Annotated in this window: 52 protein-coding genes and 2 riboswitches (1 of these 54 running past the window's edge); of the genes, 3 read left to right on the top strand and 49 right to left on the bottom strand. The window is 36.9% G+C overall.

Going from position 1 to position 57671, the window contains the following annotated elements:
* Positions 1 to 74: 74 nt before the first annotated feature.
* The 37 genes from ACKTSC_RS07530 to purC all read right to left on the bottom strand — a co-directional run bounded on the left by ACKTSC_RS07530 (position 75) and on the right by purC (position 41468).
* Complete coding sequence (locus ACKTSC_RS07530) at positions 75 to 332, bottom strand: hypothetical protein (RefSeq protein ID WP_407857260.1); 258 nt, start codon at positions 330 to 332, stop codon at positions 75 to 77.
* On the bottom strand, positions 329 to 1051 hold the full coding sequence (locus ACKTSC_RS07535; RefSeq protein ID WP_407857261.1) for an EAL domain-containing protein: 723 nt from the start codon (positions 1049 to 1051) through the stop codon (positions 329 to 331). The genes ACKTSC_RS07530 and ACKTSC_RS07535 overlap by 4 nt, the downstream gene beginning before the upstream one ends.
* Before the next feature lie 395 nt (positions 1052 to 1446).
* Complete coding sequence (locus ACKTSC_RS07540; RefSeq protein ID WP_407857262.1) at positions 1447 to 2949, bottom strand: helix-turn-helix domain-containing protein; 1503 nt, start codon at positions 2947 to 2949, stop codon at positions 1447 to 1449.
* A 209-nt stretch (positions 2950 to 3158) separates the two neighbouring features.
* On the bottom strand, positions 3159 to 4202 hold the full coding sequence (locus tag ACKTSC_RS07545) for a SepM family pheromone-processing serine protease (protein ID WP_407857263.1): 1044 nt from the start codon (positions 4200 to 4202) through the stop codon (positions 3159 to 3161).
* Positions 4199 to 4687, bottom strand: a complete 489-nt coding sequence (coaD, locus tag ACKTSC_RS07550; RefSeq protein WP_407857264.1) for a pantetheine-phosphate adenylyltransferase — start codon at positions 4685 to 4687, stop codon at positions 4199 to 4201. Before coaD ends, ACKTSC_RS07545 begins: the two co-directional genes overlap by 4 nt.
* A 1-nt stretch (position 4688) precedes the next feature.
* Positions 4689 to 5243 carry a 16S rRNA (guanine(966)-N(2))-methyltransferase RsmD gene (gene rsmD / locus ACKTSC_RS07555; protein WP_332580146.1) on the bottom strand — a complete coding sequence of 185 codons (555 nt, stop codon included), beginning with the start codon at positions 5241 to 5243 and terminating at the stop codon, positions 4689 to 4691.
* A gap of 134 nt (positions 5244 to 5377) precedes the next feature.
* A complete protein-coding gene (locus ACKTSC_RS07560) occupies positions 5378 to 5725 on the bottom strand; it encodes a YlbG family protein (RefSeq protein ID WP_332580155.1) in 348 nt (115 codons plus the stop codon).
* On the bottom strand, positions 5712 to 6137 hold the full coding sequence (locus ACKTSC_RS07565) for a YlbF/YmcA family competence regulator (RefSeq protein ID WP_332580145.1): 426 nt from the start codon (positions 6135 to 6137) through the stop codon (positions 5712 to 5714). The genes ACKTSC_RS07560 and ACKTSC_RS07565 overlap by 14 nt, the downstream gene beginning before the upstream one ends.
* A gap of 1 nt (position 6138) precedes the next feature.
* Positions 6139 to 7251, bottom strand: a complete 1113-nt coding sequence (locus tag ACKTSC_RS07570; protein ID WP_407857265.1) for a CAP-associated domain-containing protein — start codon at positions 7249 to 7251, stop codon at positions 6139 to 6141.
* A gap of 13 nt (positions 7252 to 7264) precedes the next feature.
* A complete protein-coding gene (locus ACKTSC_RS07575; RefSeq protein ID WP_407857266.1) occupies positions 7265 to 10687 on the bottom strand; it encodes a pyruvate carboxylase in 3423 nt (1140 codons plus the stop codon).
* 5 nt (positions 10688 to 10692) lie between these two features.
* Positions 10693 to 11883, bottom strand: coding sequence for an FtsW/RodA/SpoVE family cell cycle protein (locus ACKTSC_RS07580; RefSeq protein WP_332580142.1), 1191 nt, complete (start codon positions 11881 to 11883; stop codon positions 10693 to 10695).
* Positions 11884 to 11886: 3 nt separating this feature from the next.
* Entirely contained in the window at positions 11887 to 12189 is a 303-nt protein-coding gene (locus tag ACKTSC_RS07585) for an Fpa/YlaN family protein (RefSeq protein WP_071858771.1), read from the bottom strand.
* Between the two features lie 323 nt (positions 12190 to 12512).
* Entirely contained in the window at positions 12513 to 14342 is a 1830-nt protein-coding gene (typA, locus tag ACKTSC_RS07590; protein ID WP_332580141.1) for a translational GTPase TypA, read from the bottom strand.
* A 119-nt stretch (positions 14343 to 14461) separates the two neighbouring features.
* Positions 14462 to 15217: an inositol monophosphatase family protein gene (locus tag ACKTSC_RS07595; RefSeq protein WP_407855710.1), complete on the bottom strand. Its 756-nt coding sequence runs from the start codon at positions 15215 to 15217 to the stop codon at positions 14462 to 14464.
* 33 nt (positions 15218 to 15250) lie between these two features.
* On the bottom strand, positions 15251 to 15520 hold the full coding sequence (locus tag ACKTSC_RS07600) for a UPF0223 family protein (protein ID WP_332580139.1): 270 nt from the start codon (positions 15518 to 15520) through the stop codon (positions 15251 to 15253).
* Between the two features lie 139 nt (positions 15521 to 15659).
* Positions 15660 to 16508, bottom strand: a complete 849-nt coding sequence (locus ACKTSC_RS07605; RefSeq protein WP_407857267.1) for an aldo/keto reductase — start codon at positions 16506 to 16508, stop codon at positions 15660 to 15662.
* 59 nt (positions 16509 to 16567) lie between these two features.
* Positions 16568 to 17974, bottom strand: coding sequence for a dihydrolipoyl dehydrogenase (gene lpdA, locus ACKTSC_RS07610; protein WP_407857268.1), 1407 nt, complete (start codon positions 17972 to 17974; stop codon positions 16568 to 16570).
* 7 nt (positions 17975 to 17981) lie between these two features.
* Positions 17982 to 19637 (bottom strand): dihydrolipoyllysine-residue acetyltransferase, encoded by a 1656-nt coding sequence (locus ACKTSC_RS07615; protein ID WP_407857269.1) that lies wholly within the window; start codon positions 19635 to 19637, stop codon positions 17982 to 17984.
* Positions 19638 to 19762: 125 nt separating this feature from the next.
* The gene (locus tag ACKTSC_RS07620; RefSeq protein WP_332580135.1) at positions 19763 to 20740 is read right to left on the bottom strand and encodes an alpha-ketoacid dehydrogenase subunit beta; all 978 of its coding nucleotides are present in this window, start codon (positions 20738 to 20740) and stop codon (positions 19763 to 19765) included.
* Between the two features lie 2 nt (positions 20741 to 20742).
* A complete protein-coding gene (pdhA, locus tag ACKTSC_RS07625) occupies positions 20743 to 21852 on the bottom strand; it encodes a pyruvate dehydrogenase (acetyl-transferring) E1 component subunit alpha (RefSeq protein WP_332580134.1) in 1110 nt (369 codons plus the stop codon).
* 388 nt (positions 21853 to 22240) lie between these two features.
* On the bottom strand, positions 22241 to 24847 hold the full coding sequence (gene mgtA, locus ACKTSC_RS07630; RefSeq protein WP_407857301.1) for a magnesium-translocating P-type ATPase: 2607 nt from the start codon (positions 24845 to 24847) through the stop codon (positions 22241 to 22243).
* Between the two features lie 204 nt (positions 24848 to 25051).
* Positions 25052 to 25215, bottom strand: a riboswitch (M-box (ykoK) riboswitch).
* 37 nt (positions 25216 to 25252) lie between these two features.
* Entirely contained in the window at positions 25253 to 25984 is a 732-nt protein-coding gene (locus ACKTSC_RS07635; protein ID WP_332580133.1) for a nitroreductase family protein, read from the bottom strand.
* A gap of 1 nt (position 25985) precedes the next feature.
* Positions 25986 to 27407: an aminotransferase-like domain-containing protein gene (locus tag ACKTSC_RS07640; protein ID WP_332580132.1), complete on the bottom strand. Its 1422-nt coding sequence runs from the start codon at positions 27405 to 27407 to the stop codon at positions 25986 to 25988.
* Positions 27408 to 27628: 221 nt separating this feature from the next.
* The gene (locus ACKTSC_RS07645; RefSeq protein WP_407857270.1) at positions 27629 to 28141 is read right to left on the bottom strand and encodes a GNAT family N-acetyltransferase; all 513 of its coding nucleotides are present in this window, start codon (positions 28139 to 28141) and stop codon (positions 27629 to 27631) included.
* Positions 28142 to 28220: 79 nt separating this feature from the next.
* Positions 28221 to 28535 carry a hypothetical protein gene (locus ACKTSC_RS07650; protein WP_332580130.1) on the bottom strand — a complete coding sequence of 105 codons (315 nt, stop codon included), beginning with the start codon at positions 28533 to 28535 and terminating at the stop codon, positions 28221 to 28223.
* Between the two features lie 123 nt (positions 28536 to 28658).
* On the bottom strand, positions 28659 to 29711 hold the full coding sequence (locus tag ACKTSC_RS07655) for a PTS sugar transporter subunit IIC (protein WP_332580129.1): 1053 nt from the start codon (positions 29709 to 29711) through the stop codon (positions 28659 to 28661).
* Positions 29712 to 29927: 216 nt separating this feature from the next.
* Entirely contained in the window at positions 29928 to 30905 is a 978-nt protein-coding gene (guaC, locus tag ACKTSC_RS07660; protein ID WP_332580128.1) for a GMP reductase, read from the bottom strand.
* A gap of 124 nt (positions 30906 to 31029) precedes the next feature.
* Entirely contained in the window at positions 31030 to 31458 is a 429-nt protein-coding gene (locus ACKTSC_RS07665) for a DUF3788 family protein (protein WP_407857271.1), read from the bottom strand.
* 220 nt (positions 31459 to 31678) lie between these two features.
* Positions 31679 to 32929: a phosphoribosylamine--glycine ligase gene (gene purD / locus ACKTSC_RS07670; protein WP_407857272.1), complete on the bottom strand. Its 1251-nt coding sequence runs from the start codon at positions 32927 to 32929 to the stop codon at positions 31679 to 31681.
* Positions 32930 to 32945: 16 nt separating this feature from the next.
* Positions 32946 to 34478 carry a bifunctional phosphoribosylaminoimidazolecarboxamide formyltransferase/IMP cyclohydrolase gene (gene purH, locus ACKTSC_RS07675; RefSeq protein ID WP_407857273.1) on the bottom strand — a complete coding sequence of 511 codons (1533 nt, stop codon included), beginning with the start codon at positions 34476 to 34478 and terminating at the stop codon, positions 32946 to 32948.
* Between the two features lie 42 nt (positions 34479 to 34520).
* Positions 34521 to 35093, bottom strand: a complete 573-nt coding sequence (purN, locus tag ACKTSC_RS07680; RefSeq protein WP_407857274.1) for a phosphoribosylglycinamide formyltransferase — start codon at positions 35091 to 35093, stop codon at positions 34521 to 34523.
* Positions 35090 to 36133, bottom strand: coding sequence for a phosphoribosylformylglycinamidine cyclo-ligase (purM, locus tag ACKTSC_RS07685; RefSeq protein WP_332580124.1), 1044 nt, complete (start codon positions 36131 to 36133; stop codon positions 35090 to 35092). Before purM ends, purN begins: the two co-directional genes overlap by 4 nt.
* Before the next feature lie 36 nt (positions 36134 to 36169).
* Complete coding sequence (gene purF / locus ACKTSC_RS07690; protein WP_332580123.1) at positions 36170 to 37609, bottom strand: amidophosphoribosyltransferase; 1440 nt, start codon at positions 37607 to 37609, stop codon at positions 36170 to 36172.
* On the bottom strand, positions 37585 to 39813 hold the full coding sequence (purL, locus tag ACKTSC_RS07695) for a phosphoribosylformylglycinamidine synthase subunit PurL (protein ID WP_407857275.1): 2229 nt from the start codon (positions 39811 to 39813) through the stop codon (positions 37585 to 37587). Before purL ends, purF begins: the two co-directional genes overlap by 25 nt.
* A complete protein-coding gene (gene purQ, locus ACKTSC_RS07700; RefSeq protein ID WP_332580121.1) occupies positions 39810 to 40493 on the bottom strand; it encodes a phosphoribosylformylglycinamidine synthase subunit PurQ in 684 nt (227 codons plus the stop codon). Before purQ ends, purL begins: the two co-directional genes overlap by 4 nt.
* 1 nt (position 40494) lies before the next feature.
* Positions 40495 to 40749 carry a phosphoribosylformylglycinamidine synthase subunit PurS gene (gene purS, locus ACKTSC_RS07705; RefSeq protein WP_407857276.1) on the bottom strand — a complete coding sequence of 85 codons (255 nt, stop codon included), beginning with the start codon at positions 40747 to 40749 and terminating at the stop codon, positions 40495 to 40497.
* A gap of 2 nt (positions 40750 to 40751) precedes the next feature.
* Positions 40752 to 41468, bottom strand: a complete 717-nt coding sequence (gene purC / locus ACKTSC_RS07710; protein ID WP_407857277.1) for a phosphoribosylaminoimidazolesuccinocarboxamide synthase — start codon at positions 41466 to 41468, stop codon at positions 40752 to 40754.
* A gap of 252 nt (positions 41469 to 41720) precedes the next feature.
* On the opposite strand from purC, the gene ACKTSC_RS07715 reads away from it, so the two are divergent.
* The gene (locus tag ACKTSC_RS07715; protein ID WP_332580118.1) at positions 41721 to 42092 is read left to right on the top strand and encodes a hypothetical protein; all 372 of its coding nucleotides are present in this window, start codon (positions 41721 to 41723) and stop codon (positions 42090 to 42092) included.
* Between the two features lie 38 nt (positions 42093 to 42130).
* On the opposite strand, the gene purB is transcribed toward ACKTSC_RS07715, so the two are convergent.
* The 5 genes from purB to ACKTSC_RS07740 all read right to left on the bottom strand — a co-directional run bounded on the left by purB (position 42131) and on the right by ACKTSC_RS07740 (position 47143).
* A complete protein-coding gene (gene purB, locus ACKTSC_RS07720) occupies positions 42131 to 43426 on the bottom strand; it encodes an adenylosuccinate lyase (protein WP_332580117.1) in 1296 nt (431 codons plus the stop codon).
* A gap of 106 nt (positions 43427 to 43532) precedes the next feature.
* Complete coding sequence (purK, locus tag ACKTSC_RS07725; RefSeq protein WP_407855696.1) at positions 43533 to 44654, bottom strand: 5-(carboxyamino)imidazole ribonucleotide synthase; 1122 nt, start codon at positions 44652 to 44654, stop codon at positions 43533 to 43535.
* Positions 44647 to 45135, bottom strand: a complete 489-nt coding sequence (gene purE, locus ACKTSC_RS07730) for a 5-(carboxyamino)imidazole ribonucleotide mutase (protein ID WP_407855695.1) — start codon at positions 45133 to 45135, stop codon at positions 44647 to 44649. Before purE ends, purK begins: the two co-directional genes overlap by 8 nt.
* Before the next feature lie 141 nt (positions 45136 to 45276).
* A complete protein-coding gene (locus ACKTSC_RS07735) occupies positions 45277 to 46560 on the bottom strand; it encodes a nucleobase:cation symporter-2 family protein (protein ID WP_332580114.1) in 1284 nt (427 codons plus the stop codon).
* A 1-nt stretch (position 46561) separates the two neighbouring features.
* The gene (locus ACKTSC_RS07740; RefSeq protein ID WP_407857278.1) at positions 46562 to 47143 is read right to left on the bottom strand and encodes a xanthine phosphoribosyltransferase; all 582 of its coding nucleotides are present in this window, start codon (positions 47141 to 47143) and stop codon (positions 46562 to 46564) included.
* 77 nt (positions 47144 to 47220) lie between these two features.
* A riboswitch (purine riboswitch) is annotated at positions 47221 to 47318 on the bottom strand.
* A 281-nt stretch (positions 47319 to 47599) separates the two neighbouring features.
* On the opposite strand from ACKTSC_RS07740, the gene ACKTSC_RS07745 reads away from it, so the two are divergent.
* Positions 47600 to 48517 (top strand): CorA family divalent cation transporter, encoded by a 918-nt coding sequence (locus tag ACKTSC_RS07745; protein WP_407857279.1) that lies wholly within the window; start codon positions 47600 to 47602, stop codon positions 48515 to 48517.
* Positions 48518 to 48558: 41 nt separating this feature from the next.
* Here ACKTSC_RS07745 and tdcB read toward each other — a convergent pair whose 3' ends face one another.
* From tdcB to clpB, 6 genes are all read right to left on the bottom strand, one after another.
* On the bottom strand, positions 48559 to 49566 hold the full coding sequence (gene tdcB / locus ACKTSC_RS07750) for a bifunctional threonine ammonia-lyase/L-serine ammonia-lyase TdcB (RefSeq protein ID WP_332580111.1): 1008 nt from the start codon (positions 49564 to 49566) through the stop codon (positions 48559 to 48561).
* Positions 49566 to 50675: an alanine dehydrogenase gene (gene ald / locus ACKTSC_RS07755; RefSeq protein ID WP_407857280.1), complete on the bottom strand. Its 1110-nt coding sequence runs from the start codon at positions 50673 to 50675 to the stop codon at positions 49566 to 49568. Before ald ends, tdcB begins: the two co-directional genes overlap by 1 nt.
* A gap of 424 nt (positions 50676 to 51099) precedes the next feature.
* Positions 51100 to 51537 carry a Fur family transcriptional regulator gene (locus tag ACKTSC_RS07760; RefSeq protein WP_407857281.1) on the bottom strand — a complete coding sequence of 146 codons (438 nt, stop codon included), beginning with the start codon at positions 51535 to 51537 and terminating at the stop codon, positions 51100 to 51102.
* Between the two features lie 93 nt (positions 51538 to 51630).
* On the bottom strand, positions 51631 to 52560 hold the full coding sequence (gene cysK / locus ACKTSC_RS07765) for a cysteine synthase A (protein ID WP_407857282.1): 930 nt from the start codon (positions 52558 to 52560) through the stop codon (positions 51631 to 51633).
* A gap of 190 nt (positions 52561 to 52750) precedes the next feature.
* Entirely contained in the window at positions 52751 to 53608 is an 858-nt protein-coding gene (locus ACKTSC_RS07770; protein ID WP_407857283.1) for a glucosaminidase domain-containing protein, read from the bottom strand.
* 260 nt (positions 53609 to 53868) lie between these two features.
* Positions 53869 to 56472, bottom strand: coding sequence for an ATP-dependent chaperone ClpB (gene clpB / locus ACKTSC_RS07775; protein WP_407857284.1), 2604 nt, complete (start codon positions 56470 to 56472; stop codon positions 53869 to 53871).
* A 158-nt stretch (positions 56473 to 56630) separates the two neighbouring features.
* Here clpB and ACKTSC_RS07780 point away from each other — a divergent pair, with 158 nt between their 5' ends.
* Complete coding sequence (locus tag ACKTSC_RS07780; RefSeq protein WP_332580105.1) at positions 56631 to 57641, top strand: zinc-binding alcohol dehydrogenase family protein; 1011 nt, start codon at positions 56631 to 56633, stop codon at positions 57639 to 57641.
* A 22-nt stretch (positions 57642 to 57663) separates the two neighbouring features.
* On the opposite strand, the gene ACKTSC_RS07785 is transcribed toward ACKTSC_RS07780, so the two are convergent.
* On the bottom strand, positions 57664 to 57671 hold the final stretch of the coding sequence (locus tag ACKTSC_RS07785; protein ID WP_407857285.1) for a lysylphosphatidylglycerol synthase transmembrane domain-containing protein. It continues 1021 nt past the right edge of the window; 8 of the gene's 1029 nt are visible here — the last part of the coding sequence; its start codon lies beyond the right edge, outside the window; it ends in the stop codon at positions 57664 to 57666.

Here is a 57671-nt window from a genome sequence, read left to right on the forward strand (position 1 = left end):
GATTCAGCTCAACAATCATCTGTTTGAAATTTTCTTCGTATCGGGTCATAAAATCCATCCTCTCGTAGATAAGTTTAATTTATTTCTGTCTCTACGAAAAGTTGTCTAAGATTTGATACTAACACCAGATAGCAAATAAATCCGACAAGATTATGAGAAAAAGTTAAAATAAAGTATTGATGAGTAAACAATAAAAGAACAATAATCATGATATGTATAAATTTATTAGAGACATTTTTTTCAATGCTACGAATAAATAAATCAGCAGTTGCAAGTAGTCCTGCAATCATTAACGGAAAAAGAAAAGCTGTAATAAAAATAGAACTCATCATTCGATCTTCATCTCCTTACTTGACCATAAATAACCTTGTTGCAGGAAAATATTAGCTTCAACCAATTGGTTCGACATATTTCTACTTTCGACGCCTTCAACAACAAAGCGTTTATTTTTATTTCTAGCAACAGATGCCCATTTTTTAGCTTTTTCGATTTTATCCTCTTCTTCTGCTTTTTCGAACGGCAGTAAAGAAAATTTAAGGATCTCAATTTGATGTATATTAAGGTCTACAGATTCCAAAGTATTTAAGCCTGTACCCACATCATCAAATGCAACGAAGAAGCCCAACTGTTGAATTCGTTTAAGACTTCCTGGTAAAATATCTTCTCGGTAAACTTTTGAATCAGCTACACTAGTATTATGTTCAGTTATTTCTATCAGGAGCTTCTGATTAAAAATTTTCATAGTACTTAGAAATGTCCAAGTACCTGCATATGACAATTGAATCGGATGAAGATTAAGAGTCACATGGATTTTTGGATTTTCAGATAAAAAATAGGTCAATTTTTCCTTATACCAGCTTAAAAAGAGCCTATTAGCTTGTTCATCATAAACTAATCGTAAAAAATCACTCTTAGGAAATTCATTCGTACTCGTGGAACGCAACAATACTTCATACATTTCGATTTTTTCAACTTCTTTACAAAAAGATACAATTGGTTGTAAAGATAAATAGAAATTTGATAAACAATCTTTCAAATATCTTCCATCCATAACATTCTCCTTTAAATTCTAATTTATTCAAAAAATTATTTTCCAGTTAAATATACTAATATAATTTAAATATCTCTACGTTAAAATATGCTAAACCATTATTTATATTCTATCTATGCTTATTTTTTTGTAATTATTTAAATTTTTTAGATAAAAAAATAACTTTCGATTATTTAAGCAAAAAATTTAGTTTTTTTCCATATCTTTTTTTTCAACATTCACTATGTATTCTAAAATCAAATAGATAAATACACAAAAAGATCCTTCATTAAATGAACGATCTTTTTGTGTATTTATTATTTTTTATTTAATTTAAAATTTTTTACAAAAATAATTTAAATACCTATTCCTCCTAAGGGAAGAATGTTTTCGTAGTTAATAATTCCGTTTACTTTCTATTTCAATTGCATAACTCTAGAATTACTTTTATCTGAGTCAATATAGATTGCCTTTCGCAATTCTTCATAATCCTTTGATTGTGGAATATAAGGAATCCGATAGTTTAGTACTGTGCAGTTTTTGATTGGATGGTTGCTTATTACTATATCAGCCCTGTATTTCAATAATATTCTATCCGTTATTTCATGTGTTGAAATAAAAATTAATTCTACTAAATCACCCAAGTGATCCGCTAGTTTGACTCTAAGCAAATTGGATAATCCAGTCTCGCCTGAAAATGAGCAGATTACTCTCTTTTTCGTTCTACTAGACTGAAAAAATTGACTAGTTATTAACGTTAAATGTGCAGCGATTCCCTCTATAAATTCAATATCAAAAGATAAAGAGTTGATATATTTGACAATTTTTTGCTTCCATAATTCAAAAACGCCTTCATTTTCTTCGCGTGTATAGAAAATTAGTGTATCTGTAGCTAATTGATAAATCGGTGAAAGCTGAGATAAATATCGAATATTTTTCAAATAGGAAAAGACTGAGAAATGAAAATCTCCGTAGCCACTCATATTTAGCATTTTAGCTGTTTCTTGAATCATTTGATAAAAAACCCCATCCGTTTCATCAAAGGAACTATCGCGATGCATAGATCGGTTTTTAATCTCGCCAGAGTAATCTACCGTATCTAACGTTGTTACATAGGCCCAAACAATTTCCTCTAACGGCAAAACAGTATTCTCAATTAAATTGTCCTCTATTAAACGATACGTTCGTTCAAACTCTAAAAATTCTTTTTCTTTAGAAATAGCTGCGACTTTCTCAGCAGGTAGTTCTACATATTGTTGATTGATTACCCGAATCCGAGCAATAGATAACCATCGAACTAATTTATAGTAGGTTATATTTAAAAGCTGTTTTTGCTTTTTAGATAATATTTCTCGCATTTCTTGTAACAGTCTTTCGTTTTCTTCAGTATCATGATCGGGATGAGCCATGAAAAACTGTCTAAATTCAGTGAATAAGATATGAAAAAAGTAGCGTTTATTGATTTCATCACCAATTAAATCTACTTCATAAAAACTCAATTTCAAATTAAATCGTTTTAAAATTTTGTTATAATGTTCAATCCTGCTTCTGATTGATCCTTCAGAGCTAAAATGCATTTCAGCTATTTCATGAAGTTTAAATTTCCGATTATATAATATATTTTTGAATAGATTATACATTACATTATCTTTAGCAACTTCTAATAGAAAATCTTGGACCAAATATCCTGCCTGGCACTTTAATTGTAACTCGTGACCATTGTACTCAAGTTGAATATATTCAGGAATTCGATTGATCAAATTATCAATATCTGTATTGAGAGTTATCTTAGTAATATCAAGTAATTCACACAAATCGATAGCCTTAATTGATCCGTCAGTTTTACTTAGTGCAGATAAAATCATTAACAGGCGTTTTGTTTTTTTTTCATAAATCAAATCATAAAAAAGATTATTCATTTCTATTCACTCATTTCTATATTTATAGCATTTTTATAAAAAATAATTCGCCCATTACTTAATGATATGATTTTTTTAATTAAAAATCTAGTAAAAAATGAATAAAACAAATTATAATATATGTTATTTATGATATATTAGAAAATTTTAGAGAGTGCTTATTTTTTTAGCAAAAAAAGAGTTCTGATAATTTATCAGAACTCTTTTTTCTATTTCATTTGTTCTAAATAATCTAAAGCATCTTGTGCTGTTTTAACAGGAACAATTTTCATCTCAGTGCCTAATTTTTTAGCTGCTGCTTTAGCTTCTTCATAATTGGATTTAATTCCTGGCTGTGCTTTTTTCATTTCTTTAGTGATTTCATCATTTGGAGCAAAGAAGATTTTTGCGCCGCTAGCTGAAGCACTAGCTACTTTCTTATCAATACCACCGATTCGTCCAACGTTTCCCGCAGAATCCATCGTACCGGTACCGGCGATTTTTTGACCATGTCGTAAGTCCTTATCAACTAATTGTTGATAAACCTCTAAGGTGAACATCAAGCCTGCAGAAGGGCCACCAATGCTTCCAGCATCGATTTTCACTTTCTCCTGCGATTCAATTTCAGTATGGTCAGTCAGACTGATTCCGATGCCAGGCTTTTTATCGGTTGGAAGTTTGATTAATTTTTCAGTCGCTTCTTTTGTTTTGCCATCATGGATATAGGTCACTTTCATTTCCTGACCAACTTTTTGTGACTTCACATATTTCATAAATTCCTCACTGCTTGCAAATTCTTTGCCATCAGCTTTTGTGATCGTATCTCCAATCGAGATTTTTCCAGCAAAATTAGAATTTTTTTCTACTCCTAGAACATAGACCCCTTTATATTTCATTTCATAAGGTTTATTTGCTAATTTCATTGCTTGCTCAATCGCAAAATTTTGAGAAGTTTCCATATTGAACTGTTGAATCTGTATATATTCTTCATCGCTAGCTCCACCAGTTAGATCTTCAGCAGAAATAATCTCGTAAAACGGTTCAAATTTGGCTTTGGCCATTGTAAAAACCGTTGCGCGACGAATACCGACTGAGGTCAAACTGAAGGAACCTTTTTGATCATCTTTGTTATCATTGACCGTGATCAATTCTTTTAAATTGATAGTATCTCCCGGCTCTTCAATATAATATGGTAAAGGTACTATCACACAGGCAACTGCAACCAATGCGATGAAAATCAGCAGGAGCCGCTTAACTAATTTATTATTTTTCACAATTGTTCACGCTTCTTTTCCAATGCTCGAAAAACAGGTTCCGGCAAGTATTCTTTTATATCTCCATTGAAAGTCCAAACTTCTTTTAATAAGGAAGAACTAATATGACTGTATTTCGGTTCAGCTAATAAGAAAACAGTTTCTAAGTCTGGCGCTAAATGCTGATTCATCAGAGCGATTTCTTGCTCGTATTCATAATCTTTAATACTACGAATCCCCCGTAATAAAAATTTAGCTCCTAATGTTTTAGCTACGTTTACAGTTAGATCACTCTCTTGTGCCAATACACGAACGTTGGCTAAATGACTGACCGATTCCTTAATGATTGTTACTTTTTCTTCCGATGTAAAAAAGCTTTTTTTATTAGTATTTACGAAAACGCCAATAACCAATTCATCAAATAGTTGTGCTCCACGTTCAATCGTACTTAAATGACCCATCGTTAACGGATCAAAACTGCCAGGAAAAAGAGCGATTTTTTTCATTTTAATCCTCCCAATCGTAAATAGTTACTGCTGTGATCCCATAATCTTGCCGCTTACGTTCTTTTAAGTTTCCTATTTTTTCTGGTAATTCAACTGCTTTGTCCGTTTCGCAAACAATGATTGCATTTGTTGTCAGTAAAGCATGATCTAAAAGCTGCTCAATTTGTTTTACAATTTCTTGCTTCGCATACGGAGGATCCAGCAAAACTAAATCAAATTTTGTTTCTGTTTCTACTAAACGTTGAATCGCTTGGTTTGCTGGCATTTTCAGTAATTGAAAAGCTTCCTCATTTTTAGTCATTGCGACGTTCTCACGAATAATTTCCATCGCTCGAAAATTCTTTTCTACTAATACCGCTTTGTCCATTCCACGAGAGACCGCTTCAATCCCTAAAGAACCACTTCCAGAGAAAAGATCCAATGCTGCACCACCATCAAAGTAAGGGCCAATCATATTAAAAATCGCACCTTTAACTTTATCTGTTGTTGGTCGTGTATTGTTTCCACTTAAAGTTTTTAATTTACGTCCACCGTATTCACCTGAAACTACCCGCATGTTTTGTCATGCCTCTCTTTCCTCATCTAACAAACTTAATTTTTTAAAAGATTCTCTTATAGATTCACTGACTTCACTATTATCAAAGAAAAAGATGAAAAATGTTTGAATAAATCAGACATTTTTCACCTTACTTAGACTGTTTCAGCTAGTCGAATCTTTGTATTGGCTTCTACGACATCCAACTCATCGTCATCTTTAACTTGGTATGCAGCTTTTGTTCCGATACGATCAGCAAAATTCATTTCGATATCTGGTCGGTAAGAACGTTCAACTTGACGAACAAAATGCAAAGCTTGCAATTTCTCTTCCGTTTCGTCTGCAACTTCTTCATTCACATACAATACAACATATTTCATTTTTCTCGAAACAAAATGAATTAAGCCAAAACGTTTCAATGTTTTTAATTGTTTCAATGAATAGACCCAGACAATCATCCCACGTCTTTTTTGTACTACGAATTCTGTATTATCCATGACAATTCCCCTTGCAACCATGATTTCCCGTTTCGAAAAAGGGATTTCCAGCATCTACTTTGATTTCATTTGAAATGGTTGTTGCCAAACGTTGACCAATTTCATCCAATAGTTGTTGTAGCTCGGTTTCAGCAATTCGAAAGGCAGCAACTTTTTCATTTAAGTCTAAAGCACGTTTGCTTGATCGAACACTTCGTTGTTGTTCACGATATCCCGGCGCGTACTCGCCATATGAAGAAATCCGTTCAAATTTATCTTTTGTGGCTTGAAAAACTTTTCTTAATTCAGCTACTTCAGGACAATCATCCATCTCTTTTTTAGTCAGTAAATAATTTTGATAATTTTGACTGGCTAAGATAGTTTGAATCAGTAGGCGATTTTGGTCTTCTAATTGGAAGAACGCTTCATTAATAATCAACTTACTCACTATCCTTTGTTTTTTCTGGTTCTTGTTTCAAGATTAGCACACTTTCTTGATCAATTGCAACGCCTAACTCATCTGCCTCAGGATCGTCAAAAATATCGACTAGATGACTATGACTGATCCATTCAAATAGATTAAATAAAGGATCTACTGTAGGTGTATAACTAAATCCAGTTTTATATTCAACTTGATTTTCTTTAGCCAATTTTTTAAATTCACTGTCTTTGAGTTCGAAAGATAAATTACTCAAATGTGCGCTTTGGTCTGTTTGCCACTCTTCTAAACGTTCCTTATTCAATACTTTTTTAGGACTATTTAAAAATTCAGAGAGCATTTTTTCACTATCGCTTGTTGCACGTTCTGAAACCAGATTGGTAGTCTTTTTATGTAATGAACGATAGAGATTGATTGCTTCAGCTAAATTTTGTTGTTTTTCTCGATTTAAAGTGGACCAATCAAGATTGCTTTCTTGAACACGATTAGCCAACGGATTGCCACTGTTGATTTGATAAGGCATCAAGCGCAGTAGACTTTCCAAGTCGGCATAGACTGCTCCGATCATTTTTTCTGTTTTGCCATTGAAAAAAAGCATCGCAAAAGTATTATTATCAAACGCGATCAACGGTCGAAAGCGCATATCGCTTTCACTTAATTCAACTGCAACCGGTTCTTCATCATAAGTCAAAGAAAAATCCGCTGATAGATTAATTTGATCCGATAATTGATTGCTCGTCATTCCAAATTTAAACGGCTGCGTGTCCGCTGATTTAGACATTATCTTTATCGTACTTATCTTATCCGCTTCAATGTTCACTTCTAAGATTCCCTTTTCAAAAGGATACTTTCTAGTTTGAAAAAAGAAACCGCTATTCTCGATTTTCGTTGGTTGTCCAAAAACTTTTTCAAATTCAGCTACAGGTTGAGAAATATATTGTGCATAGCCAGCTGTTTTTATTTTTTGAAATTGCAATGCCTTATGTTTTACCACTTGGTTTGTCGCAGGTTCTACACTAACCTTTTTTTGAGCGGGTGGAAAGAGGACTGGTTGCAAATAATAACCAATCAATACAATACATAGGATGCTAATAAAACCAATCACTCTTTTCACTTAACAACGCTCCTTACTTTTCGACAACTTCAATCAATAAATCACCAGAAGAAATGCTCTCGCCTTCTTCAACATATAAATGAGATACTTTACCTGCAAAACGAGCATCAATCGATGTTTCCATCTTCATCGCTTCAGTAATCATCAATGGTTGCCCTTTTTCAACGCGATCGCCATTTTTAACTAAGACTTTTAAGACCGAACCAGACATCGTGGCACCAATTTGTTCCCGATTTGTAGGTTCTGCTTTACGTTTTGTTTGAACGGCACTCTTGATAGAAGCATCTTTAACTACGATTTCACGACGTTGGCCATTTAAGTTAAAGAACAACGTACGATTTCCTTCAATATCTGCCTCGCCAATTTCATCTAGACGAATAATCAGGATTTTACCTTTTTCAATTTGAACATTGACGGTTTCACCTAAGCGCATACCGCTAAAGAAAGTCGGAGTGTCTAATAAAGTAACATCTGCAAATTGTGCATATGATTTTTGATAATCTAAAAATACTTGCGGATACATCAAGTAGCTTAAAACATCTGTTTTACTTGGTTCAAAACCAATCAATTCCTGTAGTTCTTGTTTTACTTTATCAAAATCAACCGGTTCAGCAAATTTACCTGGACGTTCTTGCATTGCGGGACGTCCTTGTAAAATAATTTGTTGTAATTTTTCTGGGAATCCACCCACAGGTTGACCCAATTCGCCTTGGAAGAAGCTAATGACTGAATCAGGATAACTCAATTCATTTCCACGTTCATAGATGGCTTCTTCAGTTAAGTCATTTTGAACCATGAACAATGCCATATCACCAACCACTTTTGAAGATGGGGTTACTTTTACGATATCACCAAACATTAGATTTACTGTTTGATACATCTCTTTGATTTCATCCCATTTGTCACCTAAGCCAACTGCTTTTGCTTGTTGCTGTAAGTTTGAATATTGACCACCAGGCATTTCATGACTGTAAACTTCTGTTTGAGCCGCTACTAAACCATTTTCAAAACTTGAATAATATGGGCGTACATCTTCCCAATAATGATTGATTTGACGAACATTTTTAAGATTTAGTTCTGGTGCACGGTCACCGTATTGCAACGCATAATATAAACTGCTCATACTTGGCTGACTAGTAGCTCCGCTCATCGCGCTAGTCGCTACATCGACCACATCAACGCCTGCTTTGACTGCTGCTGATAAGGTAATGATCCCATTTCCAGCTGTGTCATGAGTGTGCAGATGAATCGGTAGATCCGTTGTTTCTTTTAATTCGCTAACTAAACGATACGCGGCTTGTGGTTTCAACAACCCAGCCATATCTTTAATAGCAATCATATGTGCACCGATAGACTCTAGTTCTTTCGCCATATTTTTATAATATTGCACATTATATTTTGTCCGTGATGGATCTAAAATATCGCCGGTGTAACAAATCGTACCTTCAGCAATTTTTCCAGCATCTCGGACATATTGAATGCTTTTCTCCATTTGTGGAATCCAATTTAAGCTATCAAAAATTCGGAACACATCAATTCCATTGTGGGCGGCTTCTTTGATGAATTCTTCTAGAACATTATCTGGATAATTAGAATAACCCACGGCATTTGAACCACGGAATAACATTTGAAGTAATGTATTCGGCATTGCTTTACGCATCAATTTAAGACGTTTCCAAGGATCCTCAGTTAAAAAGCGATAAGCGACATCAAATGTTGCCCCGCCCCACATCTCACTAGAAAACAACTCCGGAATACCTTCGCCAGTTGCTTCAGCAATCGTCAATAAATCATGGGTCCGCACACGCGTTGCTAATAAACTTTGATGTGCATCACGGAATGTTGTATCCGTCAATAGGACTGGATCTTGTTCTTTGATCCAATTAGTTACCGCTTCTGGACCGGATTGATCTAAGATATTTTTTGCAGTGATAATTTTTTTATTTTCGATTTTAGGCATCCGAGGATTTTCAAAATAACGTTTTTCTTGTTTGTCGATACCAGGAAAACCATTTACTGTGATTTCTGAGATATAACGCATTGTTTTATTCCCACGATCACGTACACGTGGAAAATTGAATAGTTCCGGCGTGTTATCAATAAAGGTAGTTTTTGCATTTCCGCTTTGGAAAACAGGATGACTGATCACATTGTGCATGAATGGGATATTGGTTTTAACACCACGAATTCTAAACTCAATCAAACAACGTTGCATTTTTTCAATTGCTTGATCAAAAGTTAACGCATGGGTACATACTTTAACCAATAATGAATCAAAATAAGGTGTTACAGTTGCTCCGGCATACGCATTCCCTACATCTAAACGAACGCCAAAACCACCTGGTGAGCGATAAGTATCAATTTTCCCTGTATCTGGCATAAATCCATTCAACGGATCTTCTGTCGTCACACGACATTGAATAGCCGCCCCTGAGATTTTTATATCTTCTTGTTTGGGCAAACCGATTTCTTCATGTAAATCTTTGCCTTGAGCTATTAAAATTTGTGAAGTTACGATATCTACACCAGTAATCAATTCAGTGATAGTATGTTCTACTTGGACACGAGGATTTACTTCGATGAAATAAAAGTTGTTCCCTTCAACTAAGAATTCGACTGTTCCTGCATTAACATACCCAACATGTTTCATTAATTGAACTGCTGCTTGACAAATTTTTTCACGCTGCTCATCATTTAAAGATACACATGGTGCAACTTCTACTACTTTTTGGTGGCGACGTTGAACCGAACAATCACGTTCAAATAAATGCAGAACATTTCCATGTTCGTCACCTAAGATTTGGACTTCGATATGTTTAGGGTTGGCAACATATTTTTCAACGTAAATCTCGTCGTTACCAAAAGCTGCTTTCGCTTCACTTTTTGCACGGTCGTATCCCTCACGAGCTTCTTTCTCATCATGGGCAACACGCATCCCTCGACCGCCACCGCCTAATGCCGCTTTGATCATGATTGGGTAGCCATGTGACTCTGCAAAAGCTAAGACACCTTCAATTGTATCCACTGGACCATCAGAACCGGGAATTGACGGAATCCCTGCTTCTAAAGCAGCTGTTTTAGCTTTGATTTTATCGCCGAAAATATCTAAATGGTGCAAGTTAGGTCCAATGAAAACCAAACCCTCTTCACTACAACGTTTAGCGAACTCAAGATTTTCTGATAAGAAACCATAACCAGGGTGAATCGCATCGACATGAGCTTCTTTTGCTACTCGAATGATATCTTCAATATCTAAGTAGGCATCAATTGGTTTTTTACCTTTACCCACCAAATAAGCCTCATCTGATTTAAAACGATGAACAGAATAAGCATCTTCCTCTGCGAAGATTGCAACTGTTTTGATATTTAATTCATTACACGCACGAAACACCCGCGTTGCGATTTCTCCTCTATTTGCTACCAATACCTTTTTCATACACTTCACTCCTGACTTTTTAAGTATTCATACTCGAATGCAAGTTTTGTTCGTTTCTCATCAGCACTGATATTCAACGCAAAAGCAACGCCGACAGACAAGACGAGTAGACTGTTTCCCCCTTGACTTAAGAACGGGAAAGTGATCCCTGTCAAAGGAATAATTCCTAAAATACCACCAAGATTAATAAAGACTTGTAATAACAACAAACTTCCGATTCCAATACAAATTAATGAATTGAATGATTTCTTCGATCGAATACCTACTAAGAAAATTCGAACGATCATAAAAATCAAGATTCCTAAAATAATCAAAGCGCCAATTAATCCAACTTCTTCTACAACAATCGCAAAAATAAAGTCAGTATGGGCTTCACTTAGAAAACCTTTTTTCTCAATACTATTTCCAAGTCCTCGACCGAACCAACTACCATTATACATGGCATAATAACCATTTACCATTTGGTGGCCTTGGTCAAGCTCATATTTGAAAGGATTTTTGAAACTTTCAAAACGACTAAAAATATATTGCAACCGGGCAGGAAATATTTTTTCTCCAAAGTGGGTCAACATTTCGATCACTAAGAAGCTCCCAACTATTCCTCCACCACCGATGATCACACTGTAAAACCAATTGATTCCGCTCGATAATAATAATACAACTGCTAACAACGTAATAATGGCTGCATTTCCCATATCAGGTTGGATTGCAACTAACAAAATCATGACGATCACTAAAATCATTGGACGTTTCATATCAGTCACAAAATTATTTTGAATGGTATCTTGGCGTTTAGAAAGAATATATGATAAATACCAGACAACCATAATTTTAAGGTACTCGGCCGGCTGCATACTAAAAGAGCCAATTCTGATCCAACCTTTAGCACCATTTACCTCATCACCGACAAAAAATACAATAATCAACAGCAAAAAAATAAAGTAAGTAGCTATAATAATCAACTGCTGACTTTTCAATACATCTGTTTTCATTTTATACATCAAACTAATCAAGATTAAACTTAAAACCCAAAAAATACCTTGGTTCAATACCAAGCTCGTTGGGCTTACATTGTTCGATATTAATAAATAGGAAGTTGAACTGTATACAAAAATCAATCCGATAACCGTTAAAATCAAATACGGTATCAAGATACTATAATCTAAAAAATGACGTTTCTTAATTTTCGTTGGCAAGAGCTAAGCCTCCCAGCCGGCATCCGTCAAATCTTGACGAGTTTCGTACAATTCTGTGTAAAGACGATTCAACTCTGCTTCTAATTCACTCAGCATTCGTTGCCCTTCTCCACGATTTAGAATACCAACTTTTTCTGCAAAAAAAACTTGGCGTGAGAAGCCGTACATTTGAGTGTCAACGACCTCTTCAAAAGCTTTACACTGAGAAATACAAAGACTATTGGTCTGATTGCGGATCAATAATTTGATACGATCTGCATCCTCTTGTAATACTTTAATGGCAAAATCAGAAGAAATATTTTCCATTTTGCTTCCCCTCCTATCTTGATTCCAACATTATAACATAGAAAAAATTCAAAAAGGAAAAAATTACGCGAGACTAAGCTTTTTCTAAAGCTTTCGTTCGGATTTAGACTTTTGCACAGCCTATTAAATATTACGATAAGGTTACAAACCCAAAAACTATGCCAAAAGTGCAGAAAATCAATTCTTTTGCGTAGTGTATTCGTGAAACAAAACTCCAATATGAAACATAACGTTTTTTTGCCATTTAATATATTCAATTTGATTTGAGTAAAATTAAAAAAAGCCACGCTTCATTTAGCGTGGCTTTCAAAGATATTTAAAATCTATTTACGTTTTTTTGCAGCTTTTTCACGTTCAGATTTATTTAGAATTTGTTTACGTAGACGAATAGATTCTGGAGTAACTTCACAGTATTCATCGTCGTTCAAGAATTCTAATGATTCTTCTAACGTTAAGATACGAGGTTTTTTGATAACAGACGTTTGGTCTTTGTTAGCTGAACGGACGTTAGTCATTTGTTTAGCTTTAGTAATATTAACACCAAGGTCATTATCACGACTGTTTTCGCCGACGATCATACCTTCGTAGATTTCTGTAGTTGGTGCAACAAAGACCGTTCCACGTTCTTCTACACTCATGATTGAGTACATTGTTGCTTTACCATTATCGACAGAAACAAGTGCACCGTTACGACGGCCACCTAAACCACCTTGGATCATTGGTAAATATTGATCGAAAGTATGGTTCATGATTCCGTAACCACGTGTCATTGATAAGAATTCAGTAGTGAATCCAATTAAACCACGAGCTGGGGCTAAGAAAATCAAACGTACTTGACCATTTCCAGAATGAATCATATCTTGCATTTCAGCTTTACGTTGTCCTAAAGCTTCGATTACACTACCCATATATTCTTCAGGAGTATCGATTTGTACACGTTCAAATGGTTCACATTTAACGCCATCAATAACGCGTTCAATAACTTCTGGACGTGATACTTGTAATTCATAGCCTTCACGACGCATATTTTCAATCAAGATTGATAAATGCAATTCGCCACGACCAGAAACTGTCCATGCATCAGGAGAATCAGTATTTTCTACACGTAGTGAAACGTCCGTGTGCAATTCTGACATTAAACGTTCTTCAATTTTACGTGAAGTAACGTATTTACCTTCGCGTCCAGCAAATGGTGAGTTATTAACTAAGAATGTCATTTGTAATGTTGGTTCATCAATGTGTAACACAGGTAGTGCATCTTGATGGTCTATAGGTGTCACTGTTTCACCAACGAAGATATCTTCCATACCTGAAACGGCAATCAAATCACCTGCTTGTGCTTCTTGAACTTCTAAACGTTGCAAGCCGAAGAAACCAAAGATTTTTGTTACACGGAAGTTTTTGATCGAACCATCAAGTTTCATAACAGATACTTGGTCGCCGACTTTCATTTTCCCACGGAAGACACGGCCGATACCGATACGTCCAACATAATCATTATAGTCTAATAATGATACTTGGAATTGTAAAGGTTCGTCGCTGTTGTCAACTGGCGCTGGAATTTTTTCAACGATTGTATCAAAAATTGGTGCCATTGTTGCTTCTTGTTCAGCTGGATCATCTGACAAGCTTGATGTTCCGTTGATTGCTGATGCATAGATAACTGGGAAGTCTAATTGTTCATCATCCGCACCTAATTCGATAAATAATTCTAACACTTCATCAACAACTTCTTCAGGACGAGCTGAAGGTTTGTCGATTTTATTTACAACAACGATTGGTGTTAAATGTTGTTCTAAGGCTTTTTTCAAAACGAAACGTGTTTGAGGCATTGTACCTTCATACGCATCGACAACTAAAAGAACACCATCAACCATTTTCATGATACGTTCCACTTCACCACCGAAATCGGCATGTCCTGGTGTGTCCATGATGTTAATTTTGAAGTCTTTGTAGTTTACTGCAGTATTTTTGGCTAAGATCGTGATACCACGTTCTTTTTCTAATGCATTTGAATCCATTGCACGTTCTTGTAAATTAACGTGACTGTCTAGGGTATCAGATTGCTTTAACATTTCATCAACTAATGTTGTTTTACCATGGTCAACGTGGGCGATAATTGCTACGTTGCGAATATCTTCTCTGTATTTCAAATTAATTGCTCCTTTTCTTGTAACGCGAGACTCACTCGATTGACAATTATAACAGAAAATCGTAGAGAGTGTTAGTAAAACATTTTCACTTTTTCAGAAAAAATCATTTCTTAAGAATTTTATTGATCAAAAGCCTGTATTTCCGCCATTGCTGCAGCAGTCCCACCAATAAAAAATTCACGCGTATTAAAATGTAATGGTTGCGCGTTTGCGCCATGGAAAGTCATACCTAACTGTTTCATCATGATCGTCCCTGCAGCATAGTCCCAAGGGCTCAAAAGACTCATATAGCCAATTTGAGTTCCTTTTAAGATGGCAATAAAATCTAAGCCTGCACATCCCAAAACTCTAATTCCCATTGATTCTTTTGCGATTGTTTGGGCATGATAGTGATTTTCACGATATAAACCGGCATTCATCCCCATTAAACCTTGACTTAATGATTTATTTTCAGGTTTCGCTAGTTCCTTATGATTATAAAAAACTTTCCCCACCTTTGGACCACCCCAGAGAAGTTCATCACGCATAACATCATAAATGAATCCTAATTGACCCATACCTTCTTCATAGACCGCAATCATAATACAAAAATTTTCTTGTTGCATCACGAAGTTTAGTGTTCCATCAATTGGATCAATTACAAAGACCCGTCCTTTATCGATGGGTGTTTGATCTTGACCATTTTCTTCACCTAATATCTTCGCATCTGGATCAAACACATGGATTTTATCGACAATAAACTCTTGTACAGCTTTATCCACATTTGTAACAAGATCTGTTCTACCGCTTTTCTGGTCAACTTTTAGTGCTTCGCCCAATCCAGCTTTTATCTTTTCAGCAGCTTCATAGATCCAATCAATAATCTGTTTTTCCATAATCTCCCTCCATATCTGCTAGTAATCTTCAACTCAGATTTTAAAACGTTTAGAATCAGTCATTTTTGCCTGTTGAACTGTTCGATATAAAGAATAGCCACTGATTTGTTCAAAATCTCGACCGAGTCTTTTTTCTTCTCCGATACTTTTAATAACTGTTTTAAATTCTTTATAGCCAACCATAAATTTTTCTTTGTCAACACTTGTCTCATTGGCTTCTTCAACAAGATTTAAAAAAGTAATTACTTTCGCTAATTCTTCATGTGTCCAATCCTCATCGATTGGATAACTATAATTTGCCATTTGTTTTCCACCTCATTCATTAGCTAGTTTACCACAAGAATGGAATCCACTTTACTATAAAACCTATCCAGCTAAAAAAGCTAATTACACAACTATGAGTAATCAGCTTTTTCAACTTATTCACTTGGAAAATAATTGATCAGAGCATCGCTAAAGACTGTTTTTTAGTAGGTTTAGGATATATTCGATCAATTTCAGCTAATTCATTTTCAGTCAAACTTATTTCGGCAGCATTTATATTCTCAATTACATGCTCACTGTTACTTGATTGCGGAATAGCTAATGTATTATTATTTCGAAGTGTCCATGCTAATAGAATTTGAAATACAGTCGCATGGTGGTTATCTGCGATTGCTTGTAAAATTTTTTGTTGCTGAAACTCATTTCCTAGCGTATCTCCTTGGGCAATCGGTGAATAAGCAATCAAAGGCAGCGCATGTTCTTGCATCCAAGGAAGTAAATCATATTCGATACCTCGGCTACCTAAATTGTACAAAACTTCATTAGCAGCACAATATTGGCCATTAGGTACTGCATAGAGTTCTTCCAAATCTGCAACATCAAAATTTGAAACGCCCCATGCGCGAATTTTACCGGCTTGTTTTGCTTGTTCTAACGCTTCTACTGTTTCTTCTAAAGGAATCGACCCACGCCAATGCAGTAGATATAAATCAAGGTAGTCTACTCCTAAACGCTCTAAACTCTGATCAAGGCTGACGGGCAACTGCTTTTTTGAAGCATTCCAAGGATAGACTTTTGAGATCAAATATAAATTGTCGCGATTTAGCGAGTTGATCGCTTCTCCTAACACCAACTCAGAATTTCCTTCTCCATACATTTCTGCTGTATCAATGACAGTAATACCTGCTTCGATCCCTTTTTTAATCGAATTAATTTCTTGCTTTTTTAAACGAAGGTCATCGCCCATATGCCAACTTCCTAAGCCAATAATAGGCACCCGCTTTTCTCCAATTTTTATTGTTTGCATACTTTTACCTCCTAATAGAAAAGCACCGTACAACAATTGTTATACGGTGCAACATTCATTTAAATATGAATCGGCATTCCTAATGCTAATTCCGATGCATCCATTACGATTTCACCTAATGATGGATGGGGATGAATTGTCAATGCGATATCTTCAGCGTTCATACCTGACTCAATCGCTAATGCAAGTTCTGAAACCATATCACTTGCACCCACTCCAGCAATTTGACCACCGATGATGACATTGTCTTCGACAGTAGTCACTAAGCGAATAAATCCTTCTGTTTTTCCTAATGATAACGCACGACCATTACCAGAGAACGGGAATTTGAAAGCTTTCGCTTCGATTCCGGCTTCTTTCGCTTCTTTGATTGTCATACCGACCGTCGCTAATTCTGGATCAGTAAAGGCTACTGCAGGCATCGCTTTGTAATCTACTGCCACTTTCTTACCAGAAATTGCTTCTGCAGCAATTTTAGCTTCATAACTAGCTTTATGAGCTAATGCTGCGCCCGGCACGATATCACCGATAGCAAAGATACTTGATACATTTGTACGACCTTGTTTATCTACAGTAATCAGACCACGATCGGTCATTTCAACGCCGGCTTGTTCTAAGCCCATGTCATTTGTGTTCGGACGACGACCTACTGTTACCATAACGTAATCCGCATCGATCGTTTGTTCTTTTCCATCCACTTCATAACGGACAGTTACGCTGTCTCCATTATCAATCGCTTCACGAGCCATCGCTGAAGTAACAATATTAATTCCTTTTTTCTCAAAATCTTTTTCAACTAATTGAACCATGTCTTTTTCATAAGTTGGCAAAATTTGAGGTGTGCCTTCAAGAATAGTAACTTGAGAACCTAGGTTAGCATAAGCACCGCCTAGCTCAGCTCCGATTACACCGCCACCAATGATAACAAATTTTTCTGGCACTGATTCTAAAGCCAAACCGCCAGTAGAATCTAAAACACGGCCGCCAAATTTAAATCCTGGAATCTCAATAGGGCGAGACCCAGTTGCAATAATAGCATTATTGAAAGAATAAGTTTGAGCTGATTCTGGATGGATCACACGTAGTGTTTGTTCATCAACAAAGAAAGCTTCTCCTTCAATAATCTCTACTTTATGTTTTTTTAATAAGAATTTAACACCGCTTGTCAATTTATTAACGACTTCATTTTCTTTCCACTCTTGGGTCTTGGCAAAGTCTAGTTTCACATTTTCACTGCTGACACCAAACATGGTCGAATCTAAAGAATCTTGAAAATGATGTCCGGCAGAGATCAGCGCTTTGGAAGGTACACAGCCGACGTTTAGACAAACGCCGCCAATGTATTCCCGTTCAATGATCGCTACTTTTTGTCCCATTTCTGCAGCGCGGATAGCGGCGACATAGCCGCCAGGTCCCGCACCGATTACAACTGTATCTAATTCAATGGCAAAATCTCCAACTACCATGATTTTATCATCCTTCCATTAATAATAATTCTGGATCAGCCAATAAACGTTTGATATTATTCATGGCTTTTTGCGCTGTCGCGCCATCAACGATTCGATGGTCGAAGCTTAATGAAAGTTTCATTACGCGTCCAACTGCTAATTCACCTTCGTCATTAACGATCGGTTGTTGTGCGATTGTTCCGACTCCAAGAATCGCTACTTCAGGGTAGTTGATAACAGGTGTAAACCAACCGCCGCCTACTGAACCGATATTTGAAATAGTAATCGTTCCATTACGCATATCGTCTGCTGCTAATTTCCCATCATGAGCCAAAGCGGCTTTTTCATTGATTTCATCAGCAATGTTAAACATGCCTTTTGTATCCGCATTTTTGACATTTGGAACATATAATCCATGATCCGTATCTGTCGCAATACCAATATTATAGTAATTTTTATAAACGATCTCTTGTGCTGAATCGTCGATTGATGCATTTAAGACAGGATATTTTTTGACTGTCGCTGTCAAAGCTTTAACAACATATGGCAAGAACGTCAATTTAGTCCCATTATCCAAAGCAACTTGTTTGAATTTTTTGCGGTGATCCCAAAGTTTAGACACTTCTACTTCATCATGTAATGTTACATGTGGTGCAGTATGTTTACTATTGACCATCGCTTTTGCAATTGCTTTACGTGTTGGTGTCATTTTTTCACGTGTTTCCATTTCACCCATAGTAGATACAAATGGTTGCGCAGATTTATCTGCTTTGGTTGGTGCTGACGATTCTCCTGCTGTTGATTTAGATGCTGTATTTTCTGCTTTGGTTGGTGCTTGTTGGTCACCAGAGATAAACGTATCGATATCATCTTTGATGATTCTTCCACCTTTACCTGTCGCAGTTACTTGAGTAATATCAACATCTTTTTCACGTGCGTATTGACGAACAGATGGCATAGCCAAGACGCGCTTATCTGGATTGCTTGATTCGACAACTGTGGTATCACCCTTTGCTTCAGCTTTTGGTGCTTCAGCAGTTGATGATGATTCTGTCGGTGCTGCACTTGAATCATTGTGCCCTGGTGCATCGATTTCGACTAATACGTCGCCGACATTAGCAACTGTTCCTTCGTCAATAATGATTTTCTTGACTGTTCCTGTTACAGGTGATGGGATTTCTTCGACTGATTTATCATTTTGTACTTCTAATAATGTGTCGTCTTCATTGATTGTATCACCAGCTTTAACGAACCACTTTACGATTTCACCTTCTGCGATTCCTTCACCAATATCTGGTAATTTAAATTGGAAAACACCGCCGCCAGTACTTCCAGCATTTGTATCTTCACTTTTTTCAGTATCTTCTGTTGGAGTAGCTGCTGGGCTTGATGGTGTTTGTGATTCTGCGGAAACACCTGAATCTCCTTCATTGTCTTCATGTCCTGGTGCATCGATTTCGACTAATACGTCGCCGACATTAGCAACTGTTCCTTCGTCAATAATGATTTTCTTGACTGTTCCTGTTACAGGTGATGGGATTTCTTCGACTGATTTATCATTTTGTACTTCTAATAATGTGTCGTCTTCATTGATTGTATCGCCAGCTTTAACGAACCATTTTACGATTTCGCCTTCAGCGATTCCTTCACCAATATCTGGTAATTTGAATTGATAAGCCATGATATTCGCTCCTTATTTTACTAATGTATTTATTTTTCGAAAAAATAAACCGCTTGCCTCCATTAAGTACCACTCATCAAAACACTTTCAAGCCGCGTTTTGACGAATGGTATTAGTACATCAAATTAAAATGTTGCGATTTCTCTTGCTTTCGCTTCGATATCGGATGCATTTGGCAACCAAATACCTTCAGCTTGTCCAAATGGGAAAATTGTATCTGGAGCAGAAACCCGACCGATTGGCGCTTCCAAAGAAAGAATTGCTCGTTCTGAAATCTCAGAAATAACTTGTGCAGAAACACCAGCTTGTTTTTGAGCTTCTTGAACAACAACTACACGACCAGTTTTTTCAACTGATTTGATAATTGTTTCTACATCTAGCGGAGCGACAGTGCGTAAATCAATGATTTCAGCATTGATATTATCTTTAGCTAAATTATCGGCTGCTTTGATTGCTTCACGAACCATTGCGCCATAAGTGATGATTGAGATATCACTGCCTTCTTTTGTAACAGCTGCTTTATCCAAGGGTACTTCGTAGATTCCTTCTGGAACTTCTTCACGGAATGAACGATAAAGTTTCATATGTTCTAAGAAAACAACTGGATCATTGTTACGGATTGAAGCAATCAATAATCCTTTTGCATCATAAGGATTTGAAGGAATAACCACACGTAAACCAGGAGATTGAGCCATCAAACCTTCTAAGTTATCTGAATGTAGTTCTGGCGTATGAACACCGCCACCAAAAGGTGCACGAATTGTGATTGGTAAATTACGGGTATTTCCCATACGATAACGAGTACGAGCCATTTGACCTACGATTTCATCCATTGCTTCAAAGACGAAGCCGAAGAATTGGATTTCTGGGACTGGACGGAAGCCTTGTAACGCAAGACCAAAACCAAGTCCGGCAATTCCTGATTCAGCTAAAGGTGTATCAAAAACTTGATCTTCGCCAAATTTTTCTTGAAGACCTTCTGTCGCACGGAAAACACCGCCATTTTTACCGACATCTTCACCGAAAATTAAAACTTCTTTGTCTTTTTCAAGCATCAGAGCTAAGGCATCTGTAATTGCTTGGATCATTGTTTTTTGTGCCATGATTATTTCGACTCCTTCGCTTCATAGAATTCAACTTGTTCTTTAATATTTTGCGGTTGTACTTCATACATATTTTTCAAGAAATCAGAAACTTTTTGTTTTGGTACACGATCAGCCTCTGTAATTGCTTGTTTAATTTCTTCTTTAGTATCTTCGATCACTTTTTCTTCTTGCTCTTCTGACCATAAACCTTTTTCAGTTAAATATTTACGGAAACGAACTAATGGATCTTTTTTCGTCCATTCATCATCCATATCTTTTGTACGGTAACGAGTTGGATCATCACCTGACAATGTATGTGGACCATAACGATAAGTTAATGTTTCAATCAAGACTGGGCCATTGCCATCGGCTGCCCATTCACGTGCTTTTTTCGAAACATAATACACAGCTAATGGATCCATTCCGTCAACTTGAATACCAGGAATACCTGCCGCAACAGCTTTTTGAGCTAATGTTTTAGCTGCTGTTTGTTTTTCACGCGGAGTTGAAATAGCGAAACCGTTATTTTGAATATAAAATACAGCGTTTGCATGATAAGCCCCTGCGAAGTTGATTGCTTCATAGAAGTCACCTTGAGATGATCCACCATCACCAGTATAAGTAAAGACAACATTTTTACTGTTGCGTTTTTTCAAACCTAAAGCCACACCAGCTGCTTGCACATATTGAGCGCCAATAATGATTTGAGGTGGTAAAGCATTTAAATCTTCTGGGTAATTATTTCCAGCTACGTGTCCGCGAGACCATAAAAATGCTTCTTTTAATGGTAAGCCATGCTTAATCAATTGTGGTACATCACGATATCCCGGTAATAAAACATCTTCTTTATCAAAAGCAAATTGACTAGCTAATTGGCTAGCTTCTTGACCGGCAGTCGGCGCAAAGAAACCTAAACGGCCTTGGCGGTTCAAAGCAGTTGAGCGTTGATCCAAAACACGAGACCAAACCATTGAGGTCATTAATTCAACAAGTTCTTCATCAGATAGATCAGGAACAAGATTTTTATTTACTACTTTTCCTTCTTCATCCAACGCTTGATACACGGGGAAATCCGCGTTTACATCTTTTAGTAAGGCTTCAAAATCAATTGATAACTTTTTTTCTGCCATGGTGTCACACTTTCCTCTCTTAAATAAGTTAAGTTTTGTTCGTAGTGCAACAGCAAGTCAGTCTGTATTATTGCTATTGCCCCTTCTTTTCTAAGTTAGCATTTTTATATTCAATTGACAACAAACTTGCTCGTCATTTATGAAGTAATTGAAGCGTTTCACTTTTAAAGGTTGTGAAATTTAGTTCATTATATTTAATGTCATACTTCTATGTTTATTTATTGAAAAATTGCAAAACACTCTTTTTACTTATCTAAAGCTTTCTTTTGAAAACCATGAAAACAAAAAATTGATTTCTTTTGTGAGTTTTGATACATTCAAAAATAATTGTTATATTTTTTCACAAAAAAAAGTAACAGAAGAAGGTTGTACCTTCTTCTGTTACAATTTAAATCCATTCTTTGGCAAGTTTTATATATAATACTTTCCCTAATTGCGTAGCTAGCATGTAGGCAATAACAATCCCGACATACCATAACCAATAAGCATTAGGTAAAGAAACGAAATCGAATTGTTGAGCTAGCGGACTCATTACTACGATCGCTCCGACTACCACTGCCATCAATAGACTAGCAAAAACTTGCGGAGCTGGCCGGCTTTGAATAAAAGGAATCTTTTTCGTCCGTACCATTAAAACGACTAACGATTGTGTTGTTAAACCTACCATAAACCAACCCGTTTGGAATAAGTTTTGCGTGCCAACAGTATTGGCACCAAAGACAAACCACATCACCCAGAACGTTAGTAGATCAAAGATTGAACTGATTGGCCCGATACATACGGTGAATTTTAGTAACCCACGTGTTTCCCATTTTGTTGGAGCACTTAACTCTTCTTCATCTACGTTATCCCAAGGAATCGTCAACTGAGCGATATCATAAATCAAATTTTGTAATAATAATTGAATTGATAGCATTGGTAGAAATGGTAGAAATGCACTGGCTACTAGAATAGAAAACACATTCCCAAAGTTTGAACTAATCGTGATCTTAATATACTTCATCATATTACTGAATACTCGACGGCCTTCAATGACACCATTTTCTAACACGCCTAAACTTTTTTCTAACAATATAATCGAACTAGCATCTTTAGTGATATCTGCAGCAGTATCCACTGAAATCCCAACATCTGCTTTTCTCAAGGCTGGAGCATCATTGATCCCATCACCCATAAAACCAACCGTGTGCCCTTTCGTTTGGAGCGCTTCGATGATTCGTGATTTTTGCATCGGATTAAGTTTCGCAAATAAATTAGTCGTTTCTGCTGCTTGCTGCAATTCTTCTTCTGACATTTGGTCTACTTGATTGCCTAAAATAAAACTTACTGCTGGAATACCCACATCTTGACAAACTTTTTGAGCAACGATCGCATTATCACCAGTTAATACTTTTACAGCAACTCCATGTTGTTGTAATGATTCGATAGCGGGTTTTGCTGATTCTTTTGCTGGATCCAAAAAGCCCATAAAGCCAACTAACGTCATATCTTTTTCATCTTCGGTAGAGTAGATCGCTTCATCATGTGCATCTCGTCGAACAGCAACTGTAATGGCACGCATCCCTTGGCGGTTCATTTTTTCATTGACTGCTTGTAATTCTTGCCGAATTTCTGGTGTCAATTCCATTGTTTCGCCGTTGATCTCAACATACTTGCAAACAGATGACATTTCTTCGACTGCACCTTTTGTAATCATCAATTGATGATCATCAGCCTTCATAACTACTGTTAACCGACGACGTGAAAAATCAAAGGGAATCTCATCAATTTTTTTGACCGTTTGATAAGGTAAATGCCGTTGCTGCTCTTCAAAAAAGTTGATCACCGCAATATCCATTAAATTTTTCCAGCCTGTTTGATAGCTTGAATTCATGAATGCTAAATCTAATACTTGTTCATTTTCATTTCCTAAAGGATCTAAATGTTGGACTAAAACGACACGGTCTTCTGTGATCGTTCCTGTTTTATCTGTGCAAAGAACGTCCATGCTTCCTAAATTTTGGATTGAGGCCAATTCTTTTACAATTACTTTATGCTTAGATAACGTCAAGGCACCTTTTGCTAAATTAGAACTTACGATCATCGGTAACATTTCAGGCGTCAAACCGACAGCTACAGCAATTGCAAAGAAGAAGGCACTACTCCAATCCCCTTTTGTTAAACCATTGATTAAGAAAACTAACGGGAACAAGACTAAGACCATTCGTAATAATAATTTGCTTACTTTGGCCAAACCGATATCAAAAGATGTTTTACCGCGTTTCGTCGTGGCATTTTTCGCAATATCACCAAAGAATGTTTGCTGTCCAGTTTTTAAAATAATGGCTTTCCCTTGACCACTTAATACATCCGTGCCCATAAACACGAGGTTTGTTAAGTCCAATGCTGTTGTTTCTTCAGTTACTTCACGTATTTCTTTTAAATACTTTTCAACAGGCATTGATTCTCCCGTTAACGATGATTGGTTGACGAATAAATCTTTTGTCCAAATCAAAACGGCATCTGCTGGAATCATATCGCCAGTCGCTAACGTCAAAATGTCACCAGGAACAACTTCATCCATCGGAATTTCTTTTGTTTCACCATTACGAGTGATCGCAGCGGTATTTTCGATCATTTCTTTTAATTCAATACTCGCTTTTTGCGAACGATATTCTTGAATAAACGTAATTAAAACACTCGCTAAGATCATGATTGTCATGACGACAGACGCTTCTATATCCTTCGTTGCTAAAGAAACGATGGCTAATAATGCCAATACATAAACAAATGGGTCTTTAAAGGCATGTAAAAATAATAGAATACCTGGTGTTGGTTTTTGTGCTGATACTTCATTAGGACCATATTCTTCTAAGCGGCTTTGAGCATCTTCTTCAGAAAGTCCTTGCATTGAAGTACGTAAATTTAAAAATAAATCCCGGTCAGATAAAAGTGCTAATTTTTTAAGTTCTTGGTCTTTGTTGACTTGGCGAGCAAGAAGGTTTTTTTTGTTCATCATAGTGGTTCCTCCTAAATTTCAGGACAACCAAAGCCGCCCTGTTATATTCATTTTTGGGTCGACTGTCCTCATGATCCATCTTCCTCACATCCTCTCTTTTTTGAGCACTTTATATGCTTTTTCTATCTTTTAAACCATTATTCCCATTAAATAGCACACAAAAAAAACGCATACTCGAAAATGAGCACGCGCGAAAAATCCATCGATGTTCATCGTCGAGCTTTAGCACTATAGGGCGTAGACAGAATTGTCAGCTACGTTATGAATCACCTTCACGATGATCCCTGTTCTACCCATTGGCGTCTCTCGACATTTTTGGGCAGTAGCCTGTGTCCATATAGGAGCCTCACCTAACAATTATTTAACTTTCATAATTAACTATAAATTACTTACATAGGGCTGTCAATTCTTAGCATGAAAAAATTTGTTTATTTTCAGAAATGCATCGACTTTTTTATTGGGAGAACTACTAAAATAATCCGCAAACTTTTTACTCCAGCGTTTCGTTTCCCGAGCTTCCGCAAATTTTTCCATTGTATCATCGTAATCTTCAATTAAATTATAGTCGTATTCTTGATACGTATCATAATGAATCACTGCGGCTTCTGGAAGGCGGGGCTTAAGATTCATCTCTACGATTGGTTTTCCGATACTTAATCCAGCGACCGGAAAAACTTTTTCAGGTAAGTTTAGTAGCGCGCTCAATTTTTCGATATCTTTACGGATCGAACCTACTACCACGGAACCTAAACCTAACGCTTCGACAGCAATCACTGCATTTTCTAAAGCTAAAGCTGTATCTGTTACTGCAGTGATCAAAGGATCGACACTTTCTTCAATCAAATAATCCATTTGATAATGTTGCGCTACCTTTTCCGTACGATGTAAATCAGCAACAAAAATCAAGAAGACGGAACTTTGAAGCATATGCGGATTTCCTGGGTTCAATTCAACCAATTTTTCTCGTATTTTTCGGTCTTTTATCACGATAATGCTGTACATTTGACCATTCATCCAACTCGGAGCTTGGCGGCTCGCTTGTAAAATTTGTTTTAGTTCATCCTCTGATACTTGATATTCTTGATCGAACTGACGATATGATCGGTGATTCTTCATTACTTCCAATACATCCATATTATTTTCTCCTCAATTCAGTTGAGATTTTCTGCAATCTTTCAAAAAATACTTGTTGGCCATGTTGATCCATACGAGTATAATTTATGCGCATCGCCATCGTATCACTACTAAATAGGAAGGACGGCGCAATTAATACTTTGTGCTTAATAAAAATATCCCAATCTTTTCGTGTTAACTTTTGATGTTTCCACTTTAGGTACACATACATTCCACCACAAATCGATGAGATTTCCCAATCGTCAAAAACATTTTTTGCTTGTTCTTCAAAGTCAATAGCTCTTTGTTTCAACGTCTGGACTAATTTTTTTTGGTGCGCTTCAAAGTTTGGATCTTTAAGTGCTGTATAGGCAATAACTTGCGGGAAAACACTGATTGAAAAATCCATTATCTGTTTTGCTTCTGATAAGCGCTGAATTAAATCCTGATCAGCAACGATCCAACCAATTTTGATCGAAGAACCAAATATTTTTGATAGCGACCCTAAATGAATCACTTGATGCGGAGCTAATTCTTTTAATGACGCTGGAACTGTTTGAAAATTCAATTCACTAAACACTTCATCTTCCACGATTGGCAATTGATATTTTTGACTAAGTGCGATTAATTCTGAACGTCTTTGCTCAGACATCGTCGTTCCAGTTGGATTTTGAAACGTTGGATTAACAATGATCAATTTGATTTTTTTTGTCAAAATCAACTGTTCCAATTTGTCGATACGCATTCCTTGATCATCTAATTCTACTCCATAGAGTTTAATACCTGCACTAGCAAAAATGGGTAATGAATATAAAAATGACGGGTCTTCGATAGCCACACTATCCCCACTTTGTAACATGACCTGTAGTAATAAAAACATAGCTTGCTGAGCTCCTGAAGTAATCAATACTTGGTCTGAAGAAACTTCAATTTTCTGTTCTCGCTTTATTCGTTCACAAATCACTTTTTGCAAAGGCTGATAGCCTAAAGTTCCTTGTTTTCGCTCTTCTAATAATAATTCTTCCCATGTATAAGAAGGAAAACGGAAATCTGGAATCAAACTTAACGGCAGTTCGCCTGAATAAAAATCGATTGCCGTTGGATCTTGAAGTAATTGTTGGATTTTTTCTGCATACGGATCTTTTCGCAAACTATCTTGGGTAAAAAAACTCCGCCAATCGACACGCGGTATCGTACTGCGTCCCCAATTTCCTTCGTTGATAATCGTTCCACTGCCTTGCCTCCTGATGACCCAGCCGAGACTGACTAATTCATCTAATGCATGGACAACCGTTGATCGATTAACTTGATAAAAATCAGCCAACTTTCGCTCTGCCGGCACCTGATCTCCAGGCTGTAACGTACCGTCTTGAATGTAGCCGATAATTTGTTCCATGATTTGCTGATAAATAGGTATTGCTTTATTGTCATTTAAAGTCCACATGCTGATCCCTCATTTATTATTGGATGATTTAAAGCTAAACCAATCTAATAAGACTGTCAATGAATCGCTGAAATAAAGTTTAAAATAGACGAATCGATTGCTTTACTTTTTCATTTTTACTAAATAAAATAGCTGGAAAATAACTCTAGAATATTATCTGTCAATTTTCATAAAAAAAAGCGCGTATCTTGTTTTTCAACAACCATACTCGCTCTTATTCGCTAAATTTTCTTCTGCATAATGAAATCGATTTGTTCATCCTCACCCATGAAAAATGAATGTTGTCCCACTTTTTCGAAGCCCATTTTTTTGTAAAATTCCATAGCAGCTAAATTGTGCTCCCAAACGCCCAGCCAAATAGAATCTTTTGATTGCTCAACCGCTCTTTTAACTGCTAGTTCATACAGTTTTTTTCCTAAACCATTTCGTTTAAAATCTGGATCAATATAGATACGCTCAATTTCAAGTCTATTTTTAGCAAAAGTTTCAGTTTGCGCTGAACCAACATTTAGTTTTAAATAGCCAGCTACTCTAGCATCTAAATAGATAAAATAGAATTCAGAATCACTATTATTGATTTCGTCCGTCAGCACTTGATCTGCATAAGCTGATTCCAAATAGTTGTTTAAGTCTTCTTCGGTATTATCTTTTCCAAATGTATCCGTAAATGTTCTAATGCTAATTGTTTGAAGCTGCTTCAAATCAGTACTATCAATCTTTTTAATTTCACTCAAAATACTATCCCCTTTGCCTTTTAGAACTATCTAACGATAATAACAATTAAAAAATAGGATTTCAAAAAAATAGCTTAATTTATTCAAATTCTATTTCTGCGATTTGTTCCTCAAAACTAACTAAAAATTCACTTTTCTCGATAAATTCTACCCAAGCTTCATAATTTTTCCGATCTTCACCTTTTATATTCATTGATAAAGAATTATGGATCGTACTAATGACCCCATCCCACATTTTTTCGACACTACGGTCTACTTTCCGTTCATTCCAACGCTTCGCAGGCTGTCTTTTTTGATTTTTTTCATTTTGATATTCTTTTGCACTAGCAAAAAAAGTTTCATACGCATTCGGTGCTTTTTCATCAATATATTCTTTTAACTCTTTGGGATTCATAATACCCTCCAATAATTACTTGTTTTCGTTCATGACCCATTATAGAACGAATGTTCTCTATTTGAAAGGATTCTTTTTTCTATCTAATTAAACTAAATGCGAAAAAATTTATGCGTCCGAGTTTTATCCTAAAAATTTGAATACGTCTTCTCTATTATATAGGTCTAAAATTTTCTCAAAAATAAATTGTAAAACCAAAGCTACGATAACGGGAACTACGATCCAGCAAAGAACGACTAATCCAATATTTAGACCAGCATCTAAAGAAGCCAGCGGACCCACTAATCCCACTAAACCAAATCCGGCTGAACCTGGCGTTCCTGAAATAGATAATAAAGCCACTGGGATTGAACAAACTATAGCAGTCATTAAACAGGGAACTAAAATAATTGGTTTTCTAAATAAATTAGGCATCATCATTTTCATAGCTCCTAAAGCAATTGCGATAGTTATCCCTGACCTATTTACTTTCCATGAATTGACGACTAATACAATTGTTGTAGCAGCGACACCCATAGCAGCAGCGCCTGCAGAAATACCATTTAATTGAATCGCAGCCCCAATCGCTACTGTAGATATTGGCGAGATAATCAAAAATGCAAAAGAACAAGCAATTAAAATCGACATTAATAACGGCTGCAACGTAGTAAAATTATTAATGACCATTCCAATCGTTGAGGTGATTGCAGTCACATATGGGTATAGATAAAAACCAATCGTTCCGGCTCCAATACCTACGACAATGGGTGTTAATACGATAGCTACCGATCCAAAACGATCACCAATTACTAAAATCAGTAAAACAGCAATCGAAGCAGTGATCATCGTATTGATAATATCCCCTGTTCCTGCTCCGACATAAAGTCCATTTTCACCCAAGTCAGATGTAAACTTTATAACACCCGAACCTACAAACGCCGATCCAGCTACCACCATCATATTCATCGGGTTAAAACTAAATTGTAAAGCAATCAACGCTCCAATAATCAACGGAGTAGCGATTTGAAAAATTGCTGCTGATTGAGCAATTGTAGTTGCTAAGCTATATTGACTAAGATATTTTAAAACAGCAACTAAGACGGCATTGGGGATTAATCCCACGATAACCCCCGTTGCTGTTCCCGCTAAAATTCTATTTATGAAAATCCTCGGCACTATTTTTGTTTTTTCTTTCATATAAAATTAACCTCCTTCTAATAAAATATTAAAGTAAATTAAACCATATTTTCTATCATTTGACCATTACATTTTCCATTTTTTTGATAAAAGTGAAGAATATTATCAATGATGTCTTAGTAGTAAACTACGATTTATTTTTTGTACTAATTTTGTCGCACAAAAAAAACCTCATATACTATGAGGTCTTTAAAATTTTAAAAATGAACATTCAGACTAAATTGTATCACCATTAAAAATAGAATTTTTAACTACAACGTAATCAACTTTTTGTAATGCTTCGATGTCTTTTCCACCAGCATAAGAAATCGATGATTGTAAGTCTTGCTGCATTTCTACTAATGTATCTTTTAATGAACCCTTGTAAGGAATCCAAATTTTCTTTCCTTCAACATTCTTCTTTTCGCCTTTTTGAAATTCCGAAGCACTGCCAAAGTATTCTTTATAAAATACACCGTCTTCAACCATTGTTTCACCTGGAGATTCTTCGTGACCCGCAAATAGTGAACCAATCATGATCATGGTCGCACCGAAGCGAATTGATTTGGCAATATCGCCATGTGTACGGATGCCGCCATCTGCAATAATTGGTTTACGTGCAGCTTTGGCACACCAACTTAACGCTGCCAATTGCCAACCTCCGGTACCAAAACCAGTTTTAATTTTTGTGATACATACTTTACCAGGCCCAATGCCAACTTTTGTTGCATCTGCACCCGCATTTTCTAATTCTCGTACTGCCTCAGGTGTTCCAACATTCCCTGCGATCACGAATGTTTCGGGTAAATAGACTTTGATATGTTTGATCATATTGATCACAGCATCTGAATGTCCATGAGCAATATCAATCGTAATAAAATCAGGATTTAATTTTTCTTCTGCTAATTGTTTAACGAAATCATATTCGTATCCTTTCACTCCAACACTGATTGAAGTGAATAAACCACGTGATTGCATTTTTTTGATGAAGGGAATTCGTTCTTCTTCGTAAAAACGATGCATAATATAGAAGTAACCATTTTCTGCCAAAAATTCTGCGATTGTTTCATCAATAATCGTTTGCATGTTAGCTGGTACTACTGGCATCTTAAATGTAAATTTTCCTAATTGCACCGTTGTGTCGCATTCTGAACGACTGTCAACGATACACTTATTTGGAATCAATTGAATATCTTCATAATCAAATACTTTCATAATGGCCTCCAATAAATAAAAATAAAAAAACATAAGGCGATATCGCCCTATGTAATTTACAACATATTTAGATAAAAATCAAGTCTATTCGATACGATTTCAAAATAAACACGAACATTATGTACTAAACGACCGGATTACGTAATTTTTTAGCCTGCAAGCTTATTAAAAAGATAACATCTTCCATTTCTTCTTCGTTGGTTACTTTCATTTCGATTTGTTGAGTATTTTCGGTAACTTCTTCAAATTTTTCTTTGAATTCTAACGACATAACTTGAACCATCGGCGTTAAGTACTTAATACCAAAATCGGGAAAAGGTGTAACGACTGAAAAATAATCTTTATGAATTTTAATTCGACATAATAAACCTTCTACTTGTTCAATTACTAATTGCCAGCCTACTTGCTTTTGAAAGATATACTTGATTTCCGGATCATAGTGTCGAATTACTTGGGCCAATAAAATTTTTAGATATTGTGAGTTGGGTAATCCTGAAAATATCTCTCGTAATTCACGTTTTTCATTGTTTGTTCTGGAATGGTCGCTTTTCATGGTTTTCACCTCTTTCACTCCATTTTTTTACAAAATAGCCTTAACTATTGTATACACTTATATAAATAATTTCCACCCTTTTTTTTCATCTTTTATACTTTTTTCTAACTATTTTTTCATCTTTAGTTTACCATTTTTAAACATGACTGTCATTTTTATAACCTCACTTCTTTTTTGACCATAAAAAAAGAAGCAACCATTGATTGCTCCTTTCTCATTATTAGATTGAGGCTTTAGCACCGATGTCTTCCCGATAAAAATAATCAGTAGTATCTACTTCTGTTAACGATTGATATGCCTTTAATTTTGCTTCAGCCAATGAATCGGCCTCGGCCACTACAGAAAGGACCCGTCCGCCAGAAGCAATCAACTGGTTTTTACTTGATGAAACACCTGCATAGTATAGTTTAGTTTCTTTAGTAAAGTCTGGTAAGACCATTCCTTTTTTATGCTCATTTGGATAACCATCTGCAGCTAAAACGACCCCAACTGCTGCGCCTTTGCTCCAAGTTAATTCTGGTTCATACCCATTAAATAAATCTTCGATCACCTGTACCAAATCACTTGTCAATCTTGGTAAAACAACTTGTGTTTCTGGATCTCCAAAACGTGCATTGAATTCGATGACTTTTGGTCCAGTGTCAGTGACGATCAGCCCAGCATAAAGAATTCCTGTAAATGGCGTTTTATTAGCCATCATTCCTTTAGCAGCTGGTTTCAACACTTCCTCAATTGTTTGTTCAACAATTGCTTCTGAAATTTGCGGAACAGGGGAATAAGCCCCCATCCCGCCGGTATTCGGACCACGATCCCCATCGTAAGCCCGCTTATGATCTTGTGCAATCACCATTGGATAAACTTTTTCATTTTTTACAAATGCTAATAACGAAAATTCTTCTCCTACTAAAAATTCTTCAATCACTACTTTATTTCCACTTGTCCCAAATCGATGGTCTGTCAACATATCTTTTAATGCTTTCAATGCTTCGGTTTCACTCTTTGCTACAACGACCCCTTTACCTGCTGCTAGACCATCTGCTTTAATAACGATAGGTGCTCCAACTACTTTTACATACTTACTTGCCTGTTCAAAATCACTAAATGTACGATAAGCTGCTGTCGGAATATTATTTTGAACCATTATCTTTTTAGCGAATTCTTTTGATCCCTCAATCATGGCTGCTGCTTTGTTTGGACCAAATATCTTCAGTCCTGCCGCTTGAAAAGCATCCACGATTCCATTTAACAACGGGATCTCTGGCCCGACAAATGTCCAAGCGATCTCATTAGTTTTAGCAAAAGATATTAGCGCAGAATGATCATTTTCTGGAATATCGACAAGTTGAATCCCATCTTTTTCCATCCCCGGATTACCCTTAGCACAATAGACCCTTGTTACCTTTGGACTATCTAACATTTTTTTTGCAATTGCATGTTCCCGTCCACCACTGCCAATAACTAATAGTTTCATATATTTCTCCTATCTATCAGTGTCTAAAATGACGAACATTTGTAAAGACCATCGCTACACCATATTTATTTGCCATATCAATAGATTCTTGGTCGCGAATACTCCCTCCCGGTTGAACAATGGCTTTGATACCATGCTGAGCTGCGTACTCGACACTATCATTCATTGGGAAATAGGCATCGCTAGCTAGGACCGCCCCGTTCATCTGATTCTTCGCTTGTTCCAAAGCAATTTTTACTGAGCCTACGCGATTCATTTGACCGGCACCGATTCCAAGTGTTTGTTTTTCATTTGCCACAACAATAGCATTAGATTTAACATGTTTAACGGCCTTCCAAGCAAACGCTAGTGCATTCATTTCTTCTGCTGATGGTTTTCGTTCCGTAACGACTTGCCATTCACTCGGAACTTCAGCAATAATATCTTGCTCTTGAACTAAAAGACCACCTAATACTGAGACCAGCTCAGGAGTTTGTTTAGGCTCATCAGAAAAATCTAATGTTAGCAACCGTAAATTTTTCTTTTTGGCTAATAGTTCAAAGGCTTCCTTCTCAAAACTTGGTGCAATAATGATTTCTAAAAATAATTTATGCATTTCTTGAGCAGTCAACATATCAATTTCTCGATTTGCAACTAACACACCGCCAAAAATCGATATTGGATCGGCTTCATAGGCAGATTGGTACGCCTCTGAAATCGTCGTGCCACTGCCGATACCGCAAGGATTCATATGTTTAAGTGCAACAACTGTTGGTTCATCGAATTCTCGGGCAATACGGATCACTGCATCGGCATCTTTAATATTATTATAGGACAGTTCTTTGCCATGCAATTGATGCGCGCTAGCAATTGAATAAGAACTAGGCAAGGCAGATTGATAAAAAGACGCAGTTTGATGACTATTTTCTCCATAGCGCAATGTTTGTTTCAAATCATAAGTCAACGTCAGCTTCTCTGGCTCTGCTTCGTCCACTAAATTAGTTAAGTATTCAGCGATCACCGCATCATAAGCCGCTGTGTGTCGAAAAACTTTTGCAGCCAACCGTTTACGCGTAGCGAGCGTTGTTTGTTGCTCATTTTCTATTTCAGTTAAAACTAACGCATAATCCGCTGGATCGACTACGACAGTAACTGCTGCAAAGTTTTTAGCTGCTGAACGTAACATGCTAGGGCCACCAATGTCGATGTTTTCAATCGCAGCTGCTTCAGTCACGTCTACTTTAGAAATGGTTTCTTTAAAAGGATATAGATTGACGCAAACATAATCGATTGCTTGAATATCATGTTCTTTCATCGCTGCTTGATGACTTGTAAGGTCTCTTTTTCCCAATAATCCACCATGGATTTTAGGATGCAATGTTTTTACACGGCCATCCATCATTTCTGGAAAACCAGTTACTTGCTCGATACTTAAAGTCGGAATAGCTGCTTCATCTAAAACTTTTTTTGTTCCGCCAGTTGAAATAATTTCGATTCCAGCCTGGATTAGACCTTGGGCAAATTCTAAGACCCCTGTTTTATCTGACACACTGATCAATGCTCTTGCCATCAATGACACTCCTTATTTACTCTAGTCTTTTTGCTAGTTGTTTTACAACTTTAATTCTTTGATCACCTTTGCTAAAACTTTCGGATATAACTGATGTTCTGTGTGATGGATTTTTAGTTCTAATGCTTCTAAACTATCTTTTGAATCAACTACTACTTTTTCTTGAGCAATAATAGGACCTGTATCAATACCACGATCGATATAATGAACGGTCACACCCGTTTCCTTAACTCCAGCCTGATAGGCATCCTTGATTCCATTTAAACCCGGAAATGATGGTAACAAAGATGGATGGATATTGATAATTTTTTTAGGAAAATTTTGTAGTAAACTGTCCCCTGCGATTCGCATATAACCCGCTAAAACTACTAATTCGATCTCATAAGCCTTTAGTAGATCAAGCAAAGCTTCCTCATAGGCCTGCTTATTGGGAAACTCTTTTAATTCAAATGTTTCTGTCGGAATCGAAAATTTTTTCCCTCGTTCTAAAACATAAGCGTCCCTACGATCCGAAAAAAGCAACGCTAGCTCGGCGTCAATATCACCTGTTTTGACGGCTTGAGCAATCGCTTCAAAATTCGAACCATTCCCTGAAGCTAGTACAGCAAATCTCATAGAGTCGCCTCATTAAACATAATCGATGATTCATTTTTATCTACAATCCGACCGATAGTATAATATTTTTCTCCTCGTTCGGCTAAATTGGCTTTAACTTCTGCTATTTTTTCTGGTGATACCGCCAATACCATGCCGATGCCCATATTAAAAATTTCATACATTTCTAGTTCAGGAATTTCTCCATATTTTTCTAAAGCTTTGAAGATCGGTAAAGTCGGCCATGTATCTAAATCAATTTCACACGCAAGGTTTTCTGGTAACATCCTTGGTAGATTCTCAACAAATCCACCACCAGTAACATGAGCGATACCATTGATCAATTGTTGTTTGACTAATGGTAAAACAGCTTTCACGTATAGCCGTGTGGGTTCTAATAGTTCTTCACCCAATGGACGTCTTAATTCTGGTAATTCTTCTGTAATAGAAAACTTCTGTTTTTCAAAAAATATTTTACGTACTAAAGAATAGCCGTTTGAATGAATCCCCGATGAAGGCAATCCTATCAAAAGATCCCCCGCTTGGATCGTATCTCCTGTTACCAACTGCTCTTTTTCCGCTAAACCAACAGCAAAACCCGCCAAATCATAATCATTTCCTGTATACATTCCCGGCATTTCTGCTGTCTCACCACCGATCAAAGCGGCTCCTGCTTGAACACAACCTTCAGCGATACCTGCTACTACTTTTTCTAAACGTTCAGGAATATTTTTTCCTGTTGCAATATAATCTAAGAAATACAATGGCTCAGCCCCTTGTGCTACGATATCGTTGATACACATCGCAACACAATCAATACCAATTGTGTCATGCCTGTCCGCTTCAATAGCTACCATTAATTTTGTTCCGACGCCATCGGTTCCAGAGACTAATATGGGCTCTTTCAAGTTGAATTGACTGAGATCAAAACATCCGCCGAAACCGCCAATCGCTCCCATCATTCCTAAACGAGTTGTTTTCTTCACGTGTTTTTTGATTCGTTCTACTACTTCATAACCAGCCTCAACATCGACGCCAGCCTTCGAATACGCGTTTGCCACTGAATTAACTCCTTTTAATAGTTTTTTAAATAACTTTTAAACGAACGACACTTTTTCTGTCAATGTCATTTGATAGTGTTTTTCATAATCATAAAGTGGTGTTGGATAATCCCCATTAAAATAGGCCATACACAAGCCTGAATAAGGAGCATCAAAATTTAGGCCTATCGCATCAATCAATCCTTCTTCGCTTAAAAATGATAGTGAATCTGCGCCGATTAACGATTTTATTTCATCAATCGAATGATTTGCTGCAATCAATTCTCGCCGTGTTTGAATATCAATTCCATAAAAGCACGGATATTTCAATGGTGGTGATGCGATGCGAACGTGTACTTCTTTTGCACCTGCGTCTTTTAAAAGACTTACGATTCGACGACTAGTTGTCCCGCGGACGATCGAGTCATCTACCATAATCACTCGTTTGCCTTCAACAACACCACGGACGGCAGACAGTTTCATTCGTACTCCTTGTTCTCTCAATTCTTGTGTCGGTTGAATAAAAGTTCGTGCAATATATTGATTTTTTACTAGACCCATTTCATAGGGAATCTTTGATTGCTCCGCATAGCCGCTTGCTGCAGACAAAGATGAGTTGGGAACTCCTACTACCATATCTGCTTCAACAGGCGCTTCTTGAGCTAAAATCTTCCCCATATTTTTTCTTGCACTATGGACATTGACACCTGCGATATTTGAGTCTGGTCGTGCAAAGTAAATATATTCCATCGAGCAAATTGCTGGTTGAGTCTGTGTGGTGAACGATTCAATAGTCAGCCCTTCATCATTGATTGTAACTATTTCACCCGGCTGAACATCTTGAATAAATTTAGCTCCTACTACTTCTAATGCACAAGTTTCTGAGGCAACGACATAAGCACCATTGACCATTTGACCAATTGATAGCGGGCGAAAACCATTAGGATCTAAAGCAGCAACCATTGATTTTTCAGTTAGCATCAAATAAGCAAAGCCGCCTTTAACCGTATTCAGTGCTTCTTTCATTCGTTCGCACAACGTAGTCTTCGTACTTCTACGGATAAGGTGCATCAAAATTTCTGTATCAGAATTCGAATGAAAAATGGCTCCATTTTGTTCTAGCTCTGTCCTTAAACTTTTAGCATTGGTTAAGTTGCCGTTATGCGCTAATGCAAAATCCCCATCATAGAAGTTAAAAAGAAATGGCTGGATATTATCAACACTTCCGCTGCCGGCAGTTGCGTAACGAACATGGCCAATCGCTGCATTTCCTGTTAAAAAGCTTAATTGACGTTCATCTTTGAATACTTCAGATAACAATCCTAATCCGCGAGTTCCTTTTAATTTCCCATGATCATTGCTGACGATACCGGCCCCTTCTTGACCGCGATGTTGCAAACTGTGTAAGCCGAAATAAGTGACAGTCGCAGCATCTTGATGGCCCCAAATTCCAAAAATGCCACATTCTTCATTTAAACTTTTTGCTTCATTAAACATGGAATGGCTTCCTCCCAAACTGCTTTCGCTTGCATCGTTTCTACTTCAATCGTTTGACCTTCAGCTATGACTCTCAATAGTTTGGAATCTGTTACTTTTCCTATATGTTGAGCAGCCTTACCCATTAATTGTTCAAAATGTTGCTGATTTTCTGGCTTAATAGATACGACAAACCGTGACTGAGTCTCTGCAAAAAGATTTTCAGGCGGCATCGCTAACGAGACTTCGATTCCAAGTTCATTGTCAAAAGCAGCTTCGGTTAAAGCGATTGCCAGACCACCTTCTGAACAATCATGAGCACTTACGACTAAACCAGCTTTGATGGCAGAAAGAACTAAATCTTGATGTTTTTTTTCTGTTTCAAGATCAAAATCCATCAAGGTACCTTCAATTTTATTTTTTTGCATTTTTTGAATTTCACTACCATGAAAATCCGCCTCGGTTTTCCCGATTACATAAATCAAGTCGTCCGCTTGTTTGAACGCTTGTGTTGTGATATGAGCTATATCTTCAATTAGACCGACCATCCCAATCATTGGTGTAGGATAAATAGCTTTACCATTCGTTTCGTTATACATTGACACATTTCCTGAAATCACGGGGGTATCAAATGTACGACAGGCTTCAGCGATACCATCAGCAGATGTCCATAATTCCCAAAAGCCTTCTGGTTTTTCTGGCGATCCGTAATTTAAACAATCTGTGATTGCTAAAGGTTTGCCGCCAGAGGCAACGATATTACGCGCTGCTTCAGCTACTGCTATTTGACCGCCGATCTCAGGATTCAAATACAAATACCGAGCATTACAATCTGTCGTCATTGCTAGGGCTTTTTTGGTTCCTCGAACCCTCAAGACTGCAGCATCACTTCCTGGACGAACAACGGTATTTGTTCGTACTTGTGAATCATAAGTTTCATAAATCATTTTTTTTGACGCGATCGTCGGCTGTTTTAGTAATGCTAATAATGTTTCTGTTGCATTTTCAACCACCGGAACAAATTTTTCCATTTCTGAAAATTCTTTTATTCGCATAGGAATTTGTTTAGCATTTTCATAAACAGGTGCGTCCTCTGCTAATGCATCCACTGGCAGATTAGCGACCTCTACACCGTGATGATACAAACGATATAATCCGTCATTTGTTACTTTCCCAATGGTTACGGCATCTAATTCGTAACGGTCAAATAATTCTATGACTTCTGCTTCGTGGCCTTTTTCTACACAAAGCAACATCCGCTCTTGTGATTCAGAAAGCATCATTTCATAAGGCGTCATACCTGTCTCACGCTGCGGGACGTCATCCAAATAAAGCTTCAAACCAGAACCAGCTTTCGAAGCCATTTCTGAACTAGAAGAAACTAGACCTGCTGCGCCCATGTCTTGAATTCCCACTAAGATATCCGAATGTTCCAAGATCAATTCTAAGCAGGCTTCCAATAATAACTTCTCCATAAATGGATCCCCTACTTGGACTGCTGAACGTTGTTGTTCTTCACCTGCGGTAAATTCTTCCGAAGCGAATGTGGCTCCATGAATCCCGTCGCGTCCTGTTTTCGCTCCGACATACATGATCGAATTGCCTACACCTTTAGCCTGACCTTTTTGAATATCTTTATGATCAATCAAACCAACACACATCGCATTGACTAGTGGATTGCCTTCATAACAAGTATCAAAGGCTACTTCTCCGCCAACAGTCGGAATGCCAATACAATTTCCATAGCCACTGATTCCGGCAACAATTTCTTCTAATAAATATTTTGTTCGAAAAGTATCTAATTCTCCAAAGCGCAGCGAATCCAATAAAGCAATTGGCCGTGCCCCCATGCTAAAAATATCACGAATGATCCCACCGACACCTGTGGCTGCCCCTTCATACGGCTCTACTGCTGAGGGATGATTGTGGCTTTCGGCTTTAAAAACAACTGCTTGTCCATCACCGATATCAACGATACCAGCACCTTCACCTGGCCCTTGCAAAACTTGAGTTCCGGAGGTTGGAAACTTCCGTAAAACAGGTTTTGAATTTTTATAGGAGCAGTGTTCACTCCACATTACTGAAAAAAGTCCTGTTTCTGTATAATTTGGCAAACGTCCCAAAATTTTTTCTGAGATCATTTGATATTCGGTATCAGATAATCCCCAGCCAGCGTATATTCGTTGCTCTTTGATTTCTTCAGCAGTCGGTTCTAATTTCATCATTGATTTGCGATCACCTTTCCAAAATTATTTATTATCGAAGCAAAAAATTTCTTGCCATCTTCAGAGCCCAAAAGTTCCTCCATCGCTCGTTCCGGATGCGGCATCATTCCTAATACATTTCCAGCTTTATTCGTGATTCCTGCAATAGATTCAACACTACCGTTAATATTTTCGCCTTCATAGGTAAAAACAATTTGATTATTTTCTTTTAGTTCAGCAAGAGTCTCTTGATCGCAATAATAATTGCCTTCTCCATGGGCAACAGGAAGATGGATAATTTCATTCTTCTCATATTCAGAAGTAAATTTCGTTTGATCGTTCAAAACCCGGATCGGTACTACCTTACTGATAAATTTTAACGAATCATTTTCCCGTAATACACCTGGTAAAAGTCCCGCTTCAGTCAAAATTTGAAATCCATTGCATGTACCAAAAACCGGTTTTCCTTCATTGGCAAAGCGGATAACTTCTTCCATGATCGAAGCAAAACGTGCGATTGCACCACAACGCAAGTAATCACCGTATGAAAAGCCACCCGGCAACAATACACCATCAAAACCTGCTAAACTATTTTCATCGTATCGCACATACTCACACTCAACACCCATAACTTCTTTCATCGCCCAATGTAAATCTAGATCACAGTTTGATCCTGGAAAAACAATCACAGCAAATTTCATCTTAAACTTCCTCCGCTGTAACTATTTCATAGCGATACGTTTCCATGTTGATGTTGGCCAACAATTTATCACACACTTCTTCGATTGTCTCTTCGATAGAATGGTCCCTTTTCTCTACTTTAAGCTCAAAATATTTTCCAATCCGGATTTCTTCGATTTCCTCAAAACCCAAGCGATGAACAGCGCCTTTGACTGCTTCTCCTTGAGGATCTAAAACAGAATCCTTATACGTCACATAAATTTTTACAAAATACATGGTTATTTCCCTCGCTTTTCTAATCGGTTTAGTACTTCTTGATAAACAGGTACGATGTCTCCTAAGTTACGACGATAAATATCTTTATCTAAATGCTCGTTCGTCTTTTTATCCCATAAGCGACATGTATCAGGAGAAATTTCATCGGCTAATAAAATAGATCCATCCTTTTGACGACCAAATTCTACTTTAAAATCAATCAATGCAATCTCGATAGAATTGAATAATTCATTTAAGGCCTGATTGATTTTTAATGCCAATTGGCGTAATTGCACTAATTCTTGATCAGAGGCCAATCCTAAATAATTGATATGCGCATCAATCACCATCGGATCATCTAATTGATCCTCTTTGTAATAGAACTCAACAATTGGTTGATCAAGTACCTTGCCTTCAGTAATTCCTAAACGTTTTGAAAAACTTCCTGCAGCTACGTTCCGCACAACTACTTCTAATGGAATAATTTCTAAAGGTTGGATCAATTGTTCAGTGGATGATATTTTTTTGATAAAATGATTGTTTATTTCTTTTGTGTTTAAAAAATCAAAAATGTAAGCTGTAATCTGATTGTTAAGTTCGCCTTTTCCATTTATTTGATCTTTTTTCAGTCCATTTAAAGCTGTTGCCTGATTCAAATATTCTGCCCATACAATGGCTGGATCAGTTGTTTTAAAAAGTTTTTTAGCCTTGCCTTCATAGAGTAAAGTGTCTTTTTCCAAGATTTATCGCCCCTTTTAATCAATAATGAACCATCTTAAATCAAAATTTTCCATTTGCTCTTTTCATTTTTAGTGTAACAACCTCAAAAAAGCTTTTCAATAAAAATCGTATATTTTTAGCTATAAACACATTTAATGTTCGTGTTTAAAAATAAGATTAAAATTTTTATCTTTTCTTATAAAAGATAACGTTTACAATTATTTGAATCGGTGTTATATTTATCTCGAAAGAATTTAACGGGGGAATTGCTTATGCCAGATGCATCTTCAACAGCTCATCGTTTTCTTAATTCAATGAGCGAATGTGAGAAACAACAGTTATTCAATGCCTTAATAGGTTTAGATGCCACACATTGTGTCAACTGCAATACTAGTTTTTATTCTTATCGAAACTTAAAAAAAATTTTCCGCTCAAAAAAATCACAAGAAATGCAATCATTAACTTTTGTTAATGATCGCAATGAAAAACTAGTAATCAAACAATTTAAAGATTTTACTTTCCTGAAAAACTCTTATCGAATTGAAGTCTTAATTAACAACAAAATTTACGATTACCATTTGATTGACGAGTTTCTTAACTTGTTAACCCAACAGTTTTGCGAAGACATCTATTCATATGCCTAATAAAAAAACTCTTGCCAATGGCAAGAGTTTTTTTATTTTTATTTAATTCCGATACGATCAAAAATTGCATCTACGTTTTTCAAGTGATAGTTGTAATCAAACGCATCATCTAAATCTGATTCAGATAAAATAGCCGTGATTTTTTCGTCTTCTTCTAGCAGCGGACGGAATTGTTTTTGATGATCCCACGCATACGCAGTCTTTGGTTGAACTAAATCATAGGCTTCTTCACGCGTCATTCCTTTATCAATTAATTTCAACATTACACGTTGGCTATAGATCAAGCCGTAAGTCGCTTGCATGTTGCGCTTCATATTTTCAGGAAAAACAGTCAAATTTTTAACAATATTTCCGAAACGATGCAACATGTAATCAATTAATATCGTAGTATCTGGAGTGATGATTCGTTCGGCTGATGAGTGGGAAATATCACGTTCATGCCATAAAGCAACGTCTTCAAAGGCTGTGATTAAATGGCCACGAACGACTCGAGCTAAACCGGTCATATTTTCTGAACCGATCGGATTACGTTTATGTGGCATGGCTGACGAACCTTTTTGACCTTTTGCGAAAAATTCTTCAACTTCTCTTGTTTCAGATTTTTGCAAGCCGCGGATTTCAGTCGCAAAACGTTCAATAGATGTCGCAATTAAAGCTAAGCTTGAGAAATATTCAGCATGTAAATCACGCGGTAATACTTGTGTAGAAATTTCTTGTGGTCGAATCCCTAATTTTTCGCAGACATATTCTTCAACAAATGGCGGAATATTAGCAAATGTACCAACTGCTCCTGAGATTTTACCCGCTTCTACTCCCTTTGCAGCATGTTCAAAACGTTCGATGTTACGCTTCATTTCTGAGTACCAAGTTGCTAATTTCAATCCAAATGTTGTTGGTTCGGCATGAACACCGTGCGTCCGCCCCATCATTACTGTGTATTTATGTTCAAGAGCTTTCTCACCAATGATTGTTAAAAATTCTTGCAGATCTTGACGTAAGATATCATTTGCTTGTTTATAAAGATATCCATAAGCAGTGTCCACTACATCTGTACTGGTCAACCCATAGTGAACCCACTTGCGTTCCTCACCAAGTGTTTCAGAAACAGCACGTGTAAATGCTACGACATCATGTCTTGTTGCCTGTTCGATTTCTAAGATCCGATCAATATCAAAGCCTGCATTTGCGCGAATCTTCTCGACATCTTCTTTAGGTATTTCACCTAACTCTGCCCAAGCTTCATCTGCTAAAATCTCGACTTCTAACCAAGCTTTGTAACGATTTTCGTCGCTCCAAATATTTCCCATTTCTGCTCTTGTATATCGCGTTAACATGACAATCCCCTTTTTTATAAAAGATAAAAGAATCGATCAGATCCTTTATTTTCACAACTTACTTTTTAATCCTTTAAACAATTTAAATACTTAATGATACCAACTATTAATTCCAAGTTTCTGTTTTTTTGATATCGTCCAACGTTCGTTGGACACTCTCAGTCAATACAGTAATATGTCCCATCTTGCGTCCTTTTTTAGGCATCGCTTTTCCATAATAATGAAAATGCCACTCGGGCCATAAATCAATTAATTCATAGGTTTTCAAAAGATTTTCCCCTAATACGTTGATCATCACAGCATTTGATAATAATTTAGGTTCACTTAGCGGCCAGCCGCAAATACCTCGAATATGCGCTTCAAATTGGCTCATCGAGCAAGCTTCAATCGTATAGTGTCCCGAATTATGTGGGCGTGGCGCAATTTCATTCACATATAATGCACCTGATTTAGTCAAAAAGAATTCCACACAAAGAGTACCTATTAGTTCCACACCTTCGGCGATAACTCTAGCAATCCGACTTGCTTCTTTTGCAACTTCTGGATTTACTCCTGCTGGAGCGATTGTTTCGTGTAAAATATTATTGCGGTGAACATTTTCCACTACAGGAAAGGTCACATAATCGCCAATATTATTTCCTGCTACTTGAACAGATAATTCTTTCTCAAACGGAATCCAGGCTTCAAGCACACATGTTCCTTGGCGCAAAAGATTCATCGCCGGCGCTAAATCAGCTGTACTTTTCAATACATATTGGCCATGTCCGTCATAACCGCCGCGAGTTGTTTTCAAAACACAAGGATATCCGATGCCTTCAATGGCATCTTGAATATCTGTTGGGCTAATGATCGTAGCATAAGGCGCGATTACGATATTATTATTTTCTAAGAATGATTTTTCTAGTAAACGATCTTGACTGATTGCCAATAAATCGGTGCCTTGAGGTACGTTGGCAAAATGTTGGATTTGATTGATCGTATCAACATCAACATTTTCAAATTCGTACGTAATGACTTGTGATCGACGAGCCATTTCTTCTAAAGCCATTTGATCATCATAATCGGCAACGATATGCCAATCTGAGACTTGTGCAGCCGGACAATCTTCTGTTGGGTCTAATACACCAGTGCGAAAACCCATTTGTTTTGCGCTGATAGCCATCATACGGCCTAGTTGTCCTCCGCCCACGATTCCGATCGTAGAGCCGGGTTGTAAAGATTTAGCCAAGTTGTTCACTACTTTCTAATACAGTTTCTGTCATTTGCTGACGTTTTTTTTCTAAACGTAAAGCTATATTTTTATCATACATTGAAAGCATCTGCGCCGCAAGTAGTCCAGCGTTAGTTGCACCAGCTTTTCCGATTGTCGTTGCTGCGACCGGTACACCGCCAGGCATTTGTACAATTGATAATAATGAATCCAATCCATTTAATGCTTTTGATTGAACAGGAACACCAATAACAGGTAATGTCGTTTTCGCTGCTACCATTCCTGGTAAGTGTGCGGCACCGCCTGCACCAGCAATAATAACTTTTATCCCACGATCTCGTGCTTTTTCGGAAAAGTCGAACATTAAGTCCGGTGTCCGATGTGCTGAAACTACTTTCTTTTCATAAATTATTTCTAGTTCATCAAGACTTTGACAAGCATATTTCATTGTTTCCCAATCAGATGTACTTCCCATAATTACTGCAACTTCAGGCTTCATAAGCAGCTCCTTTCATTTCTCATTTTTATTCTATCAACCTGAAGTTTACAAGTCAAAAAATATTCGAATAATAAACTATAAAATTATTTTAATGTTCGCTTTATTGATAAAAAAAAGAAGAATGCGGTTCCCCACATTCTTTTATTTTTTGTTTCTATTATAACCATGAAAAATTAAATTCAAAATGATTGCTGATAAACTACTCATCACGATTCCATTACCTGTAAACATTTGAACTGTTTCTGGCAGTTTAGCGAACAACGTCGGCACTGAATTAAATCCTAAGCCAAAGCCGATTGAAATAGCAATGATCAATAAATTTCTTTCATCATTAAAATCAACTTTTGATAGCATCTTCATTCCTTGTACAGCGACCATACCAAACATCACTAACATTCCGCCACCTAAAACAGATTCCGGAATGACTTGTGCTAGAGCACCAATTTTAGGAAACAATCCTAAAATGACCAAAAAAATTGCCGAGAAATAAATCGGGCGTCTGTTTTTGATTCCTGACAATTGAACTAAGCCGACATTTTGTGAGAATCCTGTATAAGGAAAGGTATTGAACAAACCACCCAAAATAACTGCTAAGCCTTCCGCACGATAGCCACGTTTCAAATCATCTTCTTTTACTTCTTTTCCAACGATATCACCTAAAGCAAAATAAACTCCAGTTGATTCTACCATGCTGACAATTGAAATAATGATCATTAATAAAATAGAGAATGGTTCAAACTTAGGCGTTCCAAAATAAAAAGGTTGAGGCACATGGAACATTGGCGCATGTCCGATCGCAGATAAATCGACTTTCCCTAAAAGAGCTGCTAAAATCGTTCCACCAACTAAACCAACAAGTACAGCAATCGACCGAACAAAACCTCGTCCAAAAACTTGGATTGCCAAAATTAAACCAATCGTTACAAACGCTAATAATAGATCACTGGGATCACCGAAGGATTTGCTTGATGCGTTTCCACCGCCCATTTTTGTTACAGCTACTGGGATCAATGTCAAACCAATCGTTGTGATCACTGTTCCAGTAACGATTGACGGAAATAATTTTTCTACTTTCGAGAAGAAACCAGATATCAATACCACAAAGATTCCTGCAGCGATAATTGATCCATAAACCGTTCCAATTCCACGCGTTTGGCCAATCAAAATCAGTGGTGCTACTGCTTGAATTGCACAACCTAAAACAACGGGTAAGCCGATTCCAAAAAATTTATTGACAGTTAATTGCAGCAATGTCGCAATCCCGCACATAAAAATATCGATTGAAATCAAGTACGTCATTTGCGCTTCATTAAATCCTAAACCAGTACCGATCAAAAGTGGTACTGCCACTGCTCCTGCATACATCGCTAAAAGATGCTGCAACCCTAATACTGCTGATTTTCCGTTTCCCGTTTTGCTTGTCACGCTATGCGTCCTCCTCTAAGAAAGTTACTTGACCGTCACTCAAGGAAGCAATTCTTGCTAAAGAAACAACTGGAATGTCCATATCTTCGATCAACTGACGGCCGTCTTGGAATGATTTTTCAATCAAAATTCCGATTCCGGCAACAATTGCACCAGCTTGTTGGCACAACTCAATCAATCCTTTAGCTGCTTGGCCATTTGCCAAAAAGTCATCGACTAGCAAGACGTTATCATCTGCAGATAAAAATTTACGAGAAATAGAGATCGTGCTCGTTACTTGTTTCGTAAAAGAGTAAACAGAGGCAGATAATAATTCTTCATCCATCGTTAAACTTTTTGATTTACGAGCAAAAATCATCGGAACTTTCAAAGCTTGTGCAGCATAGACCGCCGGAGCGATTCCTGACGCTTCGATCGTCACAACTTTCGTGATTTTCTTTTCTGCAAATACTTCAGCTAAACGTTTACCCATTGCATCCATCAATTCAGGATCAACTTGGTGAGTGATAAATTCATCGACTTTTAAAACACCTTCGCCTAAAACCCGTCCATTTTCTTTGATGCGATCTGTTAATTCTTTCATTTCTTTCGTTCTCCTTCTCTTGTCGTTTTTTGAAAATACAAAAAACGCACCTCATCTGCAAAGCAAAAAAGATACGTAACCGTACGATTTTTACTTATAGTCTTGCGTTTACGGCACAAGGTAGAAACTGTCATCCATATCATGACGATATATAAGTTTAGTTTCAATGAAAATTTCATTGAAGTTTCGAAATATGAACTTTATTATAGCAGATACTTTTCTTCTGTAAACTAGAATCATTTTAAATGAGAAGAATTCTAAGCAAAAAGTTCTTTTTCTCACTTTTTTAAGCGTTTTCCTTATTTTAACATCCTTTGTAACGGTCAAATTAATTGGCAATCCGAACATTATCTGAGATGATAGAATTACTGTTAGTTTATAATTTTAAGGCAACTTCAACTACTTGCTTTAAAGCTATCTAATGAAATTTACTCTATAAATTTAAGGAGGGATTTTTTGCTTGATTACTATACAATCTCAACTGAAGGCGTTCAAAAAAGTGACCCAACAGGCAATTGGTTGGTCGTGACGGAGCCGAACGATTGGGAAAAAGACCAACTCCACCAAACTTATGATTTACCACGAGATTTTTTTATTTTAGGAGAGAAATATTTCAATGTGTCCTATTTTAAAAAATATCAGGCTGAAAATAAAAAAGTGTATTCTTTGATGATGTTTGTAAATATCCAATCTATGGATGATCCCGAGCTAACACCTTCAACGATTACGGTTTTTTTGACCCCTGACGTTTTGATCACTGTAGCTGACCAGCCACTAATCGAAGAAGTTTTGCAAAAATATCAAACAGAAATTTTCACTAAGGCGGCGCTTATTTTATACATGTTAGAAACAATCAATGAACATTACCTGATCTTCCTGCGACAACAACGTGAAATCATCGAAAGTATCAGTGATGTAGCTCCTAAAAGATCCAACCGGGATATTTTAGAAAAAACGACACATACAGAAAAGAAACTTGTCTATATCGACAATCTGCTAAACGAACAATCTAAAACAATCAATCGCTTACTAGATTCCCAGTTAGTGGCCTCTGACCGTGACTTAGCGATTCAAATTGAATTACAAACGAAACAAGCAACTGTTTCTGTTCAGATTTATCGAGAGATGTTGGGGTCGATCAGCGGATTGATCAATAGTATGATGGATAATCGATTGAATCAATTAATGAAATTTTTAAATACTGCCTCATTACTATTAGCTATGCCGACTTTGATTTTTAGCCTTTGGGGCATCAATACTGGCGGACTCTGGTGGCGACATTCAGAAATTGGTTCGATTGCAGTCGTACTATTAGCTCTATTAGTCTCGATTGTTAGCGGTATCTATCTATTCAAAAAAGATTATGATGCATAAAAAAGAAGTAACGGAAACCCCGCTACTTCTTTTTTGCAGTCTTATTTTAATTCGTTTGCTACAGAGAAGTGTCCAATAACATCTGTGATACGTTTTAAGTCTACGTTCCCGCCAGATACGACAGCAACTACTTTTTTACCATTTACGTATTGATCAACTTTTCCAGAAAGAATTGCTGCAGTCGCCAACGCGCCCGCACCTTCAACGACGATTTTAGTACGTTGGATTAAGTCTTTCATCGCTAATTCGATTTCTTCTTCCGATACAGTAACCATATCATCGACTAAACCTTCAACAACTTCGAAAGTTAGATTGCCTGGGAATTCTACTGCACATCCATCAGCGATCGTAGCTGATTCTTTGTGTCCGACTTTTTTGCCTTCACGGAATGAAGCAGTCATCCCATGAATGTTATCTGCTTGAACACCAATGATATTGATATTTGGGTTGAATGTTTTCAACGCCACTGCGATACCCGCGATTAATCCGCCACCGCCGACAGGAACGACAACTGTATCGACATCCCAGATAGAATCTAAGATTTCAAGACCGATTGTTCCTTGTCCAGCCATTACGTATTCATCATCGTAAGGAGGAATATATGTTACACCTGTTTCTTCAACGATTTTTTCACAATAAGCTTTTGCTTCATCAAAGCCTGAACCATGAAGAATAACTTTTGAGCCATATCCTTCAGTTGCTTCAACTTTTGCTTTCGGAGCAGTTTCCGGCATTACAATCGTGCTTTCGATTCCTAATAATCTAGAAGTCAAAGCAACACCTTGAGCGTGATTACCAGCAGAAACAGCGATAACGCCTTTATCTTTTTCTGCTTGTGTTAAATGAGCGATTTTATTAAACGCACCACGGAATTTAAACGATCCTGTCAATTGCATATTTTCTAATTTTAAGAAAACTTGTCCCCCAGTTTGAGCAGTCAAGAACATTGATTGAATCAATGGTGTTACACGTCCGTATTGTTTTACAACATTTTTCGCTTCATGGATATCTTCAATTGTTACAGGTAATTTTGTAAATACATCTGTCATTACAGAACATCTCCCACTTCAGTATAAGGAACATCAATTGAATCTGCTAATGCTTTAGAAACTACTTTACCATTGTAAACACTTAAACCTGATACTAATGATTCGTCTGATTTCAACGCTTCATCCAATCCTTTGACACTCACATCTTTAAGGAATGAGATATTTCCTTTTGCCAAAGCAATTGTTGCTGTTCTTGGAGTTGCACCTGGCATATTTGGAACAGCGTAGTGGATAACGCCATGTTTAGTAAATACTGGATCAGCATGGTTTGTTGGTTTGTCGATTGTTTCCACAGTACCACCTTGGTCGATTGCAATATCAACAATAACTGAACCTGGTTTCATTGATTCAACCATATATTCTTTAACTAATTTTGGTGGTTTAGCTCCTGGAATCAAAACAGTTGAGATAAATACATCTGCTTCTTTGATTTTATCTTCTAAGTTTTCAGTATTTGAAACAATTACATCAACGTTATGATCTTTGTAACGATCTTGTAATTGTTTGATACGATTTTCGTTTACTTCAAGAATGATAACGTGGCAACCAATTCCTACAGCCATATCCGCTGCATTTTCTGCTGCGTTACCGCCGCCTAAGATGACAACTGTTCCAGCTTCAACGCCTTCGATACCTGGAAGTAAGATTCCTTCACCGCCGTGTTGTTTTTCAATGTAGTATTGACCTAAGTTAACGGCACGACGACCAGCGATCGCACTCATTGGTTTTAACAATTCAAGTACACCATTGACTGAAATATTTTCTCCTGATAAAGCAGTTACGCCTACTTCCATCATTTTTTCCACACATGCTTTGTTTGCAGCTAAGTGTAAGAAGCCCCAAATAATTTGACCTTTTTTGAAATAGTGGTATTCACTTTCCATAGGTTCTTTAACTTTTACGATTAAATCAGCAGTCCACGCTGTATCTGTATCTACGATTTTACCTCCAGCTTCAACATATTGTTCATTAGTAAAGCCAGAACCTGCACCAGCATTATCGTCAACTAGTACTTCATTTCCTGCTTCAACTAAAATTTTTACATTTTCAGGTGTCATGCCTACGCGTGCCTCACCTTGTTTTGGATCTTTAATTACGCCAATTTTCACGGTAAATCACTCCTAATATATTTTATATTATTATGAAGTTCTCTTGGGAACATGTTTAATATATCACAATCACTTTTTTAAGCAATAATTGGTCTATAAGTGTTATTAATCTCTCATAGAAGATTGTTTATTATTCATTTATTTTAAAGACAATAAACAAAAAACACCTTATTATAAGGATTTATAAATTAAAATTTTATCATTTTAATTTATAAATTTCTCTTTTAAATGTTTTGACGGTGAATAAAATTGCAATCGTTATCAGATTTTTGTGTGATATCTCTCATAAGTGGGTGTCTAATATTTCTGATAACAAATGAAAACGCTCCGGTTTTTCGTTGATCTATCAGCTTTTTGCGCTTTGTGGATTTTCTAATCAAATTTTTGCTAGCGCTCATAAATGAACGACAAAAAAGCCGAGGAATTATTCCTCAGCTTTTTTATGACAATCCGGACAAAGTCCATAAACTTCTAGACGATGATTATTAACTTCGTAACCTGTTAACTTACTAGAAGCCATTTCTACATCTTCTAATCCCGGATAAAAGAAATCAACGATCTTTCCACATTCTGTACATATCGCATGATAATGACGCCGATTCGTGAAATCAAAACGACTAGCAGCATCACCATAATTCATTTCTTGTACAATCCCGATTTCGACAAATTTTCTCAAATTATTATAGACAGTCGCTACACTCATATTAGGAAAGCGGCTTTCTAATGAACGGAAAATCTCATCGACTGTTGGATGGCTGCGATAATCGATCAGATATTCTAAAATGGCATATCTCTGCGGCGTTATCCGAATTCCTTCGGCCTTTAATTCTTTGACGGCTTGGTCAACTGCCTCATTTACCATACAAGCCCCTCCTGTTTATATTATCTCTTAAAATGATACTATTATTCAGGGGGAAATACTAGGCAGATTCAAAAATTAATAACTTTCATAAACTTATTGGTTGAATTGGAACAATTCAGTCGATAAGTAGCGTTCTCCATTATCTGGCAATAACACTAATACTTTTTGATTCGAAGACATCTTTTTAGCAATTTCAATGCCAGCAAACAACGCCGCTCCCGAAGAAATACCGACTAGAATACCTTCTTTTTTAGCAATTTCTCTCGCTGTTTCCATTGCATCGCTTGCATTTACTGGTAATACTTCATCATAGATTTCACTATTTAAAATACTGGGTACAAAACCAGCACCGATTCCTTGGATTTTATGAGGACCCGGCTGACCACCTTCTAATACTGGCGATTCTTCAGGTTCCACGGCATAAATTTTCACATCTGAATACATTCTTTTTAGCTCATTTCCAACGCCTGTGATTGTTCCGCCGGTACCAACACCAGCAACAAACGCATCCAATCCATTCTTTTCAAAAGCATTAGCAATTTCTCTTGCAGTTGTTCGTTCATGAACCTTAGGATTCGCAGGGTTATCAAACTGTGCCGGGACGAACCAATCATTTTCTTCTGCGAGTTCTTTCGCTTTAGCAATTGCCCCTTTCATACCATCTGGCCCAGGAGTCAAAACAAGCTCCGCACCATAAGCCTGCATCAATTTACGTCGTTCTACACTCATTGTTTCTGGCATAACTAAAGTTACAGGGTATCCTTTAGCCGCTCCGACCATCGCCAAACCGATGCCTGTATTTCCTGAAGTAGGCTCAACAATTGCCATCCCTGGTTTTAATTTACCAGTTTTTTCTGCATCTTCGATCATACTCAAAGCGATTCGATCTTTTACGCTACCACCAGGATTAAATGATTCTAGTTTTACATAAATTTGTGCGCCTTCATCAAGTCCTAAATTTTTCAATTTGATGATAGGTGTTTCTCCGATTGTATCTAAAATAGAATTATAAATTTTTGTCATAATTATTCGCTCCATCCCTTACCATATGTAAGTACATAGTAACGAATAAATGAGATTTTTACGAGAATTTAGTATTTTTGTAATCGATACCACCTCATCTTAATTTAATTTTTATTTTTAGAAAAATCAAGATCTATTTATTAATAAATTTCCGCGTAAAAAAAGACGAGAAATAAATTCTCGTCTTTTTTTAAATTGAAATAGTATCTCCAGGCATAATTGTTACCGACTCCGAAGACCAGCCGTTGTCAGCTATCAATTGATCAACACTGATACCAAGCTGTTCAGCGATTCCCCAAACAGAATCTCCAGATTGGACTGTATACGTTTGACCACTTGATTGTGACGTCGATGTCGTCGTTGTAGTAGTTGTTGTCGTTGTTTGTGTCGAGGTAGTTTGAACTGCTGTTCCAGCTCCCGGTGTATCAAAACGTGTTAAATTATACGTTTGGATCAATGAGATCAATTTGCTAGCATAACTTGGATCTGTCGCATAACGTCCCGTTAAATAAACTGCCGCATCTTGATAACTATTTGTATGGCTTTTTCGTGCACCTGCATAATAATTACCGGTTAACAAAGTCGCATGTGCTTGGAAAGATTCAGCATAACTATTATATACAGCGAACGGTTCATTCATAGTTACCCATTGTCCATTTAGATATTCTTGCGTGCTCATCGTAACAGACGGGCCTCCGCTATATTCTTTTACTCCAAATAAATTATAATATGGCGCACTCGATAATTGTGATGATCCGAATCCAGTTTCAACTAATGCTTGTGCAACCATGATTGATGCATATAGATCATTTGATGAAGACACTTGCATTGCAGATGCTCCCAATTGCTCGATAAACGCTGATTGATTTTGTGTTTGAGCTGTTTCAGCAGCACTTACTTTTACAGTATTCAGACTGATTGCTGCTGGCGAAAGAATCATAGCTGTACCTAATAATGGCACCGTTCTTTTCGCAGCTTTCACGCGCTTAGCTTTTTGTTGCTGCTTCATATAGTTATATTTTTCTATTCGTGATTTGAATTGGTTCATTATATAGTATACCTCCAGGAATCCTCGACTAAGCTCTTATTTTCTTCCTTTTAAAGTATAAGCTAAGAATGCGATGCAAACAATTTAATCACTGTAAATTCACTAATTTGTCATTAACTCGTAATATACGTAATGAGAATGTTGTTATTTATTTTTTTCAATAGCTTGCTTTTCATAAAATTAATGAAATTTTCGATTATTACAAAAAAAGCGATAACTCCGTTTGACTGAAGTTATCGCTTTTTGTTTACATAATTAAATTATATATCTGCTATTTCATTTTGGAAAACAAGTTGACCATCTAGTAATTCAATAGCTACTTTGGTTTTAGGCAAAACTCGACCTGCAATGATTTCTTTCGCTAAAGGTGTCTCTACCTCTCGCGTAATGAATCTTTTTAGTGGCCGCGCTCCGTATTGTGGTTCATATGCTTGTTCTGCGATCCAACTTTTCGCATCTTCAGTGATTGCTAATTGTATTTCTTGGTCTTCTAAGCGTTTAGAAAGACCTTGAATGATTTTTTCAACGATTCCTTTAACGTTTTCTAAACTCAATGGTGTAAATAAAATCGTATCATCGATTCGGTTTAAAAATTCTGGCTTGAAGTGACCTCTCAATAAATTCAAAACTTGTTCTTTGGTCGCTTCAGGGATCGTCCCTTCTTCAGTCACACCATCTAACAATACTTGAGAACCGATGTTACTAGTCATAATCAAAACAGTATTTTTAAAATCGACTAAGCGACCTTTAGAATCTGTCAAACGACCATCATCTAAGACTTGCAACAAAATATTAAAGACATCTGGATGTGCTTTTTCAATTTCGTCGAGCAAAATAATCGTATACGGATTACGACGAACTGCTTCTGTTAATTGACCGCCTTCTTCATAACCAATATAACCTGGAGGTGCCCCGACCAAGCGAGAAACAGAATGTTTTTCCATATACTCACTCATATCGATTCGTACCATGTGGTCTTCTGAATCAAATAAATTTTCAGCTAAAGCTTTAGCTAATTCTGTTTTACCGACTCCAGTTGGTCCTAAGAATAAAAATGATCCTAACGGTCGATTTGGATCTTGCAAACCTGCACGAGAACGAAGAACAGCATCACTGACAGCATCGACGGCTTCGTCTTGTCCAATTACACGTTTATGCAGCGTACCGTTCAAACTTAGGAGTTTTTCACGTTCGCCTTCAACTAATTTAGTTACTGGAATACCGGTTAAACGGCCCACGACTTGTGCAATTTCGTTTTCGGTTACTGATTCTTGGACCATTCTGATATCATTTTGTTTATTTTTTTCTTCCAGTTCAGTTAATTCTTGTTCCAATTTTGGTATCGTCCCATGTCGAAGAACGGCTGCTCGTTCTAAATCATAGTTGTTTTCTGCATCTTCCAATTCATGTTTGGCTTGATCGATCTCAGCTCGTTTATTGGAAACTTCATTGACTTCTTCTTTTTCGGTTTCCCATTGAAGTTTCATCGCATTTGCTTCTTCACGAAGGTTAGCTAATTCCTCTTGTAAGTTTTCTAAACGTTTCTTGCTGGCATCATCGCTTTCTTTTTTCAAGGCTGCTTCTTCGATTTCTAATTGCATCAAACGACGAGTGACTTGATCAAGCTCTGTCGGCATAGAGTTCATTTCGACACGAATACTAGCACTGGCCTCATCGATCAAATCAATGGCTTTGTCAGGTAAGAAACGATCCGTGATATAGCGATCTGATAATGTAGCCGCCGCTACTAAGGCATTGTCATGGATATTTACTCCATGGTGGATCTCAAAGCGTTCTTTTAGTCCCCGTAAAATACTGATCGTATCTTCAACGGTCGGTTCCTTGACTAGTACTTTTTGGAAACGACGTTCTAAAGCTTTGTCTTTTTCCATATATTGACGGTATTCATCTAATGTTGTTGCTCCGATCAAATGTAATTCTCCACGAGCTAACATTGGTTTCAATAAGTTTCCGGCATCCATACTACCTTCTGTTTTGCCGGCTCCGACGATATTATGAATTTCATCGATAAACAATAAAATTCGTCCATCTGATTTTTTTACTTCTTTTAAAACGGCTTTCAATCGTTCTTCAAATTCGCCCCGGAATTTTGCTCCAGCGATCAATGACCCCATATCTAATGAAAAGACTGTTTTGTCTTTTAAATTTTCCGGAACATCTTTGCGAACGATCCGTTGTGCTAGTCCTTCCACGATCGCCGTTTTACCCACACCGGGTTCGCCGATCAATACCGGATTATTTTTAGTTTTCCGAGAAAGGATCCGAATAACGTCGCGGATTTCTTCATCGCGACCGATAATCGGATCTTGTTTTCCATTTTTAACTTGTTGAACTAAATCAACTCCATATTTTTCTAAGGCTTTGTATGTTTCTTCTTGGTTTTGCGAAGTCACACGATCTCCTCCTCGCATCTCTTCAATATTTTTTTGAATCTCTTTTTCATTGATTCCTTGTTGATTCAAATACTTCGTTAAAGGATAATTTTTTAGTTTCATTAACGCTAAGATGACGATTTCGGTTGACAAAAAGTCGTCTTGAAATTTTTCTCTTAATGAATCTGCTTCATTTAACAGATTGAATAGATTTTGACTTAAATTTTGTCCATATTGAACATTCCCACCACTAACTGTTGGGTATTCATCCAACAGATGATCTACTTCCTGTTCAAAACGATCAACATCAAGCCCAGCATCTGTATAAAAATTTCTACCAAAATGATTTGGTTGTAAAAAAATTTTCCATACATGGGCGATATCGATTTCTTGGTGGTGTCTAGTTACTGCTATCTGTTGCGCTTCAGCAATTGTTTCTTGTAAAGTCGTCGTCATTTTTTCGATATTCATAAACATACCTCCGACATTATTAATTGTTTACAAATCATAGTATATATCATTGGTCAGCAAAGGTCAAAAGATATACTCACCAAGTATTAATGTTTATTATTGGGAAGAAAAACGAAATAATGCTACAATTCTTTCATTACTAGAAAGAGAGTGATTCAATGATTTCTCGTGTGATCGGCTTTGAAAAAGGATTCCAACTGTCGAATGGAAACCATTTTGAAACATATGAAGTAATGCTTCCTAAATTAAATAAATTTGATGTAGTCGTAAAAAATTTAGCTACATCGATCAATCCTGTAGATACTAAACTTAGGCAAAGTGGGAAAGGAACCGCACAACCACATGTATTAGGTTTTGATAGTGTCGGTATTATCACTCAAATTGGTAGTGACGTTGAAAAATTACAAGTCGGTGATCGAATCTTTTTTGCTGGCACAACGACACGTTATGGCAGTTACAGTGAACAACAAATAGTGGATTCTCGAATTACTGCAAAATTGCCAAGCGACCTTTCTACTGATAGTGCTGCAGCATTACCGTTAACTTTTATCACTGCTTATGAAATGCTATTTGAAAAAATGAATTTGATTCCCGAAGAAAAACAAAATGAAGGTACACTTTTGATTATAAATGGGGCCGGCGGCGTTGGTTCAGTGGCGACTCAATTAGCTAAATGGGCTGGTTTAACCGTAGTCACTACTGCTTCTCGTAAAGAAAGTAAAGCTTGGACCGAAAAAATGGGTGCTGATCATGTTATCGATCATCATAAAGATTTGACAAAACAATTATCAAAACTAGGGTACAAGAGCTTGCCTTACATTTTGATTTTGCATTCTACAGATCGCTATTTTGATGAGATGTGCGACTTACTTGAACCTTTTGGTCATTTAGGTTCGATCGTCGGTGCTACCAAAGATTTAGATATGACAAAATTAAAAAATAAATCCGGCAGTTTCGATTGGGAATATATGTTTTCAAAAACAGATCATGATTTCAATGTCGCTTCTCAAGGAAAGATTTTAGAATTTCTTGTTGAGTTGCTTCAAGAAAAAAAAATCCAAAGTACCTTAACAAAAATAATTCCTGGTTTTTCGCCGGAAGTTTTTTATCAAGGTCATCAAATCGTTGAATCAAACGAAATGATCGGTAAATTAGTCATTCATTATTAAAAAAAGAAAGCTAACGCGAGCGTTAGCTTT

The organism is Enterococcus hailinensis (assembly GCF_045862035.1).
Classification (GTDB): domain Bacteria; phylum Bacillota; class Bacilli; order Lactobacillales; family Enterococcaceae; genus Enterococcus_A; species Enterococcus_A hailinensis.

Bases quoted from the DNA above. Each gene is read 5' to 3' on its own strand.
- purF (WP_332580123.1), bottom strand. From the start codon at position 37,609: ATGTTTAATGAAGCAAAAAGTTTAAATGAAGAATGTGGCATTTTTGGA.
- ACKTSC_RS07650 (WP_332580130.1), bottom strand. From the start codon at position 28,535: ATGAATCCCAAAGAGTTAAAAGAATATATTGATGAAAAAGCACCGAAT.
- ACKTSC_RS07780 (WP_332580105.1), top strand. From the start codon at position 56,631: ATGATTTCTCGTGTGATCGGCTTTGAAAAAGGATTCCAACTGTCGAAT.
- purE (WP_407855695.1), bottom strand. From the start codon at position 45,135: ATGAAGCCTGAAGTTGCAGTAATTATGGGAAGTACATCTGATTGGGAA.
- ACKTSC_RS07595 (WP_407855710.1), bottom strand. From the start codon at position 15,217: ATGGAAAAACAGATTATTGATTGGATCTATGAAGCTGCTGAAAAGATA.
- ACKTSC_RS07605 (WP_407857267.1), bottom strand. From the start codon at position 16,508: ATGCAAACAATAAAAATTGGAGAAAAGCGGGTGCCTATTATTGGCTTA.
- ACKTSC_RS07585 (WP_071858771.1), bottom strand. From the start codon at position 12,189: ATGGAAAATATTTCTTCTGATTTTGCCATTAAAGTATTACAAGAGGAT.
- cysK (WP_407857282.1), bottom strand. From the start codon at position 52,560: ATGACAAAAATTTATAATTCTATTTTAGATACAATCGGAGAAACACCT.
- rsmD (WP_332580146.1), bottom strand. From the start codon at position 5,243: ATGCGGGTAGTTTCAGGTGAATACGGTGGACGTAAATTAAAAACTTTA.
- lpdA (WP_407857268.1), bottom strand. From the start codon at position 17,974: ATGGTAGTTGGAGATTTTGCCATTGAATTAGATACAGTTGTAATCGGT.
- purL (WP_407857275.1), bottom strand. From the start codon at position 39,813: ATGATGAAATTAGAACCGACTGCTGAAGAAATCAAAGAGCAACGAATA.
- ACKTSC_RS07620 (WP_332580135.1), bottom strand. From the start codon at position 20,740: ATGGCACAAAAAACAATGATCCAAGCAATTACAGATGCCTTAGCTCTG.
- pdhA (WP_332580134.1), bottom strand. From the start codon at position 21,852: ATGGCAGAAAAAAAGTTATCAATTGATTTTGAAGCCTTACTAAAAGAT.
- ACKTSC_RS07575 (WP_407857266.1), bottom strand. From the start codon at position 10,687: ATGAAAAAGGTATTGGTAGCAAATAGAGGAGAAATCGCAACGCGGGTG.
- ACKTSC_RS07640 (WP_332580132.1), bottom strand. From the start codon at position 27,407: ATGTGGACTTTAAATGACAATAAAGCAATACCTATTTATCAGCAAATC.
- coaD (WP_407857264.1), bottom strand. From the start codon at position 4,687: ATGAAAAAAATCGCTCTTTTTCCTGGCAGTTTTGATCCGTTAACGATG.
- purH (WP_407857273.1), bottom strand. From the start codon at position 34,478: ATGGCAAGAGCATTGATCAGTGTGTCAGATAAAACAGGGGTCTTAGAA.
- mgtA (WP_407857301.1), bottom strand. From the start codon at position 24,847: ATGAACAAAAAAAACCTTCTTGCTCGCCAAGTCAACAAAGACCAAGAA.
- ACKTSC_RS07715 (WP_332580118.1), top strand. From the start codon at position 41,721: ATGCCAGATGCATCTTCAACAGCTCATCGTTTTCTTAATTCAATGAGC.
- tdcB (WP_332580111.1), bottom strand. From the start codon at position 49,566: ATGACAGATGTATTTACAAAATTACCTGTAACAATTGAAGATATCCAT.
- purQ (WP_332580121.1), bottom strand. From the start codon at position 40,493: ATGAAATTTGCTGTGATTGTTTTTCCAGGATCAAACTGTGATCTAGAT.
- ACKTSC_RS07740 (WP_407857278.1), bottom strand. From the start codon at position 47,143: ATGAAAGAATTAACAGATCGCATCAAAGAAAATGGACGGGTTTTAGGC.
- clpB (WP_407857284.1), bottom strand. From the start codon at position 56,472: ATGAATATCGAAAAAATGACGACGACTTTACAAGAAACAATTGCTGAA.
- purD (WP_407857272.1), bottom strand. From the start codon at position 32,929: ATGAAACTATTAGTTATTGGCAGTGGTGGACGGGAACATGCAATTGCA.
- purB (WP_332580117.1), bottom strand. From the start codon at position 43,426: ATGTTAACGCGATATACAAGAGCAGAAATGGGAAATATTTGGAGCGAC.
- ACKTSC_RS07540 (WP_407857262.1), bottom strand. From the start codon at position 2,949: ATGAATAATCTTTTTTATGATTTGATTTATGAAAAAAAAACAAAACGC.
- ACKTSC_RS07530 (WP_407857260.1), bottom strand. From the start codon at position 332: ATGATGAGTTCTATTTTTATTACAGCTTTTCTTTTTCCGTTAATGATT.
- ACKTSC_RS07615 (WP_407857269.1), bottom strand. From the start codon at position 19,637: ATGGCTTATCAATTCAAATTACCAGATATTGGTGAAGGAATCGCTGAA.
- ACKTSC_RS07655 (WP_332580129.1), bottom strand. From the start codon at position 29,711: ATGAAAGAAAAAACAAAAATAGTGCCGAGGATTTTCATAAATAGAATT.
- ACKTSC_RS07535 (WP_407857261.1), bottom strand. From the start codon at position 1,051: ATGGATGGAAGATATTTGAAAGATTGTTTATCAAATTTCTATTTATCT.
- ACKTSC_RS07665 (WP_407857271.1), bottom strand. From the start codon at position 31,458: ATGAAAAGCGACCATTCCAGAACAAACAATGAAAAACGTGAATTACGA.
- ACKTSC_RS07600 (WP_332580139.1), bottom strand. From the start codon at position 15,520: ATGGCAAATTATAGTTATCCAATCGATGAGGATTGGACACATGAAGAA.
- ACKTSC_RS07635 (WP_332580133.1), bottom strand. From the start codon at position 25,984: ATGGATGTATTGGAAGTAATGAAGAATCACCGATCATATCGTCAGTTC.
- ACKTSC_RS07770 (WP_407857283.1), bottom strand. From the start codon at position 53,608: ATGAACCAATTCAAATCACGAATAGAAAAATATAACTATATGAAGCAG.
- ACKTSC_RS07760 (WP_407857281.1), bottom strand. From the start codon at position 51,537: ATGGTAAATGAGGCAGTTGACCAAGCCGTCAAAGAATTAAAGGCCGAA.
- guaC (WP_332580128.1), bottom strand. From the start codon at position 30,905: ATGAAAGTATTTGATTATGAAGATATTCAATTGATTCCAAATAAGTGT.
- purN (WP_407857274.1), bottom strand. From the start codon at position 35,093: ATGAGATTTGCTGTACTAGCTTCAGGGAATGGTTCGAATTTTGAAGCG.
- purS (WP_407857276.1), bottom strand. From the start codon at position 40,749: ATGTATTTTGTAAAAATTTATGTGACGTATAAGGATTCTGTTTTAGAT.